This window comes from Hoylesella timonensis 4401737 = DSM 22865 = JCM 15640 (genome assembly GCF_000455445.1).
Lineage (GTDB): Bacteria > Bacteroidota > Bacteroidia > Bacteroidales > Bacteroidaceae > Prevotella > Prevotella timonensis.
Window position 1 is genome coordinate 91,630 of the sequence record NZ_HG417099.1, and the last position, 57,671, is coordinate 149,300.

Annotated in this window: 57 protein-coding genes and 2 pseudogenes (1 of these 59 running past the window's edge); 2 read left to right on the top strand and 57 right to left on the bottom strand. The window is 41.4% G+C overall.

Translation table 11 applies throughout. The features are described 5' to 3' along the window. Position 1: 1 nt before the first annotated feature. Positions 2 to 445 (top strand): putative periplasmic lipoprotein, encoded by a 444-nt coding sequence (locus BN35_RS10265; RefSeq protein WP_025071484.1) that lies wholly within the window; start codon positions 2 to 4, stop codon positions 443 to 445. Between the two features lie 171 nt (positions 446 to 616). Here the strand turns inward: BN35_RS10265 and BN35_RS10270 are convergent, their stop codons facing one another. The 49 genes from BN35_RS10270 to BN35_RS10505 form a co-directional block, all read right to left on the bottom strand. After that, positions 617 to 1,552 carry an SPFH domain-containing protein gene (locus BN35_RS10270; RefSeq protein ID WP_028900816.1) on the bottom strand — a complete coding sequence of 312 codons (936 nt, stop codon included), beginning with the start codon at positions 1,550 to 1,552 and terminating at the stop codon, positions 617 to 619. A 357-nt stretch (positions 1,553 to 1,909) separates the two neighbouring features. Further along, complete coding sequence (gene rsgA / locus BN35_RS10275; protein WP_028900815.1) at positions 1,910 to 2,842, bottom strand: ribosome small subunit-dependent GTPase A; 933 nt, start codon at positions 2,840 to 2,842, stop codon at positions 1,910 to 1,912. 94 nt (positions 2,843 to 2,936) lie between these two features. Next, entirely contained in the window at positions 2,937 to 3,497 is a 561-nt protein-coding gene (gene frr, locus BN35_RS10280) for a ribosome recycling factor (protein ID WP_025071483.1), read from the bottom strand. A 442-nt stretch (positions 3,498 to 3,939) separates the two neighbouring features. Further along, the gene (gene rsmA, locus BN35_RS10285) at positions 3,940 to 4,752 is read right to left on the bottom strand and encodes a 16S rRNA (adenine(1518)-N(6)/adenine(1519)-N(6))-dimethyltransferase RsmA (protein ID WP_025071482.1); all 813 of its coding nucleotides are present in this window, start codon (positions 4,750 to 4,752) and stop codon (positions 3,940 to 3,942) included. Positions 4,753 to 5,161: 409 nt separating this feature from the next. Further along, on the bottom strand, positions 5,162 to 6,442 hold the full coding sequence (locus tag BN35_RS12855) for a DUF4302 domain-containing protein (RefSeq protein WP_051275168.1): 1,281 nt from the start codon (positions 6,440 to 6,442) through the stop codon (positions 5,162 to 5,164). Positions 6,443 to 6,451: 9 nt separating this feature from the next. Next, positions 6,452 to 7,810 (bottom strand): zinc-binding metallopeptidase, encoded by a 1,359-nt coding sequence (locus BN35_RS10295; protein ID WP_025071479.1) that lies wholly within the window; start codon positions 7,808 to 7,810, stop codon positions 6,452 to 6,454. Positions 7,811 to 7,817: 7 nt separating this feature from the next. Further along, positions 7,818 to 9,407 (bottom strand): RagB/SusD family nutrient uptake outer membrane protein, encoded by a 1,590-nt coding sequence (locus BN35_RS10300; RefSeq protein ID WP_028900814.1) that lies wholly within the window; start codon positions 9,405 to 9,407, stop codon positions 7,818 to 7,820. Positions 9,408 to 9,427: 20 nt separating this feature from the next. Then, entirely contained in the window at positions 9,428 to 12,739 is a 3,312-nt protein-coding gene (locus tag BN35_RS10305) for a SusC/RagA family TonB-linked outer membrane protein (RefSeq protein ID WP_028900813.1), read from the bottom strand. Between the two features lie 1,008 nt (positions 12,740 to 13,747). After that, positions 13,748 to 14,596, bottom strand: coding sequence for a hypothetical protein (locus tag BN35_RS10310; RefSeq protein WP_025071478.1), 849 nt, complete (start codon positions 14,594 to 14,596; stop codon positions 13,748 to 13,750). Between the two features lie 184 nt (positions 14,597 to 14,780). Next, positions 14,781 to 14,975, bottom strand: a complete 195-nt coding sequence (locus tag BN35_RS10315; RefSeq protein ID WP_008124599.1) for a hypothetical protein — start codon at positions 14,973 to 14,975, stop codon at positions 14,781 to 14,783. Between the two features lie 218 nt (positions 14,976 to 15,193). Continuing rightward, positions 15,194 to 16,336: a DUF1735 and LamG domain-containing protein gene (locus BN35_RS10320; protein ID WP_025071477.1), complete on the bottom strand. Its 1,143-nt coding sequence runs from the start codon at positions 16,334 to 16,336 to the stop codon at positions 15,194 to 15,196. A 30-nt stretch (positions 16,337 to 16,366) separates the two neighbouring features. Further along, a complete protein-coding gene (locus BN35_RS10325; RefSeq protein ID WP_028900812.1) occupies positions 16,367 to 17,485 on the bottom strand; it encodes a glycoside hydrolase family 18 in 1,119 nt (372 codons plus the stop codon). Between the two features lie 21 nt (positions 17,486 to 17,506). Beyond that, positions 17,507 to 19,138, bottom strand: coding sequence for a RagB/SusD family nutrient uptake outer membrane protein (locus tag BN35_RS10330; RefSeq protein WP_028900811.1), 1,632 nt, complete (start codon positions 19,136 to 19,138; stop codon positions 17,507 to 17,509). Between the two features lie 6 nt (positions 19,139 to 19,144). Next, on the bottom strand, positions 19,145 to 22,438 hold the full coding sequence (locus tag BN35_RS10335; protein ID WP_025071476.1) for a SusC/RagA family TonB-linked outer membrane protein: 3,294 nt from the start codon (positions 22,436 to 22,438) through the stop codon (positions 19,145 to 19,147). A gap of 153 nt (positions 22,439 to 22,591) precedes the next feature. Next, entirely contained in the window at positions 22,592 to 23,617 is a 1,026-nt protein-coding gene (locus tag BN35_RS10340) for a FecR family protein (protein ID WP_025071475.1), read from the bottom strand. A gap of 700 nt (positions 23,618 to 24,317) precedes the next feature. Continuing rightward, on the bottom strand, positions 24,318 to 24,875 hold the full coding sequence (locus BN35_RS10345; protein ID WP_025071474.1) for an RNA polymerase sigma-70 factor: 558 nt from the start codon (positions 24,873 to 24,875) through the stop codon (positions 24,318 to 24,320). Positions 24,876 to 25,065: 190 nt separating this feature from the next. Further along, a complete protein-coding gene (rplQ, locus tag BN35_RS10350; protein ID WP_025071473.1) occupies positions 25,066 to 25,614 on the bottom strand; it encodes a 50S ribosomal protein L17 in 549 nt (182 codons plus the stop codon). 134 nt (positions 25,615 to 25,748) lie between these two features. Beyond that, complete coding sequence (locus tag BN35_RS10355; protein WP_025071472.1) at positions 25,749 to 26,741, bottom strand: DNA-directed RNA polymerase subunit alpha; 993 nt, start codon at positions 26,739 to 26,741, stop codon at positions 25,749 to 25,751. A 12-nt stretch (positions 26,742 to 26,753) separates the two neighbouring features. Further along, on the bottom strand, positions 26,754 to 27,359 hold the full coding sequence (gene rpsD, locus BN35_RS10360) for a 30S ribosomal protein S4 (protein WP_025071471.1): 606 nt from the start codon (positions 27,357 to 27,359) through the stop codon (positions 26,754 to 26,756). Between the two features lie 66 nt (positions 27,360 to 27,425). Next, positions 27,426 to 27,815 (bottom strand): 30S ribosomal protein S11, encoded by a 390-nt coding sequence (rpsK, locus tag BN35_RS10365; protein ID WP_008124626.1) that lies wholly within the window; start codon positions 27,813 to 27,815, stop codon positions 27,426 to 27,428. 78 nt (positions 27,816 to 27,893) lie between these two features. After that, complete coding sequence (gene rpsM, locus BN35_RS10370) at positions 27,894 to 28,274, bottom strand: 30S ribosomal protein S13 (RefSeq protein WP_008124629.1); 381 nt, start codon at positions 28,272 to 28,274, stop codon at positions 27,894 to 27,896. 85 nt (positions 28,275 to 28,359) lie between these two features. Continuing rightward, a complete protein-coding gene (gene ykgO, locus BN35_RS13250) occupies positions 28,360 to 28,476 on the bottom strand; it encodes a type B 50S ribosomal protein L36 (protein ID WP_004350205.1) in 117 nt (38 codons plus the stop codon). A 12-nt stretch (positions 28,477 to 28,488) separates the two neighbouring features. Beyond that, positions 28,489 to 28,707 carry a translation initiation factor IF-1 gene (gene infA / locus BN35_RS10375; protein ID WP_004350199.1) on the bottom strand — a complete coding sequence of 73 codons (219 nt, stop codon included), beginning with the start codon at positions 28,705 to 28,707 and terminating at the stop codon, positions 28,489 to 28,491. 227 nt (positions 28,708 to 28,934) lie between these two features. Next, positions 28,935 to 30,272, bottom strand: coding sequence for a preprotein translocase subunit SecY (gene secY / locus BN35_RS10380; RefSeq protein ID WP_025071470.1), 1,338 nt, complete (start codon positions 30,270 to 30,272; stop codon positions 28,935 to 28,937). 3 nt (positions 30,273 to 30,275) lie between these two features. After that, positions 30,276 to 30,722 (bottom strand): 50S ribosomal protein L15, encoded by a 447-nt coding sequence (gene rplO, locus BN35_RS10385; protein WP_008124642.1) that lies wholly within the window; start codon positions 30,720 to 30,722, stop codon positions 30,276 to 30,278. A gap of 23 nt (positions 30,723 to 30,745) precedes the next feature. Then, a complete protein-coding gene (rpmD, locus tag BN35_RS10390; RefSeq protein WP_008124644.1) occupies positions 30,746 to 30,922 on the bottom strand; it encodes a 50S ribosomal protein L30 in 177 nt (58 codons plus the stop codon). A gap of 12 nt (positions 30,923 to 30,934) precedes the next feature. Next, a complete protein-coding gene (rpsE, locus tag BN35_RS10395) occupies positions 30,935 to 31,447 on the bottom strand; it encodes a 30S ribosomal protein S5 (RefSeq protein WP_025071469.1) in 513 nt (170 codons plus the stop codon). Between the two features lie 6 nt (positions 31,448 to 31,453). Continuing rightward, complete coding sequence (gene rplR / locus BN35_RS10400; protein WP_008124647.1) at positions 31,454 to 31,798, bottom strand: 50S ribosomal protein L18; 345 nt, start codon at positions 31,796 to 31,798, stop codon at positions 31,454 to 31,456. 18 nt (positions 31,799 to 31,816) lie between these two features. Then, positions 31,817 to 32,389: a 50S ribosomal protein L6 gene (gene rplF / locus BN35_RS10405; protein WP_025071468.1), complete on the bottom strand. Its 573-nt coding sequence runs from the start codon at positions 32,387 to 32,389 to the stop codon at positions 31,817 to 31,819. 14 nt (positions 32,390 to 32,403) lie between these two features. Continuing rightward, positions 32,404 to 32,799, bottom strand: coding sequence for a 30S ribosomal protein S8 (gene rpsH / locus BN35_RS10410; protein WP_008124651.1), 396 nt, complete (start codon positions 32,797 to 32,799; stop codon positions 32,404 to 32,406). 92 nt (positions 32,800 to 32,891) lie between these two features. Further along, the gene (gene rpsN, locus BN35_RS10415) at positions 32,892 to 33,194 is read right to left on the bottom strand and encodes a 30S ribosomal protein S14 (protein WP_008124653.1); all 303 of its coding nucleotides are present in this window, start codon (positions 33,192 to 33,194) and stop codon (positions 32,892 to 32,894) included. Between the two features lie 5 nt (positions 33,195 to 33,199). Then, positions 33,200 to 33,754: a 50S ribosomal protein L5 gene (rplE, locus tag BN35_RS10420; protein WP_008124655.1), complete on the bottom strand. Its 555-nt coding sequence runs from the start codon at positions 33,752 to 33,754 to the stop codon at positions 33,200 to 33,202. Further along, positions 33,754 to 34,071 (bottom strand): 50S ribosomal protein L24, encoded by a 318-nt coding sequence (rplX, locus tag BN35_RS10425; protein ID WP_025071467.1) that lies wholly within the window; start codon positions 34,069 to 34,071, stop codon positions 33,754 to 33,756. Before rplX ends, rplE begins: the two co-directional genes overlap by 1 nt. A gap of 19 nt (positions 34,072 to 34,090) precedes the next feature. Beyond that, positions 34,091 to 34,456 (bottom strand): 50S ribosomal protein L14, encoded by a 366-nt coding sequence (gene rplN, locus BN35_RS10430; RefSeq protein WP_008124658.1) that lies wholly within the window; start codon positions 34,454 to 34,456, stop codon positions 34,091 to 34,093. Between the two features lie 2 nt (positions 34,457 to 34,458). Continuing rightward, complete coding sequence (gene rpsQ / locus BN35_RS10435) at positions 34,459 to 34,725, bottom strand: 30S ribosomal protein S17 (protein ID WP_025071466.1); 267 nt, start codon at positions 34,723 to 34,725, stop codon at positions 34,459 to 34,461. A 2-nt stretch (positions 34,726 to 34,727) separates the two neighbouring features. Beyond that, complete coding sequence (gene rpmC, locus BN35_RS10440; protein ID WP_008124663.1) at positions 34,728 to 34,922, bottom strand: 50S ribosomal protein L29; 195 nt, start codon at positions 34,920 to 34,922, stop codon at positions 34,728 to 34,730. 3 nt (positions 34,923 to 34,925) lie between these two features. Next, on the bottom strand, positions 34,926 to 35,354 hold the full coding sequence (gene rplP / locus BN35_RS10445; RefSeq protein ID WP_008124666.1) for a 50S ribosomal protein L16: 429 nt from the start codon (positions 35,352 to 35,354) through the stop codon (positions 34,926 to 34,928). Positions 35,355 to 35,368: 14 nt separating this feature from the next. After that, entirely contained in the window at positions 35,369 to 36,097 is a 729-nt protein-coding gene (gene rpsC / locus BN35_RS10450; protein WP_008124667.1) for a 30S ribosomal protein S3, read from the bottom strand. A gap of 8 nt (positions 36,098 to 36,105) precedes the next feature. Next, the gene (gene rplV, locus BN35_RS10455) at positions 36,106 to 36,510 is read right to left on the bottom strand and encodes a 50S ribosomal protein L22 (protein WP_025071465.1); all 405 of its coding nucleotides are present in this window, start codon (positions 36,508 to 36,510) and stop codon (positions 36,106 to 36,108) included. Positions 36,511 to 36,543: 33 nt separating this feature from the next. Then, positions 36,544 to 36,810, bottom strand: coding sequence for a 30S ribosomal protein S19 (rpsS, locus tag BN35_RS10460; protein WP_025071464.1), 267 nt, complete (start codon positions 36,808 to 36,810; stop codon positions 36,544 to 36,546). Positions 36,811 to 36,831: 21 nt separating this feature from the next. Beyond that, complete coding sequence (rplB, locus tag BN35_RS10465; RefSeq protein ID WP_025071463.1) at positions 36,832 to 37,656, bottom strand: 50S ribosomal protein L2; 825 nt, start codon at positions 37,654 to 37,656, stop codon at positions 36,832 to 36,834. Positions 37,657 to 37,663: 7 nt separating this feature from the next. Continuing rightward, positions 37,664 to 38,008 carry a 50S ribosomal protein L23 gene (gene rplW / locus BN35_RS10470; protein WP_025071462.1) on the bottom strand — a complete coding sequence of 115 codons (345 nt, stop codon included), beginning with the start codon at positions 38,006 to 38,008 and terminating at the stop codon, positions 37,664 to 37,666. Positions 38,009 to 38,023: 15 nt separating this feature from the next. Then, positions 38,024 to 38,653 (bottom strand): 50S ribosomal protein L4, encoded by a 630-nt coding sequence (rplD, locus tag BN35_RS10475; protein WP_028900809.1) that lies wholly within the window; start codon positions 38,651 to 38,653, stop codon positions 38,024 to 38,026. Continuing rightward, complete coding sequence (rplC, locus tag BN35_RS10480; protein ID WP_008124679.1) at positions 38,653 to 39,267, bottom strand: 50S ribosomal protein L3; 615 nt, start codon at positions 39,265 to 39,267, stop codon at positions 38,653 to 38,655. The genes rplD and rplC overlap by 1 nt, the downstream gene beginning before the upstream one ends. A 207-nt stretch (positions 39,268 to 39,474) precedes the next feature. Then, positions 39,475 to 39,780 (bottom strand): 30S ribosomal protein S10, encoded by a 306-nt coding sequence (gene rpsJ, locus BN35_RS10485; protein WP_008124681.1) that lies wholly within the window; start codon positions 39,778 to 39,780, stop codon positions 39,475 to 39,477. A gap of 91 nt (positions 39,781 to 39,871) precedes the next feature. Beyond that, a complete protein-coding gene (gene fusA / locus BN35_RS10490) occupies positions 39,872 to 41,986 on the bottom strand; it encodes an elongation factor G (protein ID WP_028900808.1) in 2,115 nt (704 codons plus the stop codon). A gap of 23 nt (positions 41,987 to 42,009) precedes the next feature. Continuing rightward, positions 42,010 to 42,486, bottom strand: coding sequence for a 30S ribosomal protein S7 (gene rpsG, locus BN35_RS10495; protein ID WP_008124685.1), 477 nt, complete (start codon positions 42,484 to 42,486; stop codon positions 42,010 to 42,012). A 238-nt stretch (positions 42,487 to 42,724) separates the two neighbouring features. Next, positions 42,725 to 43,108 carry a 30S ribosomal protein S12 gene (gene rpsL / locus BN35_RS10500; protein ID WP_025071461.1) on the bottom strand — a complete coding sequence of 128 codons (384 nt, stop codon included), beginning with the start codon at positions 43,106 to 43,108 and terminating at the stop codon, positions 42,725 to 42,727. Between the two features lie 296 nt (positions 43,109 to 43,404). Then, positions 43,405 to 43,719, bottom strand: a complete 315-nt coding sequence (locus BN35_RS10505) for a DUF3467 domain-containing protein (protein ID WP_025071460.1) — start codon at positions 43,717 to 43,719, stop codon at positions 43,405 to 43,407. Positions 43,720 to 44,027: 308 nt separating this feature from the next. Here BN35_RS10505 and BN35_RS10510 point away from each other — a divergent pair, with 308 nt between their 5' ends. Further along, positions 44,028 to 44,909 (top strand): YitT family protein, encoded by an 882-nt coding sequence (locus tag BN35_RS10510; protein WP_025071459.1) that lies wholly within the window; start codon positions 44,028 to 44,030, stop codon positions 44,907 to 44,909. A gap of 139 nt (positions 44,910 to 45,048) precedes the next feature. Here the strand turns inward: BN35_RS10510 and BN35_RS10515 are convergent, their stop codons facing one another. The 8 genes and pseudogenes from BN35_RS10515 to rpoB all read right to left on the bottom strand — a co-directional run. Then, positions 45,049 to 45,831, bottom strand: coding sequence for a DNA-methyltransferase (locus tag BN35_RS10515; RefSeq protein WP_248616646.1), 783 nt, complete (start codon positions 45,829 to 45,831; stop codon positions 45,049 to 45,051). Positions 45,832 to 45,862: 31 nt separating this feature from the next. After that, on the bottom strand, positions 45,863 to 46,207 hold the full coding sequence (locus tag BN35_RS12860) for a hypothetical protein (protein WP_051275167.1): 345 nt from the start codon (positions 46,205 to 46,207) through the stop codon (positions 45,863 to 45,865). Positions 46,208 to 46,209: 2 nt separating this feature from the next. Further along, positions 46,210 to 46,938, bottom strand: coding sequence for a hypothetical protein (locus BN35_RS10525; protein WP_025071457.1), 729 nt, complete (start codon positions 46,936 to 46,938; stop codon positions 46,210 to 46,212). A gap of 8 nt (positions 46,939 to 46,946) precedes the next feature. Then, positions 46,947 to 47,338, bottom strand: a pseudogene (locus BN35_RS10530) (DNA adenine methylase); the annotation flags it as partial. A 438-nt stretch (positions 47,339 to 47,776) separates the two neighbouring features. After that, the gene (locus BN35_RS10535; protein WP_025071455.1) at positions 47,777 to 49,072 is read right to left on the bottom strand and encodes a Y-family DNA polymerase; all 1,296 of its coding nucleotides are present in this window, start codon (positions 49,070 to 49,072) and stop codon (positions 47,777 to 47,779) included. Next, positions 49,053 to 49,511 (bottom strand): LexA family protein, encoded by a 459-nt coding sequence (locus tag BN35_RS10540; RefSeq protein WP_025071454.1) that lies wholly within the window; start codon positions 49,509 to 49,511, stop codon positions 49,053 to 49,055. Before BN35_RS10540 ends, BN35_RS10535 begins: the two co-directional genes overlap by 20 nt. Before the next feature lie 215 nt (positions 49,512 to 49,726). Then, positions 49,727 to 54,039, bottom strand: a pseudogene (gene rpoC, locus BN35_RS10545) (DNA-directed RNA polymerase subunit beta'). Positions 54,040 to 54,078: 39 nt separating this feature from the next. Next, positions 54,079 to 57,671, bottom strand: the 3' portion of a protein-coding gene (gene rpoB / locus BN35_RS10550) for a DNA-directed RNA polymerase subunit beta (protein WP_028900806.1). 220 nt of this gene lie beyond the right edge of the window; 3,593 of the gene's 3,813 nt are visible here — the last part of the coding sequence; the start codon falls outside the window, past its right edge; it ends in the stop codon at positions 54,079 to 54,081.

A 57,671-nucleotide genomic window follows, 5' to 3' on the forward strand; every position in this document is an offset into this window, starting at 1 on the left:
AATGAAAAAATTAGCTATTATGTTTGCAGCTGGCTTGATGCTTGCTGCATGTCAATCAAACGGAAAGAAGTCAACCGCAGGAGATTCTCAAGATGCAGCATTAGATTCTGCAACGGTAGTAAACACAGATACCATGGCTTATGCTGGTGAAGGTCCTGCTGCTGACGGTACATACAAGTACAGTCTGAAACTTTATGGTGATTCTATCACAGAGTTTGCTTACGAGCAAGTAGCCGTTACCCCTAAAGGTACAGAAACGATGGCTCGAACCACGGGTATTGCACACCTCATTCAGCACAATGGTAAAGAGTATGTTCGTGTTCAGGAGCACAAGGAAGACTCGGTTACATTCCTCAAACTCGATGACACAACCCTGCGCTTAGTATCTAAAGATTTTGAAGAAGCAGGTGAAGGAACTAACACTGACTTAAAGTTAGTTCAGTAAGACTGCGCTTACCAAGAGTGTAAAACACAAAAATGCCAAGAGAGATATTTGTCTTTCTTGGCATTTTTATAGCTGGTGATAGTGTTCGAAGTATGATTCTACACTTAGAGTTTCAAAGAGATAAGTGCTGTAGAAAGCATTAAACGGCACCTTCCACCTTTGCTAACTATCTTAATTTCCAGTGTTTACAACTGGATGAACTGTATCATCACTACACAAAACCACCATTAAATTACTTACCATGGCAGCTTTTTTGTCATCATCTAAGTGAACAACTTGGTCTGACGAGAGTCTATCGACAGCCATTTTTACCATAGATACCGCGCCCTCTACAATCTTTTCACGCGCCATAATCACCGCATCAGCTTGCTGACGTCGTAGCATCACAGCTGCTATCTCGGGCGCATAAGCCAGGTAATTGATACGTGCCTCTATCACTTCGATACCTGCCATCTGCAAACGTTCGGCTAACTTCGTTTCCAATTCCTTGTTGACGGATTCGTCACCATCGCGCAAAGTGATTTCATCCTTATCCACTTCATTCGAATCATAAGCATATTGACCAGCGACTTGTCGAAGTGCTGCTTCACTTTGAATCATAACAAAATTTTCGAAGGCACGCATAATTGAATTCACATTTTTGAGTGCTTCTCCCTGCATACCGTTAGCCATAGTTTGCGAATCTATTTCAAAAATCGCTTTGTAGGTATCTCTCAAGCGCCACACCAACACCAAACCAATCATCACAGGATTGCCCACTTTGTCATTAACCTTAATGGGGTCGGCATTCAGATTACGTGCGCGTAGCGATAGTTTCTTTGTAGTGATAAAAGGATTCACCCAATGGAAGCCGACTTTCTTAAAGGTGCCTTTATACTTTCCAAAGAACATCATTACTCTGGCTTCATTGGGTTCTATCTGTACAAAACCAGCCAAGAGAATTAAGTCTAAAACAAAAAGCACACTGCCTGTCACGGAGAGGGCGTCGCTGGTATTGATGCCCATGACAAACAAACAGATACTAATGGCTAAAAGCACAAAAAAGACAGGCAACACCACAAAACCATTGATGCTCATCCCAACAAAATTTACTTCCTTATTTTCCATAATCATCATTAAATTAGTAGGTGAAGGATGACACAAATATACAAAAAATCATGGAACGTACCAAGTCTACAAAGCATTTTTAGCAAAAGCTTAATGGTTGAAACTAAAAATTCATACGTGTAAAAGAAGGTAAAAAAAGACAGCTCATCGACTCTCAGACTGTCTTGCCGAAGGAGGCAAAGGGCACATGATTGTTGATACAGACTCCCTCTCGTGATAGAAGAAAAAATAAAGAACAAGGGATTGAAAACCGAACGCAATCACTTTAGAGCCATAAGCCTTTGGAACAGTTGGGTGATAGCAATGCTGTAGATTGCAAAGGGCACAGAGGTAAGAAGAATTGCAGAGAGCTTTTGTCTAATAGGGCTCACGATATTTGTTCTCGTCCTTGTCGTCCAGCATGCTAAGGTAGCTCTGGTAGCGACTTTCGGAGATATAATGGTTTTCGACAGCCGTGCGCACTGCACAGCCTGGTTCATGCGTATGGGTACAATTATTGAACTTGCAATCTTTTGAAAAGGCAAAGATTTCCTTAAAATAACTGGTCAGTTCTTCTGGCTCTATATCAAAAGTTCCAAAGCCTTTGATACCCGGCGTGTCAATCACATAACCACTATGCGGAAGTGCTATCATCTCACTAAAGGTAGTGGTGTGTATGCCTGTGCCATGCGCATCACTAATTTCGGCAGTGCGTTGTTCGGCATGAGGGATGAGTACATTGATGAGTGTAGACTTTCCTACCCCACTGTTTCCACTCAATAGGGTTACTTTTTGAGCCAACAGTGCATCAATAACCTCCATTCCTTGACCTGTCTCTGCGGAGATTTCAACACAATGATAGCCGATGGTTTCATAGAGATTCATCATCATTTGCTGATAATGGCGCTCCTCTTCATTCAGCAAATCGGTCTTGTTAAAAACCAACACCACGGGTATGCGATAAGCCTCCGCCCCAGCCAAGAAGCGGTCGATAAAGATAGTAGATGTTTCGGGATATTTAATGGTGACCAATAAAAAAGCTTGGTCAAGATTGGCAGCAATAATTTGGCTTTGCTTTGACAGATTGGGGGATTTACGAATGATATAGTTTTTTCGGTCATCAATTGCCGTAATCATTGCCGTACCCTCAGCGTTGGTAACTATTTGCACAAAGTCACCAACGGCTACGGGCGAAGTGCTACGTATGCCTTTGAGACGAAAGTTACCTTTTAACTTACAATCTATCAGTTGTCCACTGTCTGTCTTTACGGTGTACCAACTACCCGTATTCTTAACAACCAATCCGTGCATGAATGTGATTCAAGTTGATGTGTAAAAAGAAAGCAAGGAAATTGACGAATGGACAAGCGGTTTGTTTGCTTGTTCATTCGCCAACACATTGCTTTTAGACGGTCATTATTTCTTTTGTTTTCTCCTCAAGCAGACGGTCTACGTTCTTGATATATTTATCGTGAACGTTCTGCAATTCATTCTCGGCATCCTTTCCTGCATCTTCTGAAAGCCCATCTTTAACGGCTTTCTTCAGTCTGTCTTTAATCTCGGAACGCACGTTACGCACTTCAATCTTGGCTTTCTCACCAATTTTATTGCATTGCTTCACTAAGTCACGACGTCGCTCTTCGGTGGGTTGTGGAATACCTAAGCGAATAATCTCTCCGTTATTCTCGGGAGTAATACCCACATCAGAGTCCATAATCGCCTTTTCAATGTCCTTGATGGCTTTTTTGTCCCATGGCTTAATGGCGATGGTACGTGCATCGGGTACCGAAACGTTTGCAACTTGGTTAAGTGGCACCATGGAACCATACGAGTTTACCATGACTCCATCCAAGATAGCTACGTTTGCTCGTCCTGCGCGGACGCGGCTCAAAGACTCTTCTAAGTACGTGGCAGCCATTTGCATACGCTCTTCTGCCTCTTTCAATGTAGCATTTACGTCTATCATATTCTGTATTGTATTAGTTTTATTGTTTTCAAAAATGGAGGCTGTTCAAGACAAATTCATCCATAAAAAGGACGTTTCAACAACCTGTATATGCAAAGATAGTGCAAGCCGAAACCAAAAAAAGTTTACTTATTTTGGTGAGGCGCAGCCTATCTTATGCAAAAATAGGGATTTATTCCGAATTATACAACTGTTTCGTAGAAATAATTATGGGAGCAGACAAAGGCGGGGCAGCTGGATGAACAGCTTACATTTGCCCTTTCGAATCGGATCAATCAAAGAAAGCAAACTGCGAATTCTCCATCACGAGCACACTCGCCATGGTTTCTACTGACGGAGTTGTGCGTTCGCATATCCCACCTACAGCGAGCATTTCAAGCAATAGAAGCTGAGCCTTCGTCGCTTTCTACCCTCCGTGCCTTGGTGTTGATTTGAAGGAAGGCTACTGGTTTGAAGCCTGAACTCGTTGCAATTCTACCTCGACCCGATTGGTCAGGTCAACAAACTGTTGGATAGAAAGTTGCTCGGGACGCATGGTCATCAACTCTCCCGCATAAAATTCGGCAGAGGCATTGTTGCCTGTAAATAGCTGTCGCAAGCTTACACGGAGCATTTTTCGACGTTGATTGAAGACTGCTTTCACTAATCGTTTGAACAATTGCTCATTACATCCCAAATCAGTGGTCGCATTGCGAGTCATCCGAATAACTGCACTTTTTACTTTGGGGGGCGGATTGAACACATCTTCATCAACAGTGAAAAGATATTCTACATCGTACCAAGCCTGTATCAATACTGATAAAATGCCGTAAGCTTTATGCCCTGGCTCCGAAGCAATGCGCAAAGCCACCTCTCGTTGTATCATTCCAGTGCAACAAGGAATGAGCTCTTTGTTTTCAAGCATCTTGAAAAAGATTTGGGAGGAGATGTCATAAGGATAATTCCCCGTTAAGACAAAAGGACGTCCCTCAAAGACTTCTTGCAAATCCATGCGAAGAAAATCCTGACCTATAATATTGCCCTGCAATTTTGGAAAGTGGGTATGCAGAAACGCTACCGACTCTCTATCAATTTCAACAGCTTTGATTTCACGAGGCTTCTCCACCAAATACTGGGTCATCACGCCCATCCCTGGTCCTACTTCAAGAACGGGTATATCTGGACAAGCGTCTACCGTGTCAGCAATTCGCTTTGCAATATTCAAATCGGTCAGGAAGTGTTGGCCTAAATTTTTCTTGGGTCTGACTAACTTCATGTGATGTTATTTTTGTGAAGCTCGCACAACTAAAAGCATCAAGCCTTCTTCAATACGCAAACTTCTATATTCTAAAAGCAAAGGTAAACATTAAATCTGATTTGCTGAGCATTAAGATACAGAATCCTACTGAAAATCTTTGTTTTTATCATTACACAAAGTCAGCCCTCGCCATTCAACAGATTTCTCCTTGCCTTCCATTTCTCTCTTTTCTCCCACTCAACATTTTTTAATAAGTCTGAACTATAATCACATCAACTTTCTACCCCTCATTACTGAAAGATACTCCTATAAACATGGTGATTTTTCCTTTTTATCTTAGCAGTGAATAACTAAAAAGTGCATTTCCATTAATGTTGGAAATGCACTTTGATGTTATCAATTAAGTGTTCAACATAAAGTCGTTTTCTTAATGATCCAAAGGATTAGAAATCTTTGATGAATATAGATGAATGACATTGTCGGGATTGTCTACATCTGTCAGGATAAGTTCTGTGGTGTACTGCAAATCATCACCCTCAATCTTAAATGTTCTCTTTACATCTCCCCAACCGAAAGGAGCTACATAGTTATAAAAGAGAGCATTCTTTGCATACCATCCACCGTTGCCATCACCTTTACCAGTTCCCCACAACTGGATATGTGTGTCATCAATAATTTTATAGTCCATATACATACAGCCCTGATATTTTCCGCTTATGAAAACAAAGCCAAACTTGCCGTTCGATTTTCCTAAGGCTGTAGATTTCAAGCCCTCACCCAATTGCTCTTGTATACTGGGCATCTTATTCCAAAATTGTCTACCAACCTTACCCATCGTACTAAACTTCATGTACCAACTCAATGAAACGACCTGTTGACTTAATGGGATTATAATACCATTCAGCGATACCTCTGAATTCACAGACTCTGGGAACTTAAATTTACCATCATTGGTGTATTTGAAGCCTGTCAAGGTCTTGCCATTGATTGTATAAGGCTTATAAAATTTTAGTCCCTTTGGTGTGACGATGTAATTGCAAATAACATCTACAGTATTTCCATCTACCTCGTTAGGAATAGCAAAGGTACGATAAGAAGGAGAAAGCAGTTTTGCATCTTTATTTACAACAAAGTTATAAAATTTAAAACGCATTGCCTTCTCTACTTCTGCAATCTTCTTAAGGTATGCATCCCATTTCATATCCTTAGCCATTGGTGTCATTAGGATACGAGCACCGTGCTTCTTACCAACAAGGATAACACTATCGGCAGCAGCCTTAAGCACACGAAACTCAAAGTCACCATTCATACCCTTACCGTCATCTCCAATGTTATTTGGATTGTGTGGATCTGAATAGAAGTGAATCAATGGATTGTGGCTATCAAAAGAAAGGATAACACCCTGACTCTGTTCTATCTTGTAATGCGAAGTAAAAGTAGCGTCTGGCTTGCCTGCCTCGCTGGCTACTGTTACCTCTCCATTAGGTTTGAATTTGCAAATGACATTGTAACCGCCATATTGGCTTCCTCCATAATATTCCATGACCCAACCATTGGATGCAGAAGACAAAATTTTCACGCTGTTATCCATGGCATCATCAATACGCTCAGACGATGACTTGTCGAACAAATCTTCTATTTCTTGCTGACAAGAGGTCATTGCGACAAGTGCCATCAACAAGAACCATATATTAAATACTTTTCTCATAAAACTGTCTTATTTAAGTGTTTTCAAATCCAGTGTAGAAGCTTCCTTTGAACGACGAAGCACTACGCTGCGCAACTTATCCAAGTCAATACCCCAAGAATCTTGAAAATAACTCTTCATGATAGCAAGTTTCTTCAAAATGGCATCGCGCCCAAACGTATCTACCTCGGGTTGTTTCAGATACTCGAATTGGGGTACTCTAAAATACTCTGGCTGTGGATTACCGTCTTTATCATAAACGATTTCTCCATCTGCCGTACGCTGGTATACAGGTTCTCCTACTGCCACGGTTAAAGGGTACGCATTCCCCTTAAAGATAAAATAAGGTGTAAGTCCTTTATCTGTCATGGTGTAATGTACTCCCAGCTGTTGATGAACTTTATACACTGGTATACGATTGCCCTTTTCATCCTTAAAGAACTCATATTTTCCGTCCTTATCAGTCGCATATACGACATTGCCATTAGCATCGGTTACAGGAATAAAGTCTCCATTTGCATCAGTTTCCAAGATTCTATTACCTTTAGCATCTTTTTGATACACGTAATCGCCATTCTTGTCTCGCGCATAAATAACAGCACCAGAGGCATCTTTCTTCACTACTACTCCGTGATCCAAGATATTCTGCCATGCCTCATCAGTATAGGTGACGTAGGTAGAATAAAGTTCTGCAAAATCTTCATTTGGCTCAGAACTTCCATAACCTGTAACAAAACCATCGGCAGCAGCATCCTCATCTTTGACGTTTACCCAGTCAGCAGCATGATACTTCCCAGCCGAAATAGTGCGATACTCTGTAGAATAACTCTTCTTTTGGTGTAAGATATGGCTAAACTCATGGTGCATCGTATGGAAGTACCAATGGTTCAGATCCAGTGGTTTACTGCGTTTGTTGGCATAGGGATTGTCTTGATTAACATAGATATTTGTGGGATCAAGCTCATTAATACGGAACAACAAGATTTTCAATCCTCCCTCTGCAGTACCGAGTACAATTTTGTTTTGTCCGTCATATTCGGGCGAACCAATAAGTTGCATTACACGGAAGCAATTTTGCTTCATAAAAGGCTCACCTGCAACTTCTTTGTAAGCATCAAGCCACACGTGCTTCACCAATTGAGCAATCACTTTAGATTTTTCTTCATCGGCAGGCACTACGTTGTAACGATTGTCCGACAGTTTGTCAATGTAGCGATAGTTGAACTGGACGTTGTACGGATCTGTAAAGTTCTTCGTCAACCACTTGTCAAAATCTGTCTGCACAGTTTCTTTATTCTTGAAAATACTATCGGAGTTTATCTCGTCAGTGGTACAAGCACTGGCTGCCGAAAGTATCCCTGCGAACATTAATATTTTGATGTATTTCATAATTCTATTATTTTTTCTCGTTAGTGTTCTCTCTTGGGTTTGGTTCCAAGCCAGCTGTTATCACATCGGCAGGTAGCTGAATGGCTCCGCGCAAATCACCAGACTTGAAGATGAGTGGATTTTCACCATCAATATTGTGACAAATTACAAGACCATAACGTTTGATATCTTGGAAACGTTGACCTTGCTGCCATGTTTCCAAACGGCGCATTTGCAGTATCATGTAAATCAAGTTGGTTTGCGTTCCTTCTTCAACGTTAAATCCTTGTGGATGCAATAGTTTCTTTACACCTCTGTCTCTATCCGTTTTAATGGTATCGGGTACAACATGAGTCACCTTATTATCACCCCAGAAATCGTTGATAGACTTCTCGTTTAACACTGGTCGAATGGCTTTTTTGGTTTGTGGTGCGCAGTGAGCAGTAATCCAAGTATTGATGTCGGCAATGGCACCAGCAAAATTTTTCTTCATGGCGTAAGCCTCAGCACGTACCAACAGTGTTTCCTCAGTAGTGAAAACAGCATCAATAGTATGCGCAAAACCTGCCTGATTTACCTTATCTGTTACCTCAAACATTTCTTGCATCTTGGGATAATTCACTTGCTGACTAGATCCATACAGCAAATGCGATTCATACAGCGTATTATCGACAGAACCACTTCCCCAAGGCATCTTTGCCCAAAAGGTTTCGTTGCTCACAATAGGGCGGCCGTGATTAAAACGGACAAAACGTGAAGACCACATAGCTCTTCCTGACGATGATAAGGCAGTCATAAGCAAAAGATTGGCTTTATCACCAGAACGCACATACGCATTGCCTATTTCATCTACTCCACCAAGACTCTTATACGTGTCTACAGCACGGAAAGAGGGAGCTACGCCCAGAGCCTTATCTGCATAAGCAATGGCTTTGTCGTAGTTGTGATAGAACAAGTTGAAGCGAGCAGCAAAGGCATAAGCCGCTGCTGTATTGAAGTGATACTTAGGCACCTTCAGGTGTGCATCGCTCACCTTAGGCAAAGCCGCCTCAATGTCTGCACTGATGTTTTCATACAATTGTTTCAAAGTACCACGCGTAGGCACAGTTACACCAGGTTCCTTAGGGTAAGGCAGTCCTAAATATTTATCGGCTTTCGTTGGGTCGTATGCCATACAGAACATATTAGACAAACGGAACATGGCAAAAGCACGGCACAACAAAGCCTCTGCCTTGATAGCCTGCAACTTCTCGCTATCTGGCAACTTTTCGAGCGAAGCCAACACCTCGTTGGCAGTACCAATGGCTACATACGCATTGTTCCAAACGCTTCGGGGACTATCATTGAAAGTAACTGTAATGTCTTTCCAACGATAAGCTTCCTCCTGCATTATTTGAGCATTATACAGTCTACCATTATCTAGGACATTGTCGCTACTCATCTCCATGATGAAATTTGGCGACTGTGTTGAATAAGCCGTCACCAACAAGCTGGCAGCCTTATCTAAATTATCAACTTCGGCACGGTCATCGGGCAGTGTGTCCAAATAGTCATCACAAGCGGTTGTGAGACTCAAAGTTGCCAAAGCGATACATAATAAAAAACTTATTTTTTTCATATCGTGTACTTCTTTATGCGTTAAAGGCCAACTCTCACCGTCAATGTCAACTGGCGTGCCATAGGTACGGCAACACCACCCACATTGAAGAACTCAGGATCTTGTCCATTGAGATTCTTGTCAGCGTAGATCAAGAAGAGGTTTGTGGCCTGTAATTTTAGATTAAGTGTGTTAAGATGCAACGGAGTGAGCAGATGGCGTGGGAAATCATACGCCAGCGAAATTTCCTTCATGCGGATAAAGTCGCCCTTTGCTACACGTGCCGTAGAGCGGTTGTAGGCATTGTAGGCATATCCCAATCTGGTATCACGCTGCATCGTTCGCAAGTCGGCAATAGCTGGGATATTCGTTTTTGCTTCATCGCCTGCCACTGTCCATCTGTTCTTAAACTCCTTTGGCATCGCATCCAAATCAGAGTAATAAGAAGAGAATGCAGGATCCAAACGCACCTTGTTTCCGAAGGCATAGGTGGCAAACACGTTGAGGTGGAAGCCTTTGTATGAGAATACGTTACCAAACGAACCTGTGATAGTAGGATCAGTAGGACCTTCATACTTCAAGAAATCCAACACGCGTGACTGGAAGTTGAAATCGCTGGTTGTCAATTTACCGTCTTGGTTAAGGAATGTAGGCACACCACTCGCGTTCAATCCTTGGAAGTCAATAGAGAAGAGTGAGCGATATGGATAACCTTTCATGGTAAATCCAGAGCCAGTAACCATGTCGATGAAACGTTTGCGGTTGTCAAGATCGGTTACTTCGGTCTTCACATGTGAGAAGATAAAGTCGGTAGTCCATTGGAAATCCTTGGTAACAATGTTCTTGCTGGTAATAGCAAACTCTTCACCGTTTGATTTCATGGATGCTACGTTGGCATATTCAGTAATGGTTCCCTTGGTACCGTTTGTTGTACGCGGACCAATCAAGTCGTAGTTGTTACGAGTGTACCAATCAAATGTAACATTCAATCGGTTGTTCAAGAAACCTAAGTCAATGCCCAAGTTCAACTCATGTTTCTTTTCATAGGTCAGATCAGGATTGGCAAAATCGTACATTTCGAGTCCCGACTCTTTATCTGTTGCAAACGGACGCCATGGGTTAAAGCTCTCAATAATAGGCTGCGCGTTAATCGTGGCAGGTTTATCTCCGGTGAGCGAGTATGATGCCTTGAGCGTAGCATGCGTCAATGTATTCTTGAATGCATCGCCAAACCATGCTTCTTCGTGAGCATTCCATGCTCCCGACACGTTCCATGTAGGCAACCAACGTGCGCTGCGCACTTTTCCTAATCGGTTGCTACCCTCATAACGGGTGGTACCGTTAATGGTATAACGTCCCTTATAAGAATAGGTACCCGTAGCAAAGAAAGCCACCTCACGGTTGTAACCATTACCCAAACTGTAATACACATCATTTTCCTCGCTGGCTTGCTTGAAGTAGTTATAGTCGTATGCTCCTAAGTAGCCCATATCATACTGCATACCCACACCATTGAAGTAGCTGCGGCTACGATCGGTGTTGTTCACTTCCATACCACCAAACAAGTTCACGATATGGTCGTTGGCATACACATCATTATAGCTTGCTGTGGCACGGAAGTCCCAGCTGTTCATCTTGTACTTTGTCTCGCGATAGAAACCACCATTGGGCAATACCGAAAACGGTAGCGAGTTAGGTTTGTCAGGGTCTTTGTACAATCGTGGGTTGTTATCACGCATGGTGGCATCGTCCATGGCACGGAAAGCCATAGCCATGTTCGAGTTCTCTCTGATTTGATTAGCCTGTGTTGTGGTAGAGAACTTATAAGCGCCCAAGACTGCCAATTCTACTTTCGTGATGGGTTTGTACTTCAATTCGCCTTGAATCTTCATGTCTATCACATCGAAATCCATGAAGTTGTTAGCCAACTCATTGTGGATATTAAAAGGCGCATAGTTAGTTGTGTAATATTCATTTGGATCCAACGCCCTTGAAGTATTGATGGCATACGAATAAGGGTTGATGTCGAATTCACGACTCACCTCTCCCGTGACAGCATCTACATGCTGGTTCAATGCTCCAGGCGACTTTTGCTTTCTGTAGGCAGCGTTGCTAATGAGGTTCAACGACACCTTCTTGCTCAAGTTAAACAAGGCATTGGTGCTGGCAGTATAGCGTTGCACCTTGCTCTGTTCTGTCCATCCCGGGTCATCCATGATACTGAACGAGGCATAATATTGTGCTTTCTCTGTTCCGCTCGACACACTCACCGAGTGGTTCATGGAAATAGCACTGCTAAACAACTCGTTAAACCAGTTGGTATTTCTCATTTCTGCCTTCATCAGATAATCGTTCATACCTTTTTGCGTATGTGGCAGCAAGAATTTTCCTGTAGTAGAGTCGTAAGTATTCATCAACTGGTACATCTTACCATAGACACCGCTTGATGACGCACGATAGGTACGAGCAAACGAAATCAAACCATTTGCCTCCATTTCGCGATAAATACCCATCTGCTCTTGCGAGTTCATGATATTGAACTGACTATAACTGGGTTTCAGGCGCGACGTAAATTCACCTGTATAATTAATGCGTGTTGTTCCTACCTTACCCTTCTTGGTGGTAACTACAATCACACCCGCCATCGCGCGCGCACCATATATAGAGGTAGCCGAACCGTCTTTCAAAATCTGGAAGCTCTCGATGTCATCCGAGTTAAGCCCTGCTATGGCAGAACTAATCAAGGTAGCAGCATCTCCAGACGACAGCTGGTCGGCATCCACCTCGGTTACATCTTCCATAATAACACCGTCTACCACCCAAAGTGGCTTACTGCTACCATAAATAGAGGTAGCACCACGCACACGAATCTTCGGTGCCGTACCGAAAGTACCTGATACATTTTGCACGCTAACACCTGCCACACGTCCTTCGAGTGAACGGCTAATGTCGGCAACACCATCAAGTTTGGCTTTCTCGGCATCCACTTTGGTAGCCGCACCAGTAAAGAGACGCTTGTCCATCTTCTGCATACCAGTTACCACCACCTCTTGCACTTTCTGTGCGTCCGATTGCAATACGATCTGCATGTTTTGCGTACCGTGCAAGGTTTGTGACTTCATTCCTATGTACGAAACCGTAATCATAGGATTCTTCTTGTTAGAAGTAAGCGAGAACTTACCATCTACGTTAGTTACCACGCCTGTCTTTGTTCCTGTGATCATGACCGATGCTCCAATCACTGGCTGCCCATCATCAGCTGATGTAACAGTACCATTGATCTGTGTCTGGGCATTAGCCAAGCCTACACAGAGAAACAAACTTACAAGCAACATTGTTAATCTTTGTTTCATAACCTCATTGTTAAGTTAAAGTCTTCTCAAATCATTCACTTATTATTCATAACTTTTACGAATAAAAACAAACATTACAAAAGTCCAAACCCCTCATTACAAAATAAACTATAAGCGTTTGTCGAATAATCGTATTATGCATAAATAAGCTAAACCTGCAATTTTAGCAAATTTTTCCAAACAGAAATTTACAAATTAAACGTTTATTAACATATTAACAACGGGATTATGCCTATACAGCACGATTCTTCCAGAAGAATATTGAGTTGGTAATGAACAAATAAAAGCATGAAAGACACCAGCATATCGCTTGCGCTAAGGCATAAAGGCACACGATTCGTGCAGCCAATCAAACACCTATTGAATTGATGTTACATCTTGGTTGGGCGGACACACAAGCCGTACTCCCCTACCACAATGCGGTTATGCCTCTCCTTGCGTAACTTTTGAAGTCTATTAAAACTGAACAACGACAACAGTCTCAAAATAACATTTTTGTTGTGTAATTTTACCAAAAAACGGCCATCTAAAATCTTCAAAATAGAGAAAACCAATAGGCAAACACCCAACAAAAATGGGCTGATTTTAACAAAATAAACGGTTTTTTTAATCAAAACATTGATTTAACGGTCTTGGAAACATGTATTAGAGATGTTATTCACATGCTTCAAGAGCATTAAAGCATGCAAATAGGAGGCTTATCTCAATGCTTTAACTGCCAAAAAGTGATAAAATTAAGAAAGAAAGGAAGTGCACCAAGCGTAATGCGTTAAATAACAACGGATTATGAAACTTTCTCATAACTCGCGTATTTGCGACCAACTTTGTCGTTGGATGTTTTCACGCGAGTTATGAGAGGCACTTTGTAAAGAAAATTCAGCAATAATTATCATTTCATACAGCGTAATACCAATTTTACAATCGCTGTTTAGTTGGCGTTATTCGTTGTTGAAACGTGCGCTCATTGACATATTTATGTCATTCGTAGAAGTTGTGGTTCACTTTTATTTATTTCTTCGTGATGACATCAAACTCACAAACTTTCGAAATCGTACGACCTCCTTGCACCACAGTGGCGCATATCTTTGCACGCCCTGACTTTATTCTATTGTCAGCCTTCACCATGGCAGTATAGCGGATTCCTGTACCCGGTTCGATTTGTTCTACACGAACACTCGGGGAAATGGTAAGATGCTTGTTGTTGGTAGTTTCTAAAACTATCGGTTCTACATTATATAAAGTCTGAGTACCATGATTGTAAACTTCAAACACCACTCTGCAAACCTCCCCTCGCGATATGGCTCCATCCTGATTTTGGTCTATCAGTCGTGCATTTCTAATTTCCATGGTTGGCGCATAAGTGAGACCTTTGGCTAACTTCTCTACGCTGGAGGTGGCAGGAGTCTTCTTCGTTGGATACTGAATCATGAGTGAATCTTCATCGCCTTTTCTCTCAAAATCTAAGAGACGGTCATCCCCACTGTTTGTTTCGTCATATCCACTTGCATCCCAGCCCTCTCGCTGATAATCGTACATGTTTTCTTGTTTCTGCTTCTTGATTTGTTGGCGCTGCGCCCTCTTCTGGGCTCTTATCTCCTTATCTCGCTGATACTGGTCTAAATCAGCTTCTCGCTTTTTATCTGCATTTGCTCCGATAGCTCCACCAACCACAGCACCTCCTGCCATTCCTATTATCGTTCCTAAATCACTTCCACGAGGGCCTCCAGAGATACCTCCAATAGCACTCCCCAATATTGACCCTAAAGAGGAACCTGCATAAGCTCCACTCCCCGCATAAGTACCGCAACCACTGCATACAATGAGGATAGACAACGAAATAAGTAAGTTTTTTTTCATGTTTTCTTGATTTATAGCCGGAGTATAGAATCACACTCAACGCACGATACAAATATACAAAAACTCTTCTTAACCTCGAGAGGGAATTTCCCCATGAGCCGTAGGATTTCCCCTAAATTCTTGTTATTCTGCAAAATAGAATGGATTGGGACAATCCCCACCAGTCTCAAATTGAGCAAAAAAATTAAATCGCTTGATAACCTTTTATACTGTTGGTTTTCAAGATGTCTCGCAAACTCAACTCTTCGTGCGCAGCAGATGAATCATCGACATGCTCTTCAGGCAGAGGCTGATAATTAAAAACTTTATCGTGCAAAGCACCACATCCCCAGCCTAATAAGGCTATTGCTAAAAATACCAGAAATACAATAAGTTCCATATTCTCATTTTTTATGTTCTACATAAATATCTACACGCAAAAATAAGAAATTAAGTTGACTTTGCCACAAAAACAACCTTAAAAGTGATTATCTGTAGACTTCACGTGATGACAAGGAAAGAATAATGGTTTTCATGTGTAGATTTGAAAGCACGTAAAAAAGGAGGTGAACGACCATGGGCACACCTCCTTTTTACGTTTTATGTCACTCTCAAAAATTATTTGATAGAGATTGGTTCATTTAAGGGAGCAATATCAATACCGTTTGTCTTACCATCCAAATTCTTGGCTGCATCTTTGATGATATCGCCTTCGACTTTCTCGGAGCCATCAAGCTTATAATACAATTCAAGTCCGTCAGACTTAGGATCTACTCCTAACATGAATTGTTTGATTTGCTTGTCGGTACGAGCCACACTCCATACTCTCAATTCGCTCATATAACCGCGGAATGGACGTTCGCCCCAAGGGAATCCAGCCAACTTACCAATGTTAAAGCCAACATCCTTATTAGGATCGAAGCCAGCAATATTCCAAGTAGACTCAGCCCACTTGGTACCATTCAAGTACAGAACAGTCTTTCCAGAAGGTTGATCGTATGTGATGGCAACGTGACACCATTTGTTTGCGGGCAGTTTGTCAGGTGATTCGTAATGCTGGTTTCCTGCAATTTGCAAAATACCTCTACTAATGCCACCGCCTTCATCACCAACACGTAATATCATGATACCTTCGCAACCCATAATGGTATTATTCGATCCCCAGCCTGTAGAATAAACTAAAGCCTCATAGGTAAACGACTTAAAGAAAGTTCCTGCTGGGAATTTTACAGAAATATAGTGATTTGTGAACGTACCCACCTTGTTAATTAAGATTGGTTTCGCTAAAATAACATATTCTATATCCTCACCAGCCACTGTAGGAACACTACTTGATTTTACTCGAACAGGCAAGATATAAGACTTTCCTGCTTCAAGACTATTCAATCCAGACAGGGTAAGTACCACTGGTTTGGCGTGCGTCGCACCTGCTTCAATCACAGCTTGCGGTGTGTTTATTTTCGCATTTTGTGCATTGAACGGTAAATAGCCTGTACCATGCTTCGCATTATACTCTTTTACCAATGACTCTTCTGCTACCTCATACGATACATTCACATCCGACGACAGAAGATTACTAAGACGAGAGGTGATATTTACATCCATCACATCTTTTTCTTCTTTCATCGTTACCTGATATTCACTGCTCTCGAAGTAAACCTTTTCAGCGAGCAAATCACTTTCGCTCTCATTATTGCATGCTCCTAACAAGAGGGCTAACCCTCCCATTAAAAGAGAACGGCATATATGTTTGTTTTTCATTGTTATCTCATTTTTGATGATTCACTAAACTTACTTTTTCTTTTGGTTGGCTTTCCATTCATTATAAACCTTCTGGTTAATCTGAATAGCTTGGCGCATCCACTTGTAATTAGGCGTATTGTCGTAGTCGTTGTCAAAACGATAAGCACCTACACCACCTTTACATCCGTTGGTTGGCATCAAGGCTGCCTGTTTTAACAGCTTACCACCACTACTAAAGTTGGATTCAAAATTCTCTGTGATAATCAGTTTTTTGGTATCAAAGTCATAGTAATCTAAGCTGGGCACCCAGCCATACGATTGTGCAATCCAATAATCAACATAGCCATCCAAGGCTTTGGTTAGACCATGGAATTGTCCGTCAATACAAATTAGTTTGTGGCCTTTGCCCTCTGGGTCACTCTTTGGACCAATATACTTATTCATTTCCTTAATCAAATAAATTAAGTCTTCATTGGTTTCTAAAGTTCCATCCATGTCAAAGACACCACTTCCTATTTCCCAGTCGATGTCATAACCATCCCAATCATTAGCTACCAACGAGTCGCAGAGAGCTTTCGCAAACTTTGCCAATGCTTGTTTGTGGCTTTCTGATCCACGTTTGCCATTGTAACCCCAGAACTTCCAACGAGCTTGTTTCTTTGCCTCATTTAGTCGTTCCTCGTCTTTGCTCCAACCTTCTTGCTCTGCTTTTTTCTCCACTTCGTGGTACACATAATCAGGAGTTCTACCCTTTCCGATATAAGAAAGTAGAGTTACCTCCAGCAGTTTGGTTCCTTTCACTTTTTGCACAAACTCTTTGTCAGCCTTTTGTGCGGGTGTAATTTCAAATCTGTTAGGGGCACCACTCCACATAGACACAATATCCATACTGTCGGGCATCGAACTAAGGTAGCCTCTACGATAAGTGCCTGCTGGTGACCAGTTAGAATACCAACCGAATGCTACAGGGCGACCATAATTATTAGCCGTTTTCTTATAAGCTCTTAAATCAGCGTAATATTGTTCGCTCTGCTCATTGTTCATGGTGTTATAACCACCTACATGGTCAAACTCCTTTGCTTCGGGTTCTACCATATCACTACAGGAGGTCATGAACATTCCTATCGCAAGAGCGAGAAATAGTTGATGATATTTAAAACGTTTCATTATTTTTCGATTTTAAGTATATTATTTATTCTTATTGTCCCACCACAGGCGAGTACCAGCCTTATCTTGTCCGTCACGCAGCATCTGACGAGCTTTGTCCAAGTTCTGCTTATCCTCATCAGATGTAGCCCTGTTAGCTGGATAACGCATTCTGCGAATACCAATATTGGTATCAACCTCACCGTTGCTGTAATTCGCCATTACCTTGTGTAGTTTTGGATAGCCTGTACGACGATATTCACTCCAAGCTTCTTGTCCGTTAGGATAGAGTGCAATCCATTTTTGAATCATGATTTTCTCTAACTTCTCTTCGTTACTGCCACCCCACTTTACGGTAGCTTTTGTAACTGGAGGCTCTGAAACATTCACATTAGGATACCACATGCTTAGCTCATATTTCATCGGTGTACGGCCAGAGTTCATATAGTTGTCTACCTCATTGACAGGAATGCCATTCTCTTCGAATGACATGGCAATACCCTTGCGATAGAAGTCTTCAGCAGAACCGTTGACAGAAATGCCATGTAACGCTGCTTCTGCCAAAAGGAAATACACTTCAGAGGCGCGCATCCAATAAGTGGCGGTTGTCTTGGTTACATTGGGTCTTGACGCCATTTTATATACATCGTTCTGCTCCGTAATGTTACCAGTTGGTACTGCCAGGTATTTTCCGTATTGTCCCAAGTCCTGAGCGTAATAAGCTTCAGACTCTGTAAAGTACTTGGGAAGGCGTGGATCTTCGTATCCACCTAAATAAGCCTGCATTGATGAACCCATGCGGCACTCATTATATTGATTTGATAAAATCTCAATATTGTTGATAAAGGTAAGTCCCGCACCCTTTTCCATTTTTGCTTCATCGTCCTTAGACTGCATTACACCGTAAGGATTGTTCACCGCTTGCAGTACATACTTCTTTGACATCGCCTCATCGGCATAATATACACGCATCGCCAAGCGAAGCATTAAGGAGTTGGCATAGACTATCCATTTCTTCACATTGCCTCCATATACGGCATCGGCATTGGGCAACAATTTGGTAGTACCATGCTCAAGAGCATTTGTCAGCACGCCAATGGCATTCGTCAAATCCTCAAACATGTATTTGTACACGTCTGCCTGACTGTCGTAAGGCACACTAATAAGTCCCTTTCCAGCCTCTTTGTAAGGAATTGGGCCGAACATATCAGTAGCCTTATGCCAAGTAGATACTTTGAGAATTTGTGCCAAAGCATACGCCTCTGGGAAATCTTTCTCGGTCTTTATCTTAATGTCTTGCCACAACGGTATCACTTTGGTGTAAGCCGAGGTGTACGATGCCGATACCCAACCGTCCATCAAGAAATAGGTTAAGTTGTTACGACCGCTGTTCCAGTTGTTGTTTTGGGCAAAGTAACCACTCCAACAATCGGCAGCCAAATGATAAGCTACTTGATATTCGTTGGCAACATTTGTTCCGTCGTCTTGTGTACCAACAGGTACTACGCACTTTTGCAAAGCTGTTATAGGACCACCGACAGAGATACCGTCCATTTTACCTTCTTCGGGAAGCATCTCGAACTCGTTGGTATTGATTTTCTCAAAGTCGCACGAAGCAAACAATGACAAAGCCAATAAACCTATCATATATTGTTTATATCTTAGAAATTTCATAGTTGATTAGAATTTAAATTTTACACTAAATCCATAACTCTTCAGACTGGGCTGCATGAAGTAATCGTTTCCTTGTCCATAAGTTCCTGTAGAAGGAGTCACCTCTGGATCGAAAGGTGCCTTGCAATAAATCATCCAAGGATTGTTAGCCACAAACGAGAGTGTTAAATCTTTCACCACATTATTGAACCAACGAGAATTAAACTTGTAACTGAAAGTTAACTCTTGCAATCTCACATTGGTTGCACTATAGGTATAGTAGCCAGCCAAGGCTGTTTCGCCTGTACCTATCAAGTTATAATAGTTTTTGGCATCGAACACTCCCTGTTCTGGAATCAGCACACCACCAGCATCACGAGCATCGGCAGAGGCTTGCGACACACCAAACTTGTCGAGCAATGCTTGTGTAGAAGAAGTAACAACACCGCCCACACGTGCATTGATTAAGAAACTTAGTCCGAAGCCTTTATAAGAGAATGAGTTGTTCCAACCCATCGTAAAATCTGGTGTGGTCTTACCGAGGTACACGGGATCTACATTCTCTACGTTGAAGCCACCAGACGAAGTAACATTGATAAAGCCCTGATTATCTTTAGCCAAGAACTTATTTGCGTAGATGTCGTTGATAGAGCCTCCAACCTTTAAGATAACGCGACCATTGTCTTTAGAAACTTGAGGAATGTTAATAGGTTTGGGACTCATGGGGTGAGTATAATCCTTCACCATCTCAATAATTTCGTTGTTGTTGTGCGAATAGGTAAGCGAAGAGTTCCAACCTAACTCGCCAAAGGTGTCGTGATAACCCAAGGTCATCTCCACACCGCGGTTTTCCACATTTCCTGCTTGTAGATATACGGCTTTATAACCAGAACTTTCGGGCAATTCACCAATAAACGTTTGGTTGTAGGTGTTCGATTTGTACCATGTGAAGTCGAAGGATAGCTTTTTGAATAACCGTGCCGTCAAACCAAGCTCATACGACTTTGTACGTTCTGCCTTATAATCGGTAAACGGATAAATGTCGGTTGATTTCAAACTACCGCCCAAAATAGGCGTTGTAATGGTTCCCGGTGTCATACCCGAACGTGATACAGGAGAACCTACTTCGGTGAACGAACCTCTTACTTTGAGGTAAGAAATGGCTTTGGGTAATTTTACCATTTCAGAAATGATGCCTGACAAACCAACCGAAGGATAGAAGAACGACTCTTCAGAAGAATTAACCAAGCGCGAATTCCAGTCGTTTCTGCCTGTCAAGGTAAGGTAGAGCATGCTCTTGTAGCCTAATTCGGCACTGGCAAAGGCTGCCACATTGCGCACCTTGCTATCGCCACCAGTCTCACGAATCTTACTATCGGTAGGATCGATATTGGTCAAAGAGAACTTATTGGGTACTAATGTCAGGTTACCACCATAGCCTCTGGTGAGTGAGCCATAATCAGAATAGCTGTAACCAATGTTGGAAGCTAAGCTAAAGTCTCCAAAACGTTTGTTGATACTGGCAATAAAGTCGACATAGGTCTGGTGATCTTTATAATTATAATAATCGTATGCGCCTTTTGACTTGGCAAACACATCGTATGAAGAAGCGTAGATTTTTCGTTCGCTCGTCATAAAAGTTCTATCAAAACGTACACGACCAGCAAGATCCAACCAATCTAAGACGTGATAAGTGAGACCTGCATTAAACATATATCTGTCTTTATCATCAGGAGCTAAATTACGATAAGCTGTCCAATAAGGGTTTTGATTAGCAAATTTACCATCTAAGATTGGCCAATATTGCAATGGGAAGTTTCGTGTGTTGTCGTAACGCTCAAACGTTTTGATAGCATCGAACGACTCGCCACGTGGGAAGAGATAAGCAGCAACAATGGGATTCCAATACTCACCTTGAGATACCATATTGTTGTCTTTTTGCTTGATGTACGATGCGCCTAAGTCTAATTGCACCTTACCACCAAAGAGTTTTGAAGAATTACGAACTGTAAAGTTCAATCGGTCGTACGTATTGTTTGGCACAATGCCCTTTGAATTAGTCGAAGCTACCGATGCAAAGGTTTGATTGTACTCATTACCCGTGTTTACCGTCAGTGAGTTGATAAAGTTAGTACCTGTGCGGAAGAAGTCTTTCGCAGGGTCGTATGAACTGGGCGTTGCAAGTTTTTCACCCCAGCTCTCGTAAGAACCTGCTTTGTTACCATAAGTGTTTTGGAACTTAGGCATGAGCAAGGGAGAGCTGAAATCAGCTGTTGACGAGAAGGATATCTCCATCTTCCCCTCTTTACCCTTTTTTGTGGTAATGAGGATAGCTCCATTCGCTGCATTACTACCATACAAGGCAGCGGCAGAAGGACCCGCCAAAACGTTGATGCTCTCAATATCTTCGGGGTTAAAGTCTGCAATGCCTTCACTGCTGACACGTCCCTCTCCTAAAACACCACTATCTGAACCTCCATTGAAGTTGAACAAGGGGATACCATCTATTACATACAACACATTGTTGCTGCCTTCAATAGATTTAGCACCACGCATAATCACACGTGTAGCACCACCCACGCCACTGGCACTTTTGGTAATGCTTACGCCTGCCACCTTACCACTGAGCGAGTTGACAAAGTTGGCATCCTTGTTACGAGTCAGTTCTTCACTCTTTACTTGTTGTACATTGTAGCTCAAAGCCTTCTCTTCGCGCTTGATACCAAGAGCCGTTACTACCACTTCACCCAGTTGTTTAGAACTTTCGTTCAAGACAGTAGTAGAGGTGACATCAGAAGCTCTGAATTCGCGAGTAGCAAATCCAACATACGAGAATTCGAGTATGTCATTGCTACGAACATCGAGGCTATAGTTTCCATCAATATCGGTTGCAGTTGCAGTCTTGCTGCCCTTTACTCTCACCGTAACACCTGGGAGCGATTCGCCATTCTCATCAGTCACCTGTCCTTTTACACGAATCGTTGCGCCACTTTGAAGGGTGTTTTGTGTCTGAGGCTTGTTTTTTTGACTGATTAAAATGTGTCGGTCGGTGATGGTATATTCTATGTTGGTGCCCATAAAAAGCTCTCTCAATAAGTCGGATAGCTTCATTTGGGTAGCACTTACTTTCACCACCTTTTTAAGATTCATCACATTCTGCCCGTAATCAACAGACTTATTTGTTTGCTTTTCTATGGCAGTAATCATGGTCTTGAGAGTGGCCTCACGCTTCTGCAACTTGATGACTTGATTTTGAGAAAAACCTGCCAATGAAATCAACAACAATGCACTTACAAGAAACAGCTTATTCCATGGCATCATTGTTAGAAGTGTTTTTTTAGTCTTAGGTTTCATACCTTTGTTTAAATAAAATAGATTTAGTTGTTAGAATTTATTTCTTATGTGTCTACAGGAAATTAGTACGCTTGACTGCTAAACAAGCATCAATATTGAGCATAATTACCTGATTGCGTTTTATTTGTGAATATCTGCTGGACGACCTCCTTTCTTGGTATAGATGATGATAATGTTATTTTGTTTTGTAAAATGTAAATGGTCAGAAATTTTGCAAAGCACGTGCATGACATCGTCTATGGTCTCATCTTCACGGAATGCCATGGTATATTTCTGGTTCAAGTCAACATCCGATGCGATATTCATTCGTATGTTGTATCGCCGTTGCAAATCGGCTATAATTGTTTTAAGAGGAGCTTGGTCAAAGTAAAGTCTTCCGTGCATCCACTGACTATAATCGTAATTTTCTACTCGCTGCTTTCTCATCATACCATTGACACGGTTATACACCACCTGCTCATCGGGCAGAATGGTCATGGCTTGTTTATTTTCATACACGAGTACCTTACCCTGAGCTAAGGTTGTGGTTATATTTTCTTCTGCAGGATAAGCTTTAATATTGAACTGTGTACCCAACACTTTAACTTTCAAATTACCGATGTGGACGATAAATGGCTGCTTTGATTGATGAGTGACCTTAAAAAATGCCTCGCCATCTAAATACACCTCTCGGCTATGTGCAAAGGTACTAAAGTGCTGAGGATAGGATAAAGTAGACCCCGAATTGAGCTTAACCTGTGTACCGTCAGATAAAGTGAGCGTACCAATACGCCCTTGGGAAACATAAAAATCGGTCAAAGCTATGTTCTTTGTGTTTTGATAGGAAGTGACCCACCAAACAGCAAGGCTCAACAAAATAGGAAGCGTAAAAATTGCAGCATATTTTAATAGATTTCTTAATCGATTGGTTGCCACTGGATGCACGGTTGACACTGACCGTTGCCGATTAAATCTATCAAAAGATTGATCCAAAGAGCGGCTATCCATCCTACTGGAAGTTTCACTCCATATTTGTTTCATCGCTTCCTCCTTGGCTTCACTATCCTTGGAGTCAGACAGCCACCTTATAATACGATGATGATAACGGGCTGGGATGAGTCCGTCAACAAAAAATCTCATGATTTTGTAGGCTGGTTGTTGATTCATAGTTAGGTGCTTTTCTATAAGACAACAGCAAAGAGCGTCACACGTAGTTAATAAATATTAAAAAGCGAATTGCGTGCTACATCCGCATTCTATAAGGCAAGGCAGTTTTACACGGCTTCTTCATTATATGACATTTTTACGAAAACAAACGCCCTCAAAAACATCAAAAATAAAATGAGTGATACGCTTTATTAAAAGGTAATAAATGCTGAATTTTCTTTACAAAGTGCCTCTCATAACTCGGGTGAAAACATCCAACGACAAAGTTGATCGCAAATACGCGAGTAATGAACAAGGTTCGTAATTCATTGTTATAATGAATGTTACGCCAATGTCAACTCTTTTCTTTCCTATTTTTACCACTTTTTGTCGACTAAAGCATTGAGATAAGCCTCCTATTTGCATGCTTTAAGGCTCTTGAAGCATGTGAATAACACCTCTAATACATGTTTCCAAGACCGTTAAGTCAATGTTCTGACTAAAAAAGTCGTCTATTTTGTTAAAATCAGCCCATTTTTGTCCATCGTTTGCCTATTATTTTTTTCTATTTCGCAAATTTTCAATGGTCGTTTTTTGGTAAAATTACAGGACAAAAACAAGGCTTGCCTTTATCAATAATCTCTTGAAAGAATCCAGTCTCGGAAACACTTTTTTAGGGGTATGGAATCTCCGCACATTCCTTGAAAGAGCCATGACTGGTTTAGAGATAGTGAAAGAGGATGAAACATTCGAGCAGCCGCCTTATCTGCGCAAGTGCTTGGGAGATGTGCGTTTCTACAGTTCGCTTACTGATATTTAACCTGTGTCCAATTTCTTCATTACTCATACCGTCCAACCTACTCATTGTAAAGATTCTGCGCCGCTGATCAGGCATTTGGCTTGTCACGCGATTGATAAGTTCTTGTAATTCTTCACTAAAGATAATGTCTTCTACACCAGCATCGTCTTCAACATCTGCATCGGTTAATGATTGAAACTTACACAGTACACTGGAGGATTTCAAGGCATTAAGGGTGCAGTTTCGTGCCATAGTATAAAGATAGGCTTCAAAATTTGTCATGATTTGGATGTTGTTTCGCTTCATCCATAATTTAAGAAAAATATCTTGAGCAATATCTTCAGCTTCACTCTCCACGCCGACAAACCCATACACAAAGTTCTTGACTTTAGGATAGTAAAGTTTAAAAATAACATCGAAAGAATAATCATTTTCTGTACGATGAGACGTTCGACTAAAAGAGTGCTTGCGATTAGACATTTTTATGAAAACAAAGATTTTACATGACAAATATACTACAAAATAATGACACGCAAACAAGAATTTTCATTATTAAAGGAGTAGAAGCTGAAATATACTTACTATACGTTGCAATTTCAGGCGAGAGAAAACAAAAACGCTCTCAACCAAATTGGATGAGAGCGTTAATATTGAAAGAGATACGGAAAACTTACTCAGCTGCTTTTTCGTCTTGTGCTTTTTCTTCTGAAACTTCTTTTGGTGCTTCTTCAGCAGATACTACTTCAGTAGCGTCAACTGTTTCAACAGAATTTTCAACCTTTGTAGTTTCATCTTTCTTACCAGTAGAACGACGACTACGGCGAGTTCTCTTAGCAGTCTTTTCAGTTTTTGCCATATTTTCATCAAAGTCTACTAACTCAATAAATGCAATTTGAGCAGCATCGCCTTGACGAGTACCTAATTTTATAACACGAGTATAACCACCTGGGCGGTCACCTACTTTAGGAGCAACGGTTTTGTAAAGTTCCGAAACAGCAACTTTGTCTTGCAAATAACGGAATACAACACGGCGCGAATTAGTGGTATCGTCCTTAGAGCGTGTAATCAGTGGCTCTACATATTTCTTCAAAGCTTTGGCTTTGGCGAGGGTCGTAGTGATTCTTTTGTGCATAATCAGCGAGCAAGCCATGTTTGCAAGCATAGCGTTGCGGTGAGATGCAGTACGACCTAAGTGGTTGAATTTTTTATTGTGTCTCATTTTTTGTTTTGTTCATTTGTGGAGTTGGAATCTCTTGTTTTTTCAGCATTGCAAGTTTTTAGCATGACTATCTTAACTTATCCATAAAGAAGAAAGAATACAAAACTTAAAAACTTATCAACTAAAAACTTTCCTTATTCCTTGTCCAGTTTGTACTTTGAAATATCGGTTCCAAATGATAGATTCAGACTCTCGAGCAAATCATCAAGCTCTGAAAGCGATTTCTTACCAAAGTTGCGGAACTTCAAGAGGTCTGTTTTGTTATATTGTACTAAGTCGCCAAGTGTCTCAACATCGGCTGCCTTCAGACAGTTGAGTGCACGAACACTTAAGTTCATGTCTACTAACTTAGTCTTCAGCAATTGACGCATGTGCAACACTTCCTCATCAAACTCTTGGTTGGTATCCTGATCAGGATTTTCAAGTGTAATCTTTTCATCAGAGAACAACATGAAGTGATAGATGAGGATTTTTGCAGCCTCTTTCAGCGCATCCTTAGGAGATATGGAACCATCCGTAGTGACTTCAATCACCAGTTTGTCGTAGTCGGTTTTCTGTTCTACACGATACGGTTCAACTGAGTATTTAACATTACGGATTGGGGTGTAGATCGAATCGATTGGGAGTACATTAACATCTGTGCAGAATTGACGATTCTCATCAGCAGGGACGTATCCACGTCCTTGATTAATGGTCAAATCAATTTGCATTGAAGCTTTGGCATCTAAATGACAAATCACCAAATCAGGGTTTAACACTTCAAATCCAGTCAGATACTTACCAATATCACCAGCTTTGAATTCTGTAGAATTCTCTACGGTGATACTAACTTTCTCATTCTCGAATTCTTCTACTACTTGCTTGAATCGCACTTGCTTGAGATTCAAGATAATGTTGGTTACATCTTCCTTTACACCAGGTACTGAAGAAAATTCATGCTCAACCCCTGCAATTCGCATAGTGTTGATAGCATAACCTTCGAGTGATGAAAGGAGAATGCGGCGCAATGAATTACCAATGGTAATACCAAAGCCAGGCTCTAATGGTCGGAATTCGAACTTACCGAACTTATCATCAGCCTCCAGCATTACTACTTTTTCAGGTTTTTGAAATGCTAATATCGCCATTAATTTAATGATTTATTTAGAGTACAACTCAACGATTAACTGCTCCTTAATGTTCTCTGGAATGTCAGCTCGCTCGGGCTGATGTAAAAACTTACCGCTCTTTGAGCTCTCATCCCATTCTATCCAAGGATATTTACTGTGGTTAAAACCTGCCAAAGATTCCTCAATAACTTCGAGAGACTTTGCTTTCTCGCGAACACCTACAATCTGACCAGGTTTAACTGCGTAAGAAGGAATATTGACAACCTTTCCATCAACCACAATGTGCTTATGACCTACCATCTGACGGGCAGCTGCACGAGTCGGTGCGATTCCCAAGCGGAAAACGATATTGTCAAGACGACTCTCTAAGTTCTGCAGCAATACCTCACCGGTAATGCCATCAGCTTTAGCTGCCTTCTCAAACATATTACGGAACTGGCGTTCGAGTACACCATAAGTGTACTTTGCCTTTTGCTTCTCTGCCAACATGGCTCCGTACTCAGACATCTTTCTGCGACGGTTGTTGCCATGCTGTCCAGGAGGGAAGTTTCTCTTGGACAAAACTTTGTCAGCGCCAAAAATGGGTTCACCAAATCGGCGTGCAATCTTAGATTTCGGACCTATGTATCTTGCCATAATATATAATAAAATAATGAATATACTGGAGAATTAATCATCACATCAATTCTCCAGTGAATAAATTTATACTTTACGTCTCTTAGGTGGACGACAACCATTGTGTGGTAATGGAGTTACATCAATAATTTCGGTTACCTCAATTCCTGCACCATGAACGGCACGGATTGCAGATTCACGACCATTGCCTGGACCCTTTACGTAAGCTTTAACTTTACGCAATCCTAAATCATAAGCAATTTTTGCACAATCTTCACCCGCCATTTGAGCAGCATAAGGAGTGTTCTTCTTAGAACCTCGGAAGCCCATCTTACCTGCAGAAGACCATGAGATAATTTGTCCCTCGCTGTTTGCAAGAGAAACGATAATATTATTGAATGAGCTATGGATATGTAATTGACCGATAGCATCAACTCGCACATTTCTTTTCTTAGAAGCTGTTGTTTTCTTTGCCATAATTTCTTTTAGTTTAAAAGTTAGAAGTTTTAAAGATCAGAACCTTGAAGATTCCGATGTTCAACTAACAACTAAATGTTACTTAGTAGCCTTCTTCTTATTAGCAACAGTCTTCTTCTTACCCTTACGTGTACGAGCATTATTCTTAGTGCTCTGACCGCGAACAGGAAGACCATTACGATGTCTAACTCCACGATAGCAACCAATATCCATCAGTCGCTTGATATTCATTTGGACCTCTGAACGGAGATCACCTTCTACTTTGAATTCAGCGCCGATAATTTCACGGATACTTGCAGCTTGGTCGTCAGTCCACTCGCTAACCTTCAAATCACGGTCGACGCCTGCCTTATCCAATATCTTTGCTGAACTACTTCGACCAATACCATAGATATAGGTCAATGCGATTTCGCCACGCTTATTTTGGGGCAAATCTACTCCAACAATTCTTATTGCCATTTGTTGATAATTAATTAAATAATTGTTTTAAATTGGGCGGTAGTTGTTCAATTCACATTGAACAAGAAATCCACCATTTCTTGATTTAGCCCTGACGTAATTTAAACTTAGGGTTCTTTTTGTTGATAACGAACAAGCGACCTTTACGACGTACTATCTTACAGTCGGGTGTGCGTTTCTTTAGTGATGCTCTTGTCTTCATATCTTTACATGATTATTTGTATCTGAAAACGATTCTACCTTTTGTCAAGTCGTAAGGACTCATTTCGACCTTTACTTTATCACCAGGGAGAATCTTGATATAGTGCATTCTCATCTTTCCAGAGATGTGCGCAATTATCTCTACACCGTTTTCAAGTTCTACACGGAACATTGCATTTGATAAACTTTCTACAATTGTTCCGTCTTGCTCAATAGCGGATTGTTTTGCCATAATAATTATTTTCTTTCTAAAAGTTAATTCCTAATCTTAATTGAATGTTTCATTGCCAATCTTCTACTACTATAGACGAGCATGATATTTTTTCCTTATGCACAAACTATCTTTAACTCACTTGATTTGAACCAAATAGACAAGTACATTTCAACCTTGCTCATCCCCTTGAGAACACTTTGCCATAAAACATCAATCAGAGATAAGAGTTCTTTCAGTGTTGATGATTAGTAGGCAGACACATTACCGCCTCGAGTATGACCAGAGTTTAGTAATCCATCATAATGGCGCATGAGCAAGTGGCTCTCAATCTGTTGCAAAGTATCAATCACAACACCAACTAAAATGAGCAAGGATGTACCTCCGAAGAACTGTGCAAATCCTTGTTGAACATTTAGAAGATGAGCCAAAGCTGGCATAATAGCGATGAATGCAATGAACAACGAGCCAGGAAGAGTAAGACGAGACATGATTCCATCAATATAGTCTGCTGTTTCCTTCCCTGGACGAATCCCGGGAATAAACCCATTGTTACGTTTCATATCCTCAGCCATCTGTGTCGGATTCAGTGTAATAGCTGTATAGAAGTAAGTAAATGCTATAATCAGTATTACATAGATTGTGTTATACAACAAACTATGAGTGTCCATCAGAGAACGCAAGATGGGTGATGCATTATCAGATTGATACTGGACAATTGCCAACGGAATAAACATCAATGCCTGTGCAAAAATGATAGGCATTACGTTTGCTGCAAACAACTTCAATGGAATGTACTGACGCGCACCTCCATATTGTTTGTTGCCGACAAGTCGTTTGGCATATTGTACAGGAACCTTACGAGTTCCCTGTACCAATAAGATTGCTGCACATACAACTGCAAAGAGAATCAATATTTCAACGATAAACATGACCAGACCACCACCGCTAATAGCCTGCAAGCGAGAGCCCAATTCCTGTGCAAACGCTTGAGGGAGGCGAGCGATAATACCAATCATAATAATCAATGAAACACCATTTCCTATTCCCTTATCAGTTATGCGTTCTCCCAACCAAAGGATGAACATACTTCCTGCTGCAAGGATAATGGTAGCCGGAATCATGAACACAGTCCATGAGATGCCTGTTGCCAAGGCCTGTGATGCCATGTACTTCAGGTTCATAAGATAACTCGGTGCCTGTAACAGTAAGATAAATACTGTCAAATAGCGAGTGTACATACTTATTTTTTTCCGACCACTCTCTCCTTCTCGCTGCATCTTTTGAAAATAAGGAACAGCGACAGCAAGAAGTTGCATAACGATAGAAGCTGAGATGTATGGCATAATTCCTAATGCGAAGATTGACGCATTAGAAAATGCACCACCAGAGAACATGTCAAGGAGCGACATCAAGCCGCCTTCTGTCTGCTTTTGGAGTTGTCCTAAGGAAGCAGGATTAATACCCGGAAGTACTACGAACGAGCCAAAACGATAAATGGCTGTAAACAGAAGTGTAATAAGGAGACGCTGACGCAAATCCTCAATCTTCCAACAGTTCTTTAGTGTCTCAATAAACTTTTTCATTACTTAGATTATAGTTGTGTTACCACCTACTGCCTTGATAGCTTCTTCAGCAGTCTTAGAGAATGCGTTAGCTTCTACATCAATTTTAGCTTTTAACTCGCCAGTACCTAAAATCTTCACCAGTTTCTTACCGTTTGTCAGACCTGCTGCAACGAGTTCTGCAATACCAATCTTTGTCAGGTTTTTATCTTCTGCAAGCGCTTGTAATGTACCAAGATTCACAGCAAAATATTCCTTTCGATTGATATTCTTAAAACCTCCTTTCGGAACGCGGCGCTGGAGTGGCATTTGTCCTCCTTCAAAACCGACTTTCTTCTTATAACCAGAGCGAGATTTTGCACCCTTGTGTCCACGTGTAGAGGTACCACCTAAGCCAGAGCCTGGACCGCGACCAATACGACGACGTGAATGCGTAGAACCTTCTGCTGGTTTCAAACTATTTAATTTCATCTTTTTGCTTCTTAAAAGTTATACTATTCAACTACTGTAACAAGATGATGCACTTTACGAATCATACCACGAATACTTGGAGTGTCATCAACTTCAACAATTTGAGAAATCTTGCGCAATCCTAAACAAGAAAGTGTTCGCTTCTGATCTATAGGTGCACCAATCTTACTCTTAATTTGTTTTACTTTAATTGTTGCCATTTTATTTCTCCTTTATCCGTTAAATACCTTATTCATATCGACACCACGTATGCCAGCAATGGTATAGGCATCACGAATTTGGCTTAATGCCAAGATGGTTGCTTTTACTAAGTTGTGGGGGTTAGAAGAACCTTTCGACTTAGCTAATACATCTGTAATACCAGCACTGTCCAATACGGCACGCATTGCACCTCCTGCAACCAAGCCCGTACCAGCAGCAGCAGGTCTTAAGAACACCTGAGCACCACTATAACGAGCTTCAATCTCGTGAGGAATAGTACCTTTCAAAACTGGAACTTTCACCAAGTTTTTCTTTGCAGCTTCAGTACCTTTAGCAATGGCAGCTGTAACTTCTCCAGCTTTACCGAGGCCATAACCTATCACACCGTTGCCATCACCAACTACGACAATAGCAGCAAAAGTGAAGGTGCGTCCTCCCTTGGTTACCTTCGTAACACGGTTGATAGCTACCAAACGATCTTTTAATTCTACGTCGCTATTTATTTTTACTTTATTCATTGCCATAATCGTTTAAAAATTAAGACCACCCTTGCGAGCAGCGTCAGCCAATTCTTTTACACGACCATGGTAAAGATAACCATTACGGTCGAAAACTACAGTCGTTACACCTGCTGACTTTGCATTTTCTGCAATCAGCTCTCCTACTTTCTGAGCTTGTTCTGACTTGGGTAACTTCTCAAGTCCAAGCGAAGATGCAGAAGCAATAGTTGTACCAGTTATATCATTAATTACCTGAGCGTAGATTTGCTTATTAGAGCGAAATACACTTAAGCGTGGACGCTCAGCTGTTCCGTTTACATTCTTGCGAATACGGAACTTGATTTTTATTCGTCTTTCTACTTTCTTTGTTGTCATAATCGTAAACCATTAAAATTACTTAGCTGCAGCTGTCTTACCAGACTTTCTGCGGATAACCTCGCCTTGGAAGAGGATTCCTTTTCCTTTATAAGGCTCAGGCATACGGAAAGAACGAATTTTTGCACAAATGAGTCCTAACAATTGCTTGTCGCAAGACTCCAACGTAATAAGTGGGTTTTGGTTTCTTTCTGATTTAGTCTCAACCTTCACTTCCTTAGGAAGCTGAATAAAGATTGGGTGGGTATAACCCAAAGAGAACTCTACAAGATTTCCCTGATTAGAAACACGAAAACCGACACCAATCAGCTCCAATGTTTTGGAATAACCTTCGCTCACGCCCACTACCATATTATTCACTAAAGAACGGTATAAACCATGGTAAGCCTGCTTTTGCTTGTAATCTACAGGACTCTTCTCATCTACTTCAAAAGACAAAGTATCATTATCTTGTATCACCTTAATAGAAGGATCAATCTTTTGGGTGAGCTCACCTTTAGGGCCTTTCACCTTAATGATATTTGTTTTCTCATCAAAATTAACAGTCACTCCTGATGGAATGCTAATTGGCAATTTTCCTATTCTTGACATATTCGAACCTCCAATTAATATACGAAACAAAGAACCTCACCGCCAATTTTCTGAGCAGTAGCCTCTTTATCTGTCATTACACCTTGTGACGTAGATAATATTGCAATACCTAGTCCGTTAATTACTCTCGGCATGTCCTTATACCCGGTGTACTGGCGCAAACCTGGTGTAGACACTCGCTTCAAATGCTTGATAGCGCTTTGCTTTGTCGTAGGATCGTACTTCAAAGCCACTTTAATTGTACCCTGGGGACCATCTTCGATGAACTTATAGTTCAAAATGTATCCCTTCTCAAAAAGGATCTTAGTGATCTCTTTTTTCAAATTAGACGCAGGTATGTTCACCACACGGTGATGAGCCATAATTGCATTCCTGAGTCTTGTCAGATAATCTGCTATTGGATCTGTCATTTTATAAATGTTTAATTAATCGGGACTACCCCGACAATATTAAATTAGCTTCTTTTTTGTATTGTGTAATTGTAACTCATCACGTAAGACAATTACCAACTTGCTTTTTTCACTCCTGGAATCAAGCCTTCCGAAGCCATCTCTCTAAACTGAATACGTGAGAGTCCGAACTGACGCATATATCCTTTTGGACGACCCGTAACCTTGCAACGATTGTGCAAACGAATAGGGTTCGCATTCTTAGGAATAGACTGCAATTTACGTGCAGCCTCATAAGCTTCAGCTGGATCATCTGTCTTCGCAATGATATCTTTCAGTGCGGCACGCTTTTCAGCATAGCGAGCTACTAACTTGGCACGCTTTACTTCACGAGCTTTCATTGATTCTTTTGCCATATCTATTAATCGTTTTTAGCGTTCTTAAAAGGTAGTCCGAAGCCTTTGAGCAATGCGTAACCTTCTTCATCTGTCTTGGCAGACGTTACGAAAGTGATATTCATTCCCTGAATACGATCAATAGAATCGATGTTAATTTCTGGGAAGATAATTTGCTCTTCAATACCTAAGGTGTAGTTGCCACGACCATCAAACTTGCTCGCAATACCTTTGAAATCTCGGATACGAGGCAAAGCAACACGTACTAATTTCTCTAAAAATTCGTACATACGCTCTCTGCGAAGTGTTACCATGACTCCAATAGGCATCTTTTTACGAAGTTTGAAGTTTGCAACGTCTTTCTTAGAATAAGTAGCAACGGCCTTCTGACCAGTGATTGTTGATATCTCATTCACAGCTACGTCTATAATCTTCTTATCCTCTGTAGCATCTCCTAATCCTTGATTGATAACAATCTTCTTGAGAACAGGGATTTCCATGGATGAAGAATAGTTGAACTGTTCTTTTAATGCTGGAGCAATCTTCTCCTTATATGCTTTTTTAAACTGTGCTGTATCCATTATTTGATTTCCTCCCCTGACTTTTTAGCAATACGTACCACGTTCTTTCCATCACGTCTAACGGAAACTCGAGTAGCCTTACCACTCTTTGGGTCTATTAAGCTCAAATTAGAGATATGTATAGGAGCCTCTTGCTTCACGATGCCCCCTTGTGGGTTTTTCGCAGAAGGCTTGGCACTCTTTGTAACGATATTGACACCTTCTACTATAGCACGTTCGTCAGCGACCAATACTTTGAGCACCTTACCTGTTTTGCCCTTATCCTGTCCGGTAAGAACAATAACGGTATCATCTTTCTTAATATGTAACTTACTCATTGATTAATCTTTTAAAATATTAAAGTACCTCTGGTGCCAAAGAAACGACTTTCATGTTCACCGAACGAAGCTCACGAGCAACAGGGCCGAAGATACGGCTACCTCTAATTTCACCCGCATTGTTCAGCAATACACATGCATTGTCATCGAAACGAATGTATGACCCATCTGCACGACGAATCTCTTTCTTGGTACGAACGACTAAAGCCTTAGATACTGCACCTTTTTTCAAATCACTTGATGGAATAACGTTTTTGACTGAAACGACAATAACGTCTCCCACACTTGCATAACGGCGACCAGTACCTCCTAGGACACGGATGCAAAGAGCTTCACGTGCGCCGCTGTTATCACATACTGTAAGTTTTGATTCTGCCTGTATCATAATTACTTAGCTTTTTCTACAATTTGAACTAATCTCCATCGCTTTGTACGAGACAAAGGACGAGTCTCCATAATGAGTACTGTATCACCTACATTAGCCTCATTCTTCTCATCATGTACATGGTATTTTTTTGTCTTTTGAACAAACTTACCATATATTGGGTGTTTCTCTTTAAATTTAGAAGCAATAACAATGGTCTTATCCATGTTGTTACTCAAAACGACACCCTGTCTTACTTTTCTTAAATTTCTTGTTTCCATCTGAACCATTGTTATTTATTAAGTTCTCGCTGATGAAGTTCTGTTTTCAAACGAGCGATATCTCGACGAGCAATCTTAATCTGCGAAGGGTTCTCCAATGGAGACACTGAATGGTTTAATTTAAGCTGGTTGTATGCTTCTACTGCATTCTCCAACTTCTCGCGCAAGTCTTTGTCTGCGAGTGCTTTCAATTCTGTCATCTTCATAGCTTAAGCGTTTTTATCGTAATCACGTCGTATAACAAACTTGGTCTTCACAGGTAGTTTCTGTGCAGCAAGGCGCAAAGCCTCTTTTGCAACATCTAAACTCACTCCTTCAACCTCGAAAAGGATACGACCGGGTGTAACCGGCGCAACCCAACCCATAGGATCACCTTTACCTTTACCCATGCGGACATCGGCAGGCTTACGAGTAATTGGCTTATCTGGGAAAATTCTAATCCAGACTTGACCTTCACGTTGCATGTATCGATTCACAGCAACACGTGCAGCTTCAATCTGTCGGCTATCAATCCATTTGGGCTCAAGAGTCTTGATACCAAACGAACCGAAAACCAATTGTGTACCTCTATGAGCGTTTCCTTTATTTCCACGCCCATCTTGAGGTCTTCTATATTTTACTCTTTTTGGCTGTAACATGATAGCTTCTACTTTTAACGGTTATTGTTTCTTCTACGATTACCACGACCGTTTCTACCAGAGTTTGAACGAGAATTATTTGCCTTTTCTTGTGAGAAATTCGGGGTAAGTTCTTGTTTACCATAAATTTCGCCACGGCAAATCCAAACTTTGATTCCAAGCAGACCTACTTTAGTAAGTGCTTCTGTCTGACAGTAATCAATGTCGGCACGGAATGTATGTAAAGGAGTACGTCCTTCTTTATACATCTCCTTGCGAGCCATTTCGGCACCATTTAAACGACCAGTAATCTGAATCTTGATACCCTCTGCTCCAGCACGCATCGTATTCTGAATGGCCATCTTAATAGCACGACGGTAAGCGATCTTACCCTCTACTTGGCGAGCGATGTTATTACCCACGATGATTGCATCAAGCTCAGGTTTCTTAACTTCAAATATATTGATTTGAATGTCTTTATGAAAGAGGTTTTTCAACTCTTCTTTCAACTTATCTACATCTTGACCTCCTTTACCAATGACGATACCAGGTCTTGCTGTACAAATAGTAATGGTAACGAGCTTCAAGGTACGTTCGATGATAATGCGCGAAAGGCTTGCTTTAGCCAAACGCTCATTCAGATATTTACGAATCTTTCTGTCCTCAACGAGGTTGTCACCGAAGTCCTTACCACCGAACCAATTTGAATCCCAACCACGGATAATTCCAAGTCGATTGCTTATTGGATTAACTTTCTGTCCCATTCTATTAATTATTTTTCGTCATTAGTTTTGGCATCAACAAACAATGTAACATGGTTACTACGCTTACGTATTCTGTATCCACGACCCTGCTGTGCCGGTCTCATACGCTTCATCGTAACGCCTTCATCAACGAAGACACGGCTGATATACAACTCGCCATCTTCAGCTTTACGATCATTCTTTGCCTCCCAGTTAGCAACAGCTGAACGGAGTAATTTTTCAACATCCTGCGCTGCTTGCTTTTTGGAGAATCGCAATACTCCAAGTGCACGATTTACTTCCAAACCACGAATCATGTCTACCACATAGCGCATTTTTCGAGGGGAAGAAGGAACGCCTTTAAGCTTTGCGAAGTATAGATTTTTGCGGGCTTCTTTTAACTTTTCAGCCGCTATATGCTTTCTTGCTCCCATTATTAATTTAACTTTTTAAATGGTTTGTCCCTTTTACTTCCTGTTACCAGCATGGCCACCGAAACGTCGGGTCGGAGAAAACTCACCGAACTTATGTCCTACCATGTTCTCTGTAACGTAAACAGGGATAAATTTATTTCCGTTATGAACTGCAACAGTGTGTCCCACGAATTCAGGGGATATCATTGATGCTCTGGCCCATGTCTTTACAACGCTCTTCTTGCCACTCTCGTTCATAGCGAGAATTTTCTTTTCTAAAGCAACGTTGATATAAGGACCTTTCTTAAGTGAACGACTCATAATTTACTCTTTGTTTACTTGTTATTTACTTGCTCTTTCAATGATGTACTTGTTAGAGTGCTTCTTTGGTGCACGAGTCTTCAGACCCTTTGCATACAAGCCCTTACGTGAACGTGGGTGACCACCGCTTTGGCGACCTTCACCACCACCCATTGGGTGATCCACAGGGTTCATAACAACACCACGGTTATGTGGACGACGACCTAACCAGCGTGAACGACCAGCCTTTCCTGATTGTTCCAATGCATGGTCGGAGTTACCGACACTACCTACCGTTGCTTTACAAGTACTCAAAATCTGACGTGTTTCGCCAGAAGGGAGCTTAATCACACAATAACTGCCCTCACGAGAAGTCAACTGAGCAAAATTACCAGCCGAACGAACTAACAAAGCACCCTGTCCAGGACGTAATTCAATGTTATGAATTACCGTACCAACAGGAATCTTTGCCAGTGGAAGTGCATTTCCAACTTCGGGAGCAGCATCTGCGCCCGACATTAATGTTGCACCCACTTGCAGTCCATTAGGAGCAATAATGTAACGTTTTTCACCATCAGCATAATACAACAATGCGATACGAGCCGAACGGTTCGGATCGTATTCGATTGTCTTCACTACAGCTGGAACACCATCTTTCTCGCGCTTGAAGTCGATAAAGCGATATTTTCTTCTGTGACCGCCACCAATATAGCGAACGGTCATCTTACCAGTGTTATTTCTACCACCTGAAGAACGCTTACCGAAAACGAGAGACTTCTCTGGCACGGATGCAGTAATATCCTCGAACGTGCCAATAATCTTGTGTCTTTGTCCCGGAGTTACCGGTTTTAATTTACGTACTGCCATTTTTTATTTAAATATTGCTGTAAAAATCTATCGTATCGCCCTCTTGCAAAGTGACGATAGCCTTTTTGAACGCAGGCTTCTGACCTTTTACCAGACCAGCACGAGTATAGCGGCTTGAGCGCTTACCCGCATAACGAGCTGTGTTCACATCTATTACTGTAACATTGTACAGGCCTTCAATCTCTTTCTTAATTTGGAGCTTACTTGCATCTGGACGAACAATAAATCCATATTTGATTTCCGCTACTTTCTTACGGTCTTCGCCCTTTACTCGGTAAGTTTTTTCAATAGAAGACTTGTCTGTAATCTTAGTCATCTTCTCAGTGACCAAAGGTTTAATGATAAATGCCATATTCTATTGTCTCCTTTATTTTATTAAGATTTCATCGATCGCCTTCAGCGAGTTTTCTGTCATAATTAAAACATCTGCATTCAAAACTTTGTAAGTATTGAGTGTAGACGCTGTCATCACTTCAGCCTGCTGCAAATTACGAGCCGACAAATATACATTTTTATTTACTTCTGGCAAAACCAAAAGTGTCTTTCTACCATCAACTTTAAGATTTTTAGCAATATTTACAAAATCTTTAGTCTTTGGTGCGTCTAAATTAAAGTCTTCAACAACTACAATCGAATTTTCTTGTGCCTTATAAGAAAGCGCAGATTTACGAGCAAGCTGTTTTACTTTTTTATTCAGTTTGAAACCGTAGTCACGTGGTTTAGGTCCAAAAACGCGTGCGCCACCAACAAGTACTGGCGAATTGATGTCACCACGGCGAGCGCCACCGCCACCTTTTTGTCGTCCTAATTTACGTGTAGAACCACTTAATTCACTTCTCTCTTTGGTCTTGGCTGTTCCTTGACGTTGGTTGGCAAGATACTGCTTTACATCAAGATATAGCACATGATCGTTAGGTTCTATTCCGAAGATTGATTCGTTCAACGTAACCTTTCTTCCAGTCTCCTGACCATTGATATTTAATACGCTAACTTCCATTATTTCTCAATTAAAACAGTTGAACCATTGAATCCGGCGAAAGAACCTTTCACAATCAGTAAGTTCTGTTCTGGGATTACTTTTAATACTCTCAGGTTCTGGGTAGTTACTCTGTCACCACCCATCTGGCCACCCATGCGCATTCCCTTGAACACTTTAGCAGGGTATGAACATGCGCCAATAGATCCTGGCTTACGAGCGCGGTCATCTTGTCCGTGTGTGGACTGTCCTACACCACCGAATCCATGACGTTTAACAACGCCTTGGAAGCCTTTACCTTTAGAGACTCCTACTACATCAACAAAGTCAGCATTGCTGAACAGATCAACTGTAATAGTATCACCGAGGTTATACTCCTCTTCAAATTTGAACTCGGCCAAGTGCTTTTTAGGTGTTGTGCCGGCTTTCTTGAAGGTTCCCATCAGAGGCTTAGAAGTTCTCTTCTCTTTTGCCTCTCCAAAACCTAATTGAACAGCCTTGTAACCATCTTTCTCAACAGTCTTTAACTGGGTTACAACACAAGGACCAGCTTCGATAACAGTGCACGGTATATTTTTACCGTCGGCACTGAAAACGGATGTCATTCCGATTTTTCTTCCTATTAATCCTGGCATTTCAATAAATATTAATAATTAGTTTGTTAGTTTACGAGTTTACGAGTTTACGAGTTTACGAGTTTACAAGTTTACGAATTTTAGAGTTTTAGAGTCAATGCGTGGAGGAGTTTTAATATTATTCAATCAATTTCCTCACATTTCATCTCAACGTATTTACAATCAACGTTTAAGCTCTATCACTTCTTTACTTAGAAAGCTCATTAATTATACTTTAATTTCAACCTCAACACCGCTGGGCAAGTCAAGTTTCATCAGTGCATCAACTGTTTTTGCTGTTGAACTATAGATGTCTATCAAACGTTTGTAATTTGACAGCTGAAACTGCTCACGAGCTTTTTTATTAACGAAAGTGCTTCGATTTACTGTGTAAATTCTTTTATGTGTTGGCAATGGAATAGGACCGCTAACAATAGCACCTGTTGCCTTTACTGCCTTCACAATTTTCTCTGCTGATTTGTCAACCAACTGGTGGTCGTAAGACTTCAGCTTAATTCTAATTTTTTGACTCATGTTTGTTATAATTGAATGAATATATTGAAGAACGAAGGCACGTTTTAAGAGTCATACGCTAAAGCGTGCACTCCATCCTCATTAGCTTTAATTATAATAGATTCGCGTTACCCTTTACCTCTTCCAAAACTTCTTTAGCAATAGAAGTTGAAACAGGTGCATGGTGATCGTATTCCATAGAACTTGTTGCACGACCTGAAGTAATGGTACGTAATGCAGTTACGTAACCAAACATCTCTGCCAATGGAACCATAGCCTTCACAATTCGTGCGCCACTACGTGCTTCGTCCATACCCTGAACCAAGCCACGACGCTTATTCAAGTCACCAATCACATCACCCATGTTTTCCTCAGGAGTAACTACTTCTACTTTCATGATAGGCTCCATCAGCACTGGTGCTGCCTTAGGACATGCATTCTTAAATGCGTTGTGTGCAGCGAGTTCGAAAGACAACTGGTCAGAATCCACAGGGTGGAACGAGCCATCCGTTAAAGTCACCTTCAAGCCAGTTACAGGGAAACCACCGAGAACACCGCTCTTCAAGCAGTCTTGGAAACCTTTTTGTACTGAAGGTATAAATTCCTTTGGCACGTTACCGCCTTTAACCTCGTTGATAAACTGCAAGTCGCCTTCTGTGTAATCTTCGTCCTTAGGACCTACTGTAACGATAATGTCAGCAAACTTACCGCGACCACCACTCTGCTTCTTATAAACTTCACGCAGTGTAACGTCTTTGGTAATAGCTTCCTTGTAGTTCACCTGTGGCTTACCTTGGTTGCATTCTACCTTGAATTCACGCTTCAAACGGTCAATAATGATGTCCAAGTGCAACTCACCCATACCAGAGATAATTGTCTGACCACTCTGCTCATCTGTACGTACAGTGAAAGTAGGGTCTTCTTCTGCTAACTTAACCAAACCGTTGTCCAACTTGGCAATGTCAGCCTGGCTCTTAGGTTCAACTGCAATAGAAATCACCGTATCAGGGAACGACATAGACTCTAATACAATTGGATGAGCTTCATCACAAAGAGTATCACCTGTACGAATATCCTTAAATCCTACACCAGCACCAATATCACCAGCATCGATAGAATCCATAGGAATTTCCTTGTGAGAATCCATTTGGAACAAACGACTGATACGTTCTTTCTTTCCAGAGCGAGGGTTGTACACATACGAACCTGCTTCAATCTTTCCTGAATAAACACGGAAGAATACCAAACGTCCCATGAATGGGTCGGTAGCAATCTTAAATGCCAATGCAGCAGTAGGAGCATCGTCAGAAGGTAGACGATCTTCCTCTTCATCTGTATCAGGGTTCGTACCTACAATAGCTTCTGTATCCAAAGGAGAAGGCAAGAAAGCACAAATGTAATCCAACAAAGGCTGAACACCCTTGTTCTTATAAGAAGAACCCAAAACCATTGGAGTAAGCTCCATGGCACAAGTTCCCTTGCGGATAGCTTTGATCAGTTGCTCTTCTGAAACTTCTTCACCTTCTAAGTATTTCTCCATCAGGTCGTCATCGAAGTTTGCAGCCGAGTCTAATAACTTCTCTCTCCATTCATTAGCCTCATCCACTAATTCTGCGGGAATTTCAGCAATATCGTACTCGGCACCCATTGTTTCGTCATGCCAGTACATCGCCTTCATTTTGATAAGGTCAACTACACCCTTGAAGTTTTCTTCTGCCCCAATAGGAATTTGGATAGGACATGGATTAGCACCCAAAATATCTTTCATCTGCTGCACTGTTTCAAAGAAATTTGCACCAGATCTATCCATCTTGTTTACATAACCAATACGTGGAACGTTATATTTATCAGCCTGACGCCATACAGTCTCTGACTGTGGTTGTACTCCATCCGCAGCGGAATATGTTGCTACCGCACCATCCAATACACGCAGCGATCGTTCAACCTCTGCTGTAAAGTCAACGTGTCCCGGAGTATCAATCAAGTTAATCTTAAATTTTTTGCCGAGGTAATTCCAATTACATGTTGTTGCAGCTGAGGTAATAGTAATACCACGCTCTTGTTCCTGAGCCATCCAGTCCATTGTAGCAGCACCATCATGCACTTCACCAATCTTATGAGTTTTTCCTGTATAGAACAAGATACGCTCAGAAGTGGTTGTTTTACCGGCATCGATGTGCGCCATAATTCCGATGTTACGAGTCAAATGTAAATCGCGATTTGCCATTGTCTTTTACCTTATTTATTATGTTAGAATCTGAAGTGAGCGAATGCGCGGTTTGCCTCTGCCATACGGTGCATATCTTCTTTACGCTTATAAGCACCACCCTGATTATTGTATGCATCCATAATCTCTGCTGCGAGTTTCTCAGCCATACTCTTGCCGCTACGCTTACGTGCAAACTGAATCAAGTTTTTCATTGAAATACTTTGTTTGCGCTCTGGGCGTACTTCTGTTGGCACCTGGAAAGTAGCACCACCAATACGGCGACTTTTTACTTCTACTTGTGGTGTCACATTATCAAGAGCTTGTTTCCAAATTTCAAGGGGAGACTTCTCCTCATTCGCCATTTTTTCCTTTACCGTTTCGAGAGCCTGATAAAAAATAGCATAAGAAATGCTCTTCTTCCCATCATACATTAAATGGTTAACGAATTTTGAAACCTTTTGGTCATTAAAAACTGGATCTGGCAAGATCACACGCTTCTTTGGTTTTGCTTTTCTCATTTTTTTATTAATTTATGTCTGCGGAGGCTGTTATTTACTGTTCTTCAACACTCACTCCTGAGCATTTACTCAACCTTGATAATAATTCTCCAGCAAAACGATGAATATTTCTTTGAAGTAAAATTTCTAAATCATCGAGCTCTCGAAGCTTTTTGCACCTCACGTTCTGAAGTTATGTATCTGCTACATTCTTACCAACTGCAGAACTCGGTGATTTAGAAACCCGCTGCTGCCGTGTTTACTTCTTTGCAGCCTTAGGACGTTTTGCACCGTACTTAGAACGACGCTGTGTACGATTCGCTACACCTGCCGTATCCAATGTACCACGTACAATATGATAACGAACACCTGGAAGGTCTTTAACACGACCTCCACGAACCAACACAATACTGTGCTCTTGCAAATTGTGTCCCTCTCCAGGAATGTAAGAGTTCACTTCCTTTTGATTGGTCAAACGTACACGAGCAACTTTACGCATTGCTGAATTAGGCTTCTTAGGTGTGGTTGTATAAACACGAACACAGACACCACGACGCTGAGGACAATTGTCCAACGCTGGTGACTTACTCGTCTCTTCAATCACACGTCTGCCTTTTCTTACTAATTGTGAAATAGTAGGCATAATTTTACTTTTTTATTTATATATTTATTTGTATATTATCAAAACAGTGCGATTCAGGCATTCCATCTTTTACGACAAGACAAAATAAGCCTTTTCGGGCTGCAAAGGTACAAAAAAATATGAATACCACCTACTAAGTATGTTTCTGTTTTTTACGAGTTCTCTATTTTTAACTAAAAATAACTTTTGACTTGCTAAATTAGGCGTTTATTGACGCTTACCACAACAATGCAATGTATGAAATAAGGATGTCCATCAAAGTACATCTACTTGGTAAGTCCTCAAAACTCAATGGGCTACGCCTCTCCCTTATGCTTATCGAAAGGAGCTATGGTTTTACCTGCAGCTTCGGGCAATAATACTTTACCAAACTGTTGCTCGTATTTGTACATGTTTTCTTGTAAAGCCAATAGAAGACGTTTAGCATGCTCGGGAGCCATCACCACCCTACTAACGACCTGTGGCTTCGGCAAACCAGGTAACATACTGGTAAAGTCTAAAACAAATTCTGTGTTTGAATGTGATATTAAAACCAAATTGGCATACTTACCTTCCGCAACATCTGGGGATAACTCAAGCTGCAAACCTTGTGGTTGATTATTCTCTTCCATTTTTTATTTATTTAATCGTTAATATAATGAGCATTCAAATTTAGACATATTTTTTCAATTTCCCTAACAACACGAGCTTTTTATCACACCATTGACGTTTTATTAGCATTCAAGCTCCTCTCATACGTCCGCGGAATTGATAATACAGAGCAAAGAGGTATCGCGGAGAACCACCACTTCATTGAACAAAGCAATAACTTGTTTTTAGATGGCAATTACCGAAAAGATAAACAACTTTTTTGTAACTTTGCACCATATTTCTAATAAATAAGATAACAATTATTTTTTGCACAATAAAATAAGTAGTCATGCAGAGAAAAAAGTCAACAGAGCTAAAAGATTATATTATTTTGACCTTAGCCATGCTCATCGGCAGTATTGGATGGACGGTTTTTCTATTACCCAATCATATTGGAATTGGAGGAATTGCAGGAATCTCCTCTGTGTTGTTCTGGGGAATGAACATCCCTGTAGAACTAAGTTATTTAGCGTTCAACGCATTTCTGCTTTCTTTTGCACTAAAGATTTTAGGTTGGCGTTTCTGCCTGAAGACCATTTATGCCGCCATTGTTTTCTCACTATTTGTTTCGCTCATGAGACATCTAACTAATGACCAAGCCATTATTCGTGATGAACCTTTTATGGCGGCGGTGTTAGGCGGAGTGCTCTTGGGTAGTAGCGTTGGATTGGGACTCTCCTGCAATGGTAGCACAGGCGGAACGGATGTCATTGCCGCAATGATTCACAAATATCATGACATCTCCTTAGGCAAGATTATTTTGTGTTGCGACATATCTATTATTACCTCGAGTTACTTGGTGTTACATGACTGGCAGCAAGTATTATATGGGTACGTAGTTCTCATCGTTTCCTCCGCTTGTGTAGACAAGGTAGTGAACATGAGTCGACGTTCTGTCCAGTTTTTCATTATTTCAGATAAATACAAAGAGATTGGGAGTGCCATCAACACTCAAGTGCCACGAGGATGTACCACCATCAATGCCAATGGTTTCTATTCAGGACGCGACATTAAAATGTTATTCGTATTAGCCAAACAAACCGAATCAGCGATGATATTCCAAACCATTGACGAAATAGATCCTGCTGCCTTCGTATCTCAAAGTTCGGTCATTGGCGTTTATGGATTAGGATTTGACAAATTTAAAGTCAGGAAGAAATCCACGACATAGCATGACTCATTATTGGCATCACAAACCATATGCGCTAAGTGTTTATAGCTTTCCTCCACTCCCTATCGAAGGGGGTGGGGTGTTATACCCACAAAACCAATATGTAACGGTTACACCATCCAATACCAACTTTACGTATTTATAGCCAAGGGATTCCGTATTGTAATACAGAACTGTCCGATAAAAGAAAATCCTCTGATTGAGATATCATTCCATTTTGCTCTAAATGTTTCAGATAATTAAATCGGACACTCGGATTTTCCATTTCCTCTCTTCGTTTTTTACTCATGAGCAAAAAGTCTTCATCCTTTTCCAAACCAAGATAGTTTCTGCCTAACAGATTTGCAGCAATACCCGTAGTACCACTACCACTAAAAGGATCGAGAATCCACGAATGAGGCTCAGAACTCGCCTGAATAATTCTAACCAATACACCCAAAGGCTTTTGAGTAGGATGCTTACCGCACGATTTTTCCCACTTTCCTATTGAAGGTAATTGCCACACGTCTGTCATCTGTTTATCTCCATTCAGCTTTTTCATCAAGGCATAATTAAAATAATGGGGTACCTTAGGAGATTTACGAGCCCAAATAATAAACTCTGTTGAGAAAGTAAAGTCACGACAAGATATGTTAGGCGGTGGATTTGTTTTCGCCCATGTAATGATATTCAACACCTTGAAGCCCAATTTTAACAGTTGTTGCTGCACACTGAAAATATTATGGTGAGTTCCAGAAATCCAGATGGTAGCATTGTCCTTCATGTGTTCACGAACTGCCGTCAACCAACGCAAATTAAATGTATCTAACTCTTCAGAAGTAACAGGTTTGTCCCAATCTCCCTTATCCACACACACGACTTTTCCACTTTGGTAGCTAATGCCTCCTCCAGATAAGAAGTAAGGACGATCCGCAAATATCATGTCGAATTTGAAATCAAACTCCCTTTGAAGCTTAAAGAGATGTACATATTTGCTTTAATCGTTTTAGCACTTCAAATATATGCTTCTTGGGATATTCACAATATTCTTCATAATGTTTCTCTTCGTCTGTCCAATTATAATCGACAATAGTTTGAATGTCTCTTATTTGTTCTGTTGTTAAAACTTGCTTTACCATAATTTCTCTCATAGAAAAACCTGTTTCAATAATCCATGGATTATTTGTGAGTAACAAATCCATCGCTTCAGAATTGTTCTTGGCTTCAACGAATCCTAATATTTGACAATTATCAACATCTTCATCTTTATCAGGGGGTAACGTTGTTCCTTCTGTTGTATAAAAAACATATTCATTCATAGTTAAATAATTTGCCAATTATTCATATTTACACATTTCAAGCCCGTGTGCATAGCGACTACTCTTTCATAATCTATAAATTGCACACGAGACTTTATGTCGTTAAACATAGAAGCATTTATCTTGTCGTAGAACTCTTTTTTGCGGCATATATCTGCCACTATATAGAAATTAGAGAAGAAATCCTGCAACTCATAAAACTTGGATAACGAATTCTTAATGTCTGTCGTATGCTCAACTTCATAAAAATCAGAAGGCATTTCACGTTCGTTGAACCATATTACATCTACAGTCCTTGCCTTTCTCAACAAATAATCATAGGTAAAAGAGGGGATAGTATAGGTATCAGCGACTTCACATAAGTGCTTGTCAAGAAACATTCTATTCTTATCTTGTGACGGAATATAAGTCTTCTTGTTCCTATATTTTCCAATTTCAACGAGCAAGCCTTGATAATATCCATGACTAAATTGCTCTTCACTATATTTGTCTCCTTCTTTTATATTAAACTTTTTAAGAACTACTTTTCGACAATCTTCCAAAGCCCAAAGCCCCGATTGTATTCTAAAAATAGATTGGCTATTTTGAACTATTCTCCTTACTGAAGCTTCTGGTGTTTTTGTTTTCCATGACGAAAAATCAACAATTTCGTTAAGTCTGCGAAGAGTTGCAAACCCACCTTCTTTTCTTAAAGCTTCTATTACTTGATATTCTTGAGTCCCTTTTTTCATGCAATTTTTGTAGTGTTCTCTATCTGGTCAAGTTTTTCTCATTGTATCGTTGGCGAACAGTCATAAACATCTCACGTTTAGCCGCCATGTTGCGCAAAGAGTAATATTGCCCTTGTATTTCCCGTAAGTCAGGAATCAACTGCTCTACATTGTCACGGACTGTTTTGTAGCAAGTAATCAAGTCTGAATTAATGTCGTTGATTACAGCCCGTTTAATATTTGGATGCTGCCTCAGCATATAAAAAAGCATTGCCCCTCCACCTATAAAAGGTTCTATGTACGTTACATTTTCCCAATTGTCAAAATCAATTGGGAGCTGCTTATCTATTTGGTCTATCAATTGAGTTTTACCTCCAACCCATTTGATAAAAGGTTTTGCCTTTAGGGATTTACTTATCATATATTGTTTTTACAAGCGAACATCCATTCTGCAAAGAGTGATTAAATGCAAGGATAGTTATTTTTGGTTTGGAAGAAAATTAAAACCTTTTTATAGGGTGACACATCAAGCCACTCACTGTGTTCAAGGAGCTATGCGTGATACGTCTTATACTCCTTTCGGATTAGTCTTGCCCAACATCTTTCGCTCTTTATTGCGAAAGTACATAAAAAACTCTAATTACCCAAATTTTACATTGCACTATTTGCAGTTTGAATATACGCACGTGTAAGTTTTAGGAATGGAGAAATAGACAGAAAATACAATGAGATTGAGGTATCAAAATTAACCCATGGAGATAAGGGGCTTAACCCATGAAGATTGGAGCGTTAAGTGCATGGGTTAAGGAGGTTAACTCATGCTTACAATCTGACGAAGGATAAGTGGTTGATTTTCAAACTATTTCAACTCCATGATGTCGCTCCAACGAGTGGTTGGATTTTTGCTCTTAAAAACATGCTGTATCGCATCTGCAAACACTATAGCCTTGCCGTTTTGTTGTTTTTGCTTGTACTGCTGAGCTCCCAGTTTAACGGTTTCCGTACCCATGAGTTTGTTCAGACGATCTACAGCTTGATCTAATTTGATGTGCTTTTCCATTTGAGTAGCGTGGAAATCCAAGAAATTAGTTTGTATCGCAGCATCCGACTGAAGTCCCATAACCACAACTCCAGCTTTCTTGTATTGATATCCACTGGCGAAAATGTGTTGTAACCCTTGCGCTGCCGCCTGCACAATGACCTGTGTGGAATTTGAAGGAGTGAGCAACTGTACAGAAGTGGAATTCCAATACTGATCCAAATCTTCACGGAAACGATTGGTGTGTACAAAGACACTCACCACAGAAGCAACAGATTGTTGCTGCCGAAGTTTATACGCACACCGTGCGGCAAAGTTGGCAATGTGGGTACGCACAGCATCATACTCCGCCAACATACCAGTAAAGCTTCTACTGGTACAGATACTTTTCTTATGCGTCATCTCATCTATTGGCACACAATCCTCTCCCCAAAGCTCCTGCCAAGTGCGCATGCCAACCACCGTAAAAAGTGAACGTATCCACGACTTGTCATGCATGGCAAAATCATAAGCCGAATGAATGCCCATGGATTCTAATTTCGTGGCATGGCGACGCCCGATACCCCACACCTCACTAATAGGATATTGTTGCAGCGCTTTTGTCCGTTTCTCATCTGTGTCAATGATACAACAATGCTGATACCCCTCGTATTTCTTCGCATAATGACTTGCCATTTTTGCCAAAGTCTTAGTATGCGCTATCCCAATACTAATAGGCATTCCCGTATATTTTAGTATGCGATGACACAAAGACTCGCCCCACTGTTTCAAATCTGTAAAACTCATATCGGGCAAGACACAGAAACACTCATCGATGGAATATCGGAAACTCTGAGGTGACGCCTCTCGAATGAGCTGCATCACTCGTGCCGTAAGTTCACCATATAATTCGTAATTGCTGGAAAAAACGGCAATCTCATTATCAGGATATTGCTCCTTGAGTTGATAATAGGGCATGCCAGCTGGTATTCCCATCCGTTTAGCTTCCTTACTGCGGGCTACAACGCATCCATCGTTGTTGCTTAACACAACAACGGGCTTATGTTTGAGGTCGGGGCGGAACACGCGCTCACAACTCACATAACAGCTGTCACAATCACAAATCGCGTAATACATTGAGGTTTTTACAATTCTTGATGACAAAGGTAACAACGCCCCATATTTCAAAATCGTCATCATTGACAACCTTAATGGGCTTAAAATTCTCATTGGCAGGCATCAATTCGATATATCCCTCCTGGGCATGCGCTGTATTCAAGAATTTTAAGGTAAACTCGCCATTCACATAAGCCACGACAATATCTTTATCCTTTGGTTCTTCAGCCCGATCAATCACGGCGATATCACCGTCATAGATGCCTACTCCTATCATGGAGTCGCCCGACACACGCCCATAGAACGTAGCTTCGGGATGTTTTATCAAATCCCGATTAAAGTCAATCCTGTCTTGTAAATAATCTTCTGCTGGACTTGGAAAGCCAGCCTTGATAGCAGGAGCTATCTGCAATGAGAGTTGTTTGGCGAACTCGCCTTTCACTATTTTTATTTTCCCCATTATCAAATAACAGTCAACATACGTTGATGCAAAGATACTAAATTTAGGGTAGAAAACAGAGCAACTCGATGATTAGGTTCAAAATAGAGCGAGATTGTGAAAATCTACCTCATATAAAAAGTAAAAAGGAGGTGCATCATTATTAGTGATCCACCTCCCTTATATAGTTTTCTTGGTAGTGCATACAGCCTGTGCCGCAATGCTACCTCACCAAATTATTCGGAGAAATCGAGTACATTCTTGCGATTAGCCTCAATGCGCTCATATTCTTCTTTCGAGCCAACGATGAGCTTCTCCCACTGACGAAGTCCAGTTCCGGCAGGTATTAAGTGTCCGCAGATTACATTCTCTTTCATACCTTCCAGATAGTCAACTTTGGCATGGATAGCAGCTTCATTGAGTACCTTTATCGTTTCCTGGAACGATGCTGCACTCATAAAGCTCTTGGTTTGTAACGCAGCACGAGTGATACCTTGCAGAATCTGAGTTGAAGTTGCTGGAACAGCATCTCGAACTTCCACCAAGTGTAAGTCACGACGCTTCAACGAAGAGTTTTCATCGCGTAGCTTACGAGCAGTCACGATTTGACCCACCTTCAACACTTCACTATCTCCGGCATTGGTCACCACTTTCTTGCCCCAAATGCGATCATTCTCTTCTGCAAAATCAAGCTTATCGACTAACTCTTGCTCCAAGAATGTAGTGTCGCCAGGTTCGTTAATTTGAACCTTACGCATCATCTGACGTACAATAATTTCGAAGTGCTTATCATTGATTTTCACACCCTGCAGACGATAAACGTCTTGTACCTCATTCACAATATACTCTTGTACAGCGGTTGGCCCCTTAATTGCAAGAATGTCATTCGGAGTGATGACACCATCAGACAATGGCGTACCTGCTCGTACCGCATCATGTTCTTGAACCAAAATCTGTTTACTCAAAGAAACAAGATACTTCTTCTGCTCACCCGTCTTAGAGGTGACAATGATTTCGCGGTTTCCACGCTTTACCTTACCCATGGTAACCTCGCCATCAATTTCAGAAACGACAGCAGGGTTAGAGGGGTTACGAGCCTCGAACAACTCTGTGACACGAGGAAGACCACCAGTAATGTCACCCGCACCTCCAACGGCACGTGGTATCTTCACCATCGTTTGACCCGTCTTAATTTCAGCACCGTCTTCAACTACCACGTGACCACCTACTGGGAAGTTATAGGTGCCAAGCACCTCGCCCTTCTCTCCGATAATATCACAAGTAGGAACCAAAGACTTATCCTTAGAATCACTGATAATCTTTTCGGTCAAACCTGTAGTATCGTCCGTCTCAGCGTGATAAGTTTTTCCAGCAACCACGTCATTGAACTTCAACTTACCTTCGTATTCTGAAACGATGACAGCATTGAATGGGTCCCATTTTGCAATAAGCGTTCCCTTCTCAACGGTATCACCATGCTTATAATACAACGAACTTCCATAAGGAACGTTCATCGTACTAAGCACAATATCGGTATGAGGATCGATGAAACGAATTTCTGCCAGACGACTAACAACCTTCAAGCATTTAACATCTTTCACTCCATCGTTCTCTACATAAGGAACAGTACGCAACTCGTCAAACTCAATTTTGCAATCATTTTTAGCAACAATAGAAGCATTGGCAGCTGCGTTACCTGCCACACCACCAGCGTGGAAGGTTCGAAGTGTCAACTGTGTACCTGGCTCACCAATAGCCTGTGCAGCAATCACACCAACTGCCTCGCCTTTCTGTACCATGCGCGCCGTTGCCAAGTTTCGTCCGTAGCATTTCTTACAAACGCCATGCTTACTTTCACAAGTCAAGACCGAACGAATCTCTACGCTCTCAATAGGAGACTCGTCAATGAGTCGTGCCTTCTCTTCTGTGATCTCTTCACCAGCAGCAACAATAAGTTCGCCCGTTGTTGGATGTATGATATCATGAACGGATACACGACCTAAGATTCGCTCATAGAGTGTTGAGATAATTTCATCACCACTCTTCAAAGCCGTACAGATAAGTCCTCTTAAAGTTCCACAGTCTTCCTCGTTGATGATGACATCATGAGAAACATCCACCAATCGACGTGTCAAGTATCCAGCATCGGCTGTCTTCATAGCCGTATCAGCCAAACCTTTTCGAGCACCGTGTGAGGAAATAAAATACTCGAGCACTGACATACCTTCCTTAAAGTTGGAGAGAATAGGATTTTCAATAATCTGTTGTCCCTCTGCTCCTGCCTTTTGTGGTTTAGCCATCAAACCACGCATACCCGAGAGCTGCTTAATCTGGTCCTTAGAACCACGAGCTCCTGAATCAAGCATCATGTAGACAGCGTTAAAACCTTGGTCGTTTTCGGTCATCTCTTTCATGAGGACATCACCCAACTCATTATTCACATGAGTCCAAGCATCAATCACCTGATTGTAACGCTCGGTGTCGGTAATGAATCCCATTTCATAGTTAGCTTTGATTTGGTTGACTTCGTCCTGCCCTTTCTTCACTATTCCCACTTTACTTTCAGGAATGATAATATCATCAAGGTTGAAAGACAAACCTGCAACATACGCCATGCGATAACCTAAGTTCTTGATACCATCGAGGAATTCGCATGCGCGAGCCATACCAACAACCTTAATTACATCTGCAATAATGGTGCGCAAAGTCTTCTTAGAAATGATGTCGTTGAAGTAGCCCACTTCATCGGGAATGATACCATTCACAATAACACGACCCACGGAGGTTTCTACCACACGGTCTTGCAACTTACCATCCACCAAGTCCTTCACCACTACTTTGACACGCGCATGTAAGTCGCACTTCTTTTCGTTGTAGGCAATAATTGCTTCTTCAGGACCATAGAACGAAAGACCTTCACCCTTTGCACCTGGACGAATTTTAGTAATATAATACAAGCCTAACACCATATCCTGTGACGGAACAGTGATAGGAGCACCGTTGGCTGGGTTGAGGATGTTATGACTCTGAAGCATCAGTATTTGAGCCTCGAGAATCGCCTCGTTGCTTAAAGGAAGGTGAACCGCCATTTGGTCACCATCGAAGTCTGCATTGAACGCTGTACAAGCCAACGGATGCAACTGAATAGCTTTACCCTCAATAAGTTTGGGTTGGAATGCTTGGATTCCCAAGCGGTGCAAAGTAGGAGCACGGTTCAACAGAACGGGATGTCCTTTCATCACATTCTCTAAAATGTCCCAAATCACAGGCTCACGTCGGTCAACTATCTTCTTGGCACTCTTCACAGTCTTCACGATGCCACGCTCAATGAGCTTGCGAATCACAAATGGTTTGTACAGTTCGGCAGCCATCAATTTAGGCAAACCGCACTCGCCCATCTTCAATTCTGGACCAACCACAATTACCGAACGCGCCGAATAGTCTACACGCTTACCAAGAAGATTTTGGCGGAAGCGTCCTGCTTTACCCTTGAGAGAATCAGACAAAGATTTCAAAGGACGGTTGCTCTCACTCTTCACCGCACTACTCTTGCGAGAATTATCAAACAGAGAGTCGACAGCCTCTTGCAACATACGCTTCTCATTACGTAAAATCACCTCAGGAGCTTTGATTTCCATGAGTCTCTTCAAGCGATTATTACGAATGATAACACGACGATAGAGGTCGTTCAAGTCTGAGGTGGCAAAGCGTCCACCATCCAACGGAACCAGCGGACGAAGCTCGGGTGGAATGACTGGTACTATCTTTAGAATCATCCATTCTGGACGGTTGATATCTTTGCTCTGACGGAAAGCTTCTACTACCTGTAAACGTTTCAAGGCTTCCGTTTTACGCTGCTGACTTGTGTCATTGTTCGCCCGATCGCGCAATTCATATGAAATTGAATCCAAATCCAAGTTAGCCAACAAATCATACACAGCCTCGGCACCCATCTTAGCGATAAACTTATTGGGGTCGGCATCATCTAAGCGGTCATTGTTAGGATCTAACTGATGATCAAGAATATCTAAATATTCATCTTCTGTCAGTAAATCCATTACATGAGAGCCGTTCATCTCTATACCATCGCCATCCTTGCGTCCTTCCATGACACCAGGCTTGATAACGACATACTTCTCGTAGTAGATAACGGAATCAAGTTTTTTTGTGGGCATTCCCAATAGATAACCTATCTTGTTGGGTAATGAACGGAAATACCAAATATGGGCAACAGGAACAACCAGCTCGATATGACCCGAACGCTCACGACGAACCTTCTTCTCGGTCACCTCAACTCCACATCGATCGCAGACAATCCCTTTATAGCGAATTCGTTTGTATTTACCACAAGCACACTCATAGTCCTTCGTTGGTCCAAAAATGCGCTCACAGAAAAGGCCATCACGCTCAGGCTTGTAGGTTCGATAATTGATGGTTTCGGGTTTTGTCACCTCACCATACGAATTTTCGAGAATTTCCTCAGGAGATGCCAAGCTAATGGTTATCTTGGTAAAATTTTTTTTATTTTTGTATCTTTCTTAAAAGCCATGTTCTATATCTTTATTGTGTGAATACAATGTAGGAAAAATTAATCGAGTTTCACACTCAATCCGAGTCCACGCAATTCATGCAGCAGCACGTTCAACGATTCTGGAATTCCTGGTGTTGGCATTCCATCACCCTTCACGATAGCCTCGTATGCCTTGCTACGTCCTACAGTATCATCAGACTTAACTGTCAAAATCTCCTGTAATACGTGGCTGGCGCCAAAGGCCTCAAGTGCCCATACCTCCATCTCACCGAAACGTTGTCCACCAAATTGTGCTTTACCACCAAGTGGCTGTTGGGTAATCAATGAATAAGGGCCTATTGAGCGTGAGTGCATTTTGTCTTCAACCATGTGACCGAGCTTCAAGAAGTAAGTAATACCTACGGTAGCTGGTTGATCAAACTTCTCTCCTGTCTCACCATCGTAGAGGTGAGTAGAGCACAAGTGAGGTAACCCCGCTTTCTCGGTCCATTCAGACAGGTCTTCAAGTTTTGCGCCATCGAAAATCGGAGTAGCAAACTTGACGCCCAACTTCAATCCGGCTGCACCAAGAATCGCTTCGAAAATCTGACCGAGGTTCATTCGAGAAGGCACGCCCAATGGGTTGAGTACCAAGTCTACTGGACGACCATCTTCTAAGAACGGCATATCCTCAGCACGTACTATCTTTGATACGATACCCTTGTTTCCATGTCGACCAGCCAATTTGTCTCCGACACTAATCTTACGTTTCTTCGCAATATAAACTTTTGCCATTTGCAACACGCCAGAAGGTAGCTCATCTCCAATCGAAATAGCAAACTTACGACGCTTCAGCTCGGCATCTAACATTTTATATTTACGGATATAGTTCATGATTAAGGCTTGAATGAGCTTATTGGTATGCTCATCATCGGTCCAATCATTCGACTGTATGCCATCATACTCTAAGTTTTTCAAAGCAGCAGCGGTGAAGCTACTTCCCTTCGTAATGATTTCAGCACCCGTATAGTCTTTAACTCCTTGTGACTTTTTGTCTTCGGTCAACGTAAGGAGTTTGTCAACCAATATATCTTTCAGGTCATTATTCTTAGCTTCGTACTCTTCATCAATTTTAGCTAAGATAACCTTGTCATGTTTCTTTGATTCCCTTGTTTTAATGGCACGGCTGAAAAGTTTCTTGTCGATAACCACACCACTCAGCGAAGGATTGGCTTTCAAAGAAGAGTCTTTTACATCGCCAGCCTTGTCGCCAAAGATAGCGCGTAACAGCTTTTCTTCTGGTGAAGGATCACTCTCTCCCTTTGGAGAAATCTTACCAATCAAAATATCTCCTGGCTCCACCCTTGCGCCAACACGGATGACACCATTTTCGTCCAAATCTTTGGTTGATTCTTCACTGACATTAGGAATATCGCTGGTGAATTCCTCCATACCTCGTTTGGTTTCACGAACATCCAGAGAATATTCATCTACGTGTACAGATGTCAGCACATCGTCACGAACTACCCGTTCAGAAATCACGATGGCATCCTCGTAGTTATATCCTTTCCAAGGCATGTAAGCCACCAGAAGATTTCTACCGAGTGCCAATTCGCCATTTTCCGTAGCATATCCTTCTGTTAAAATATCACCAGCTTTGACACGTTGCCCTTTATTGCAAATAGGACGAAGGTCTATGGTCATATTTTGGTTAGTGCGTCGGAACTTTGGAATGCGATATTCTTTCAATGCAGGTTCGAAACTTACAAATTCCTCGTCTTCTGTCCGATCGTAGAGAATACGTATCGTAGTAGCATCTACATATTCCACGACACCATTGCCTTCTGCTGTTATCATCGTACGTGAATCTTCACATACCTGTTTCTCTAAGCCCGTACCAACGATAGGAGCATCGTTATGGAGCAAAGGAACAGCCTGACGCATCATATTACATCCCATCAATGCGCGGTGTCCATCATCATGCTCTAAGAAAGGAATTAACCCTGCGGATACGGAAGCAATCTGCTGTGGAGAGACGTCTACCAGTGCAACCTGGTCAGGATCTACCACAGGATAATCTGCATCTTGACGGCATTTCACGTAATCACGGATAAACGAACCATCTGGACGCAATGGTGCATTTCCTTGTCCAACAATCAAGTCCTCCTCTTCCTCTGCAGTCATGAAAACGATATGGTCGTTATTCATATCTACCTTGGCATTCTTCACCTTTCGATAAGGGGTGACGATAAAGCCAAGATCATTAATCTTTGCATAGATACATAGGGAGGAAATCAAACCAATATTCGGTCCTTCAGGACTCTCAATTGGACACAAACGACCATAGTGTGTATAGTGAACGTCACGAACTTCGAAGCCAGCTCGCTCACGAGACAAGCCACCAGGTCCCAATGCAGACAAACGACGTTTGTGTGTTACCTCTGCCAAGGGGTTCGTCTGGTCCATGAACTGTGACAAAGGATTAGTTCCAAAGAACGAATTGATTACACTGGTTATGGTTTTGGCATTGATTAAGTCAGTAGGTGTAAAGACCTCATTATCGCGAACGTTCATGCGCTCACGAATGGTTCTGCTCATACGAGCCAAGCCTACAGAGAACTGGTTGGATAGCTGTTCACCAACGGTGCGCACACGGCGGTTTGACAAGTGGTCAATATCATCAACCGTTGCATTTGAGTTAACCAACTGTATCAAATATTTGATAATCTCGATGATATCATCTTTCGTCAAAACACGGATATCCATATCCGTTTCAAGACCTAATTTCTTATTGATACGATAGCGACCTACTTCACCTAAATCGTAGCGTTTATCTGAAAAGAAAAGATTGTTAAAGACCTCTCTTGCACTGGCATCATCGGCAGGATCGGCATTGCGAAGTTGGCGATAGATATAATTAACAGCCTCCTTCTCTGAATTGGAAGGATCTTTCGATAACGTATTGAAAATAATCGCAAACTTGTTAGCCAATTCAGAATCACGGTGTAATAAAATGGTAGATGCACCACTGTCTATAATGTCTGCCACATTATCTTCCGTAATTTCTGTTTCGCGCTCCATGATGACCTCATTTCGCTCAATAGATACAACTTCGCCTGTATCTTCGTCTACGAAGTCTTCATTCCAGCTTTTCAAAACGCGAGCAGCCAAACGGCGACCAATCGAAGCTTTCATATTCTTCTTATTCACCTTCACCTCCTCGGCAAGGTCGAAAATCTGAAGAATGTCCTTATCTGATTCGTAGCCTATGGCACGCAGTAAGGTAGTAACGGGTAATTTTTTCTTTCGATCAATGTAAGCATACATCACATTGTTTATGTCTGTAGCAAACTCAATCCAAGAGCCCTTAAATGGGATAATACGAGCAGAATAAAGGGTAGTACCATTGGCATGGACGCCTTGTCCGAAGAAGACACCTGGCGAGCGATGCAATTGAGAAACAACCACACGTTCGGCTCCGTTGATAACAAATGTACCATTGTCCGTCATGTAAGGAATAGTACCAAGGAATACATCCTGTATAAACGTACCAAAATCCTCGTGATCTGGATCTGTACAATAAAGCTTCATCTTGGCCTTCAAGGGTACGCTATAGGTCAACCCACGCTCTAAACACTCATCAATAGAATAACGGGGCGGATCTATAAAAT

What these genes read in the sequence shown, in the direction of transcription:
- BN35_RS10265 (WP_025071484.1), top strand. Translation starts at nt 2, where the DNA reads ATGAAAAAATTAGCTATTATGTTTGCAGCTGGCTTGATGCTTGCTGCA.
- BN35_RS10270 (WP_028900816.1), bottom strand. Translation starts at nt 1,552, where the DNA reads ATGGAAAATAAGGAAGTAAATTTTGTTGGGATGAGCATCAATGGTTTT.
- rsgA (WP_028900815.1), bottom strand. Translation starts at nt 2,842, where the DNA reads ATGCACGGATTGGTTGTTAAGAATACGGGTAGTTGGTACACCGTAAAG.
- frr (WP_025071483.1), bottom strand. Translation starts at nt 3,497, where the DNA reads ATGATAGACGTAAATGCTACATTGAAAGAGGCAGAAGAGCGTATGCAA.
- rsmA (WP_025071482.1), bottom strand. Translation starts at nt 4,752, where the DNA reads ATGAAGTTAGTCAGACCCAAGAAAAATTTAGGCCAACACTTCCTGACC.
- BN35_RS12855 (WP_051275168.1), bottom strand. Translation starts at nt 6,442, where the DNA reads ATGAGAAAAGTATTTAATATATGGTTCTTGTTGATGGCACTTGTCGCA.
- BN35_RS10295 (WP_025071479.1), bottom strand. Translation starts at nt 7,810, where the DNA reads ATGAAATACATCAAAATATTAATGTTCGCAGGGATACTTTCGGCAGCC.
- BN35_RS10300 (WP_028900814.1), bottom strand. Translation starts at nt 9,407, where the DNA reads ATGAAAAAAATAAGTTTTTTATTATGTATCGCTTTGGCAACTTTGAGT.
- BN35_RS10305 (WP_028900813.1), bottom strand. Translation starts at nt 12,739, where the DNA reads ATGAAACAAAGATTAACAATGTTGCTTGTAAGTTTGTTTCTCTGTGTA.
- BN35_RS10310 (WP_025071478.1), bottom strand. Translation starts at nt 14,596, where the DNA reads ATGAAAAAAAACTTACTTATTTCGTTGTCTATCCTCATTGTATGCAGT.
- BN35_RS10315 (WP_008124599.1), bottom strand. Translation starts at nt 14,975, where the DNA reads ATGGAACTTATTGTATTTCTGGTATTTTTAGCAATAGCCTTATTAGGC.
- BN35_RS10320 (WP_025071477.1), bottom strand. Translation starts at nt 16,336, where the DNA reads ATGAAAAACAAACATATATGCCGTTCTCTTTTAATGGGAGGGTTAGCC.
- BN35_RS10325 (WP_028900812.1), bottom strand. Translation starts at nt 17,485, where the DNA reads ATGAAACGTTTTAAATATCATCAACTATTTCTCGCTCTTGCGATAGGA.
- BN35_RS10330 (WP_028900811.1), bottom strand. Translation starts at nt 19,138, where the DNA reads ATGAAATTTCTAAGATATAAACAATATATGATAGGTTTATTGGCTTTG.
- BN35_RS10335 (WP_025071476.1), bottom strand. Translation starts at nt 22,438, where the DNA reads ATGATGCCATGGAATAAGCTGTTTCTTGTAAGTGCATTGTTGTTGATT.
- BN35_RS10340 (WP_025071475.1), bottom strand. Translation starts at nt 23,617, where the DNA reads ATGAATCAACAACCAGCCTACAAAATCATGAGATTTTTTGTTGACGGA.
- BN35_RS10345 (WP_025071474.1), bottom strand. Translation starts at nt 24,875, where the DNA reads ATGTCTAATCGCAAGCACTCTTTTAGTCGAACGTCTCATCGTACAGAA.
- rplQ (WP_025071473.1), bottom strand. Translation starts at nt 25,614, where the DNA reads ATGAGACACAATAAAAAATTCAACCACTTAGGTCGTACTGCATCTCAC.
- BN35_RS10355 (WP_025071472.1), bottom strand. Translation starts at nt 26,741, where the DNA reads ATGGCGATATTAGCATTTCAAAAACCTGAAAAAGTAGTAATGCTGGAG.
- rpsD (WP_025071471.1), bottom strand. Translation starts at nt 27,359, where the DNA reads ATGGCAAGATACATAGGTCCGAAATCTAAGATTGCACGCCGATTTGGT.
- rpsK (WP_008124626.1), bottom strand. Translation starts at nt 27,815, where the DNA reads ATGGCAAAGAAAACAACAGCTTCTAAGAAAAGAAATGTGCGAGTTGAT.
- rpsM (WP_008124629.1), bottom strand. Translation starts at nt 28,274, where the DNA reads ATGGCAATAAGAATTGTTGGAGTAGATTTGCCCCAAAATAAGCGTGGC.
- ykgO (WP_004350205.1), bottom strand. Translation starts at nt 28,476, where the DNA reads ATGAAGACAAGAGCATCACTAAAGAAACGCACACCCGACTGTAAGATA.
- infA (WP_004350199.1), bottom strand. Translation starts at nt 28,707, where the DNA reads ATGGCAAAACAATCCGCTATTGAGCAAGACGGAACAATTGTAGAAAGT.
- secY (WP_025071470.1), bottom strand. Translation starts at nt 30,272, where the DNA reads ATGAAAAAGTTTATTGAGACACTAAAGAACTGTTGGAAGATTGAGGAT.
- rplO (WP_008124642.1), bottom strand. Translation starts at nt 30,722, where the DNA reads ATGAAATTAAATAGTTTGAAACCAGCAGAAGGTTCTACGCATTCACGT.
- rpmD (WP_008124644.1), bottom strand. Translation starts at nt 30,922, where the DNA reads ATGGCAACAATTAAAGTAAAACAAATTAAGAGTAAGATTGGTGCACCT.
- rpsE (WP_025071469.1), bottom strand. Translation starts at nt 31,447, where the DNA reads ATGGCAATGAATAAAGTAAAAATAAATAGCGACGTAGAATTAAAAGAT.
- rplR (WP_008124647.1), bottom strand. Translation starts at nt 31,798, where the DNA reads ATGACAACAAAGAAAGTAGAAAGACGAATAAAAATCAAGTTCCGTATT.
- rplF (WP_025071468.1), bottom strand. Translation starts at nt 32,389, where the DNA reads ATGTCAAGAATAGGAAAATTGCCAATTAGCATTCCATCAGGAGTGACT.
- rpsH (WP_008124651.1), bottom strand. Translation starts at nt 32,799, where the DNA reads ATGACAGATCCAATAGCAGATTATCTGACAAGACTCAGGAATGCAATT.
- rpsN (WP_008124653.1), bottom strand. Translation starts at nt 33,194, where the DNA reads ATGGCAAAAGAATCAATGAAAGCTCGTGAAGTAAAGCGTGCCAAGTTA.
- rplE (WP_008124655.1), bottom strand. Translation starts at nt 33,754, where the DNA reads ATGGATACAGCACAGTTTAAAAAAGCATATAAGGAGAAGATTGCTCCA.
- rplX (WP_025071467.1), bottom strand. Translation starts at nt 34,071, where the DNA reads ATGAGTAAGTTACATATTAAGAAAGATGATACCGTTATTGTTCTTACC.
- rplN (WP_008124658.1), bottom strand. Translation starts at nt 34,456, where the DNA reads ATGATACAGGCAGAATCAAAACTTACAGTATGTGATAACAGCGGCGCA.
- rpsQ (WP_025071466.1), bottom strand. Translation starts at nt 34,725, where the DNA reads ATGGTTCAGATGGAAACAAGAAATTTAAGAAAAGTAAGACAGGGTGTC.
- rpmC (WP_008124663.1), bottom strand. Translation starts at nt 34,922, where the DNA reads ATGAAGATGACAGAATTGAAAGCACTCGCAGACAAAGACTTGCGCGAG.
- rplP (WP_008124666.1), bottom strand. Translation starts at nt 35,354, where the DNA reads ATGTTACAGCCAAAAAGAGTAAAATATAGAAGACCTCAAGATGGGCGT.
- rpsC (WP_008124667.1), bottom strand. Translation starts at nt 36,097, where the DNA reads ATGGGACAGAAAGTTAATCCAATAAGCAATCGACTTGGAATTATCCGT.
- rplV (WP_025071465.1), bottom strand. Translation starts at nt 36,510, where the DNA reads ATGGGAGCAAGAAAGCATATAGCGGCTGAAAAGTTAAAAGAAGCCCGC.
- rpsS (WP_025071464.1), bottom strand. Translation starts at nt 36,810, where the DNA reads ATGAGTCGTTCACTTAAGAAAGGTCCTTATATCAACGTTGCTTTAGAA.
- rplB (WP_025071463.1), bottom strand. Translation starts at nt 37,656, where the DNA reads ATGGCAGTACGTAAATTAAAACCGGTAACTCCGGGACAAAGACACAAG.
- rplW (WP_025071462.1), bottom strand. Translation starts at nt 38,008, where the DNA reads ATGGCATTTATCATTAAACCTTTGGTCACTGAGAAGATGACTAAGATT.
- rplD (WP_028900809.1), bottom strand. Translation starts at nt 38,653, where the DNA reads ATGGAAGTTAGCGTATTAAATATCAATGGTCAGGAGACTGGAAGAAAG.
- rplC (WP_008124679.1), bottom strand. Translation starts at nt 39,267, where the DNA reads ATGCCAGGATTAATAGGAAGAAAAATCGGAATGACATCCGTTTTCAGT.
- rpsJ (WP_008124681.1), bottom strand. Translation starts at nt 39,780, where the DNA reads ATGAGTCAAAAAATTAGAATTAAGCTGAAGTCTTACGACCACCAGTTG.
- fusA (WP_028900808.1), bottom strand. Translation starts at nt 41,986, where the DNA reads ATGGCAAATCGCGATTTACATTTGACTCGTAACATCGGAATTATGGCG.
- rpsG (WP_008124685.1), bottom strand. Translation starts at nt 42,486, where the DNA reads ATGAGAAAAGCAAAACCAAAGAAGCGTGTGATCTTGCCAGATCCAGTT.
- rpsL (WP_025071461.1), bottom strand. Translation starts at nt 43,108, where the DNA reads ATGCCTACTATTTCACAATTAGTAAGAAAAGGCAGACGTGTGATTGAA.
- BN35_RS10505 (WP_025071460.1), bottom strand. Translation starts at nt 43,719, where the DNA reads ATGGAAGAGAATAATCAACCACAAGGTTTGCAGCTTGAGTTATCCCCA.
- BN35_RS10510 (WP_025071459.1), top strand. Translation starts at nt 44,028, where the DNA reads ATGCAGAGAAAAAAGTCAACAGAGCTAAAAGATTATATTATTTTGACC.
- BN35_RS10515 (WP_248616646.1), bottom strand. Translation starts at nt 45,831, where the DNA reads ATGATATTTGCGGATCGTCCTTACTTCTTATCTGGAGGAGGCATTAGC.
- BN35_RS12860 (WP_051275167.1), bottom strand. Translation starts at nt 46,207, where the DNA reads ATGAATGAATATGTTTTTTATACAACAGAAGGAACAACGTTACCCCCT.
- BN35_RS10525 (WP_025071457.1), bottom strand. Translation starts at nt 46,938, where the DNA reads ATGAAAAAAGGGACTCAAGAATATCAAGTAATAGAAGCTTTAAGAAAA.
- BN35_RS10535 (WP_025071455.1), bottom strand. Translation starts at nt 49,072, where the DNA reads ATGTATTACGCGATTTGTGATTGTGACAGCTGTTATGTGAGTTGTGAG.
- BN35_RS10540 (WP_025071454.1), bottom strand. Translation starts at nt 49,511, where the DNA reads ATGGGGAAAATAAAAATAGTGAAAGGCGAGTTCGCCAAACAACTCTCA.